Genomic DNA, 43767 nt, shown 5'->3' on the forward strand with positions numbered 1-43767 from the left:
GGCAGCGTGGCAGAAATTCAGAAATAACAAAATTGCAACGGTTAATTGGCAATTTACGACTGAAGATGCCAGGGTAAAATTACGCCGCCTTTATCCGACACTTGAAAGTTGACGAGACACTAGCAAGCGGGGCTCAAAAGCAGACTGGTGAAATGTCCGTTATTTACTGACATCCAGCAGCGCGACCCGTTCCAGTACGAGATCCCGGATACGATCCTGCCCCGTCGCCGCGATCTCTTCTGGTGTTATATCAAACAGGGCCATCAGCCGGGTGGCTTTCTCCGGGGATATGCGCTCATCCGGCTCCCCGCCAAACTGCATATGTAAGGCAAGGTCTTTCCAGATGCCCTCCGGTGCCGGGCTGCAGCAGACGTACAGGAGGTTTTTGCCCTCATGGAGGCCAAACGGGACGGCCACATTGCACTGCCGGGTCCCGGCAGCGTAGAGCAGTGCCTCCATCTCAAACGAGTTGGAGATGGCGCAGCCCTGTGCGAATGCCCGGTGTGCATGCCGGAGTGCAGCCTCTGCATGTACCCGGCCGGCCAGTTTTTCCGCGTCAAAACAGACAATGCGGGCGGCGTAGCTCCTGGCAATCTCCCGGAGCACGCCAAGCAGGGCAGCGCGATCCCGGATCGTCACTTCTGCATATCCAATCTCATAGGAAAACAAAGCAGGTTCCATAAGGCTCACCCGAAACGGAACAGCGTTGACTGGCCGCCGGCTGTTCTCTTCTCGTCCACCCGTGTCGTGTCCGTACTTCTTTTCCTTGGCTCTATCTGGTCAAAAATCTGATCTGCAATGCCCTGGCCGAGAATTCTCGCAAGGTCCTCCCGCGGGTGTTTTTTGATCTCTTCGGGAGTAGTCATGCCATTATTGAAAAGCCGCCGGGCACGGACCCGGCCGATTCCCCGGAGTCTGATGAGCGGAAGGAGCTCGCGCCGTATCCCGTTCTTCATGCAGATCTCGCATTCTGCTATCTGTGGGTAGAATTTCGGGGCAAACATTCTTGCCAGCTGGCTTGTTGCGTGCAGCAGCCAGTTGATGCTCTCGACCATCCCGAACACATCGCCCGGCCCGACCGCGTACCGCTCGCAGATCTTCTCATCGGGGAGCTCATCGGTCCAGTCCGAGAGCAGCATCGCGGTCTTTATGGCCCGGTAATAGCCTTCAGCCTCGTCTTCATCGGTGGGGAGCGGGAGCCAGAGATCGCTGCCCTTATCCTCCATCATCCGCGACAGGGCAGCAAGATCGGAGTTTTTTGCATAGAGTGTCGGCATATCGGGTGTGCTGCAGATGAGCTGGACAAGGCCGAGATCCGCGTACTCCTCTTGTTCCCTCAGGGTCGTGACAATCGCGGACGCGCTTCTCGGGTCGATATACATCCGCGAGACAAGGGTGCCAAGGTCGGTTGCCCCGATATGTTCGCCCACTTCGATTACCATCTCTGCCGTGATAAGGAACTGGAGCGCGTCATCCACGGCCCGGTGGATGAGCCGGCCCTGCCTGTGCTCGTGGACGTAAAACGAGCGGTTCATGAACTCTGAAAGCTCGTCCCGGGTCTTTGCAAAGCCCGAGGCGATAAGGGAAAGGACATGCGTGTAGAGTGCGGTCGGTTCTGCGATCCGCGAATGAACATCTTCGGCTGCCGCCTCGATGTAACATTCGAAGAGTTCCGGCACCTGCTCAGCCTCCTTTGCGATCAGTACAGCCTCGCCGTACGGGTCGAGCCGGGGCCGGCCGGCCCTTCCTGCCATCTGCCGGTACTCGCTGACAGGTATCGGCTGCATCCCCTCACCGGCCGAGAACCGGAGATAGTCCCGGATGATCACCCGGCGGGCGGGCAGGTTGAGACCCGCAGCGAGAGTCGGGGTTGAGGAGATGCACTTGAGCCAGCCTTTGCGGAACGCGTCTTCCACAACAGACCGCTCGTTCCGGCTGAGACCGGCATGGTGGAAGGCCGCGCCTTTTGCGACGCACGCGGCTAGGGTCTTTACCATCTCGGTCGGGGTACCGGCCAGAAGGCGGTCGGCGCACGCGGCAAGCGCCGGGTCTTCGCTCTTTATCGCGCCGGCCGCCCGTTTTGCAAACGCTTCGGCGTTCCTCCGCGAGGAGACAAAGACAAGGCACTGTCCCCCCTCGGCAATCGTATCGAGGCAGAGATTAAGGTCATCGTAGTTCTTTGAGACCTGTTTGATGGGCCGTGATCCCTCCTCGAACTGGATTTTGTTATCGAAAAAGACACCCTGGCGCAGGTCCACCGGCCGCCAGGAACTCGTGACCAGTTCCGCGTCGAGCCACCCGGCAAGCATCTTCGGATTCCCGATGGTCGCCGAGAGCCCGATGAGCTGCATGCCGGGATTCCTGGACCGCATCTTTGCGATCACCATCTCGAGCGTCGGGCCCCGGTCCGGGGAATCGATCAGGTGCACTTCGTCCACGACTACAAGGGTGATCTCCGGGATCCAGCGTGCGCCGTTCCGTAAAAGCGAGTCCACCTTCTCGCTCGTCGCGACAATAATGTCGTTTTTCCCCAGGGCGTCGTCGCGCCGGTCGAGGTCCCCGGTGGAGATCCCGACCCGGACACCCTTGTTGCCAAACTCGTCGTATTTTTCCGATGCAAGGGCCTTAAGCGGGACGATATAGAGACACTTTCCTCCGTTTGCGATATGGCGGTGCATCGCCATCTCTGCAATCAGTGTCTTCCCGCTCGCGGTCGGGATCGCAACAAGGAGGTTTTTGCCGTCAAGCAGACCTTTCTCGACACAGGTGGCCTGCGGCGGGTAGAGTTCAAGGATGCCGAGCCCGAGGTACTGCTGTCTGAGGGTTTCGGGTATGGCAAGGTCCTGTATCTGCATAGCGGTCCCCATCGGTGTCGCGGTTTTTTTACTGCCTGTCATTCATTGTCAGTTAATTGTTTATTACCGGATGAATTGCTTTTTTTCGGATTATACCCGGCAACCAAGGTATCCCGTGTGGGACCCGGCGCCGAGGAAGTGGATCGGGTGCCCGGCTCCTGTCCGGTACCGTTTTTTTCGGACTGCATAAAAAAGAGGAGGTGCGGGAGGCGGAAATGATCAGTAGTAGTAGCTGATCATGTCCTGCTTGGCCTCTTTTTTCTTCTTGTCGAGGAACGCGAAGACATTTTCGTGGGGGATACCCTCGATGATCATGTCGATGGCCGCCCGGGCGACCTTCATCTGTTCAGGGTAACCGATCAGGGCGACCGTATGGCCGAAGACCGAGAGGTCGACATCGGTCATGTTCTCGATCTGTTCGCGGGCTTTGCCATCTTTTCCGATGATCCTGCCCCGGAGCCGGTCGAGCTGCTTGGGGTTGTCTGCCGCTCTGGAGAGATCGATGATATCGAGCAGGAGATCCTCGTCTTCGATCATCTCGAAGGCGCGTTCGGGCGAGAACCCTGCGTTAATGGCGTTGATGATCTCGACAGCCCGAAGGAGCGGGATTGCGTTCTCCTCTGCCCCTTCGACTTTTACCTGGCCCTCCTTGCTGTCGATGGAGATGGCCGTGTGGGTCTTGGATTCGAGCTCTTTTTTTGTCGCCCCGCCCTTCCCGATGAGGACGCCCACTCTGCTTGTTGCAATTTTTAGTTCCTGTATCATGGTTGTGTCACCGTTCCGGCTGACTGCCCGGCATTCTTATCACAGGTTATACTGTTCTTTCTGGAGATGATGCTGATGTGTGTCATGGTTGTGAGACGTTGAGCCCGGTCACCGCGTTAAAAATTTCATACTCTGTTTTTACTTCGCAGCCCTTCTTTTTAAAGAACCTGTTCATATTGCGGATGTCCCGCATCAGGAACTGGAGAGCACGCGGATGGTCGCGGGTAACCGACTGGCCCATATCGATGAGATATGGTTGGTCACTGTACAATATATTGAACTCGCTTAAGTCACCATGCACGAGTTCTGCCTTGTTATACAGCGTGCCGATCATCGCCATAATGTCCTCGTAGACCTGCGCAGGATTGTCGATCTCTGCACTCCGCAGCTGGGGATACGGGCATTCCCCTTCCCCAAGGAAAGACATGATGAGGATATTCCGGTCCCAGACGAGCGGCTCCGGGACAGGAAGCCCTGCCTCTTTTGCCCGGGCAAGATTGGAGAACTCCTTTCGTGTCCACGCAAAGATGAGCTCTTTTTTGGACTTTTTTACATGGGAAAACCGGCGGTCCCCGGTGACGTACGAGCTCATGGTGGTGAAGTTCGCCGACTGGATCCGGTAGATCTTGATGGCGACTGCCTGGTCCTCCCGGTCCCCTAAAAAGACGTTCGCCTCTTTCCCGGTGCTGATGGAGCCGCCAATTGCGGTGATCCATTTCTTGTGGACGAGCTTGTACAGGGCAAGGAGGGTGACCTCGTCAAAAACATTCTCGCTGACTTTGAAGGTATTCGCATCTTTTATGCGTATACCCATCTCAGCGAGGCGCTGGTCGAATGCTTCCTCCTGCTGTTCGATACTCACGTGTCATCCCCGGCTGTTTTCAAGACACGTATCTTTTTGCCTAGCGTATATAGTCGCGCACCGGTGCAAGAATCTCGACCAGTCCCTCGCCGCAGGCTTTCTTGAGGTCGAGCGGGTGGATCTCAGCCTTGCCATAGGCAGCTTCGAGCTCTGTGTACCCGGTAAAAGTCCGGTCGCCGCCGAATTTTTCCGGCCGCTTTATCGTGATCTCCGGGAGCCGGGGGAAGATGTGGTGCTGGAAGATCTGGAGGATCGGGTTCTCGGCAATCTCCGGCGGGCAGAACGCCTTCTGGCATTTCTTCCTGATCTCGTCCTCGCTGTCGGCGACCGAGATATAGTTGCCCTGCGACGAGGACATCTTCTTCCCGTCAAGACCATTCAGGATCGGTGTATGGATGCAGACCGGGGAGGGGAACTTGAAGTTTGGCAGGTGTTCCCTTGCAAGCATGTGGATCTTCCGCTGGTCGATCCCGCCCACTGCAGCATCCACACCGAGCATCGCGATATCGGCCATCTGCATGATCGGGTAGACCATCTGCGAGACGGTCGGGTGGTCCATCTGCCGGCCCACTTCGTCCATGCTCCGGGTCGCCCGCGCAAGGGTGATCTGCTGGGAGAGCTGGTGGACGAGGAGTTCATAATCCCGGTTGAGCTGGAGATCGGAACCGAGCACGTATTTTACGTTTTTGAGGCCGAGCCCCTCAAAACAGCGGCGGTTGTACTCGGCGAGTTCCCCGACCTTTTCCATGGTCCCTTTCCGGTTGAGGAACGCGTGAAGGTCAGCGAGGAGGACCGTGACCTCAAAGCCTGCTGCCTGGAGATCGACGAGCTTATTGACCGTGACAAGGTGGCCAAGGTGGATCTCGCCGCTGGGCTCGTACCCTGCGTATACCTTCTTTGTGGGCCGGGCCAGGAGAGCGCGGAGTTCGTCTTCGGTGACGATTTCAACGGTGTTCCGGGTAACCCGTTCGAATGTGTCCATTAAAAAATATGGGTGATGGTGGGAGTTAATGGTTATTCTGGATGGGGACAAAGTGGAGCGCGTCGTTCGTGAGTTTTATGGAGGTTGCCGCATCTTTTGCGAGGCCGGTCATCGCACGGATCGCGTCCACGTTCTCGACAACGACATCTGCCTCCTGGTGGATGGCCTGGAAGAAACAGAGCTCGTTCTTGTCGGCGTAGATGGACTCCTCGAAGATACAGTTCTCGTAGAGATCTGCCCGCTGCCGGCCGAGGTCCATGGCAAATTCCTTGAGCTCTGCGGTGCTCTTGATCCCTGCCGTCTTCTTCACAAGACCGAGCCGGGGATGATTTTTGATAAGCGCGATCACTTTCTCCCGGTTCACGTCTTTTTTGGTCGTGATCCGGATCGCGTGCATGTGCATCATCGTGGTCGGGACGATCATCGCCATGGTCGTGATCGAGATATGGGGGAGCACGGTCTGCACATCCGGGCCGTGGTGGCTGGGCACGGTCACCGGGTCAAGGACGACCGCGTCGATCGGTCCTTTCTTGATCTCGCCGGGGTCGGATCCCCTGCGCACCATGATCGCGTGGACATGGGCAACGCCAAATTCCTTGTCGATCTCGTGGATAATCCGGCAGAGACCGGTGGTATTGCAGGAGACCACCCGGACGAACTGCCGGCCGATGGCATCCTTGAAATTACAGGACGAGTTAAAGGAGAACCCGGCAACTTCGTGGTCTTCGCCGCCCTGCCAGAGTGCCTTTTTCCCGAGTTTCTCGTAAAGCGGCTTGTTGGTCGCACCGACATCCCCGGGCGTCGCGTCAACAATCACATCGGCGGCTTTGCACATGTCCTCGACCGAACCGGCAACCGTAAGGCCTGCTTTTTCAAACGCCGCCTTCTTTGAGAGATCCGCAATATAGAGGGGGTATCCCCGCTGTTTTGCGATAAAGGCCTCGGCATTCGGGCGTGTCTTTGAGACGCCGATCACTTTCATGTCCTTCTGGGCTGCAACCGCATCGGCGACACGCTTCCCGATGGTACCGTACCCGTTGATGGCAACCTTGATCATATACCGAAACTGTATGAGCGATATGAGATAAAGATTGCTTGTTCTGGTTTTTTGTATCCCGGGGCACGATGCGGGGAGGGGGTCCCTTCGGCTCATATAGAATAAGTCATTGCAAAACTGTAGAGAAGTTCATGCAGTGCATCAAACAACGGTGAGATATAGATGGAATTCTCTAATACCAAGCCTTCGAATAGTTCTAAATAGTCAATAATTATTATTTTGTTTTATATGAACACTAATTCCAATCTGACATCAAATGCAACGTCTTTGTTTAGAGGATCTTCTTTATCCCAAAAAAGCCGTCGCTTAAATGATTTTGACGATATTCCCCCTTGGAGATTTTTATCATTTGGATGGAAATGGGCTATTGATGTATTGTTAAAAGAAGCGAAGACTGGTGTTTGCTCGTCAGATTGTTGCTATCCTGTATTATATGTATTTCGTCAGTACTTGGAAATTAAATTGAAGGAATTGATTATTACATTAGAATTAAGTCTACATTCGAAGAAAATCGGTGAAGACGAATTAAAAGCTCAATACGGTCACAATATTAAGAAGCTTTGGGATTATTGCGACAAATTGTTAATGGAATGGTTAAGCAATTTAGAATCAGAAAAAGACTATTCTGAATGCAACAGTAGAAATCTAGAGGATTTTAAACGTGTTAAACTTTATATTAATGAGATTTATGAGAAAGACCCTCAATCATTTGCCTACAGATATCCACAAATCGCTGAAAAATATACTGTTGATCTGAATCATTTTTACGAAAATGCCATGTGGGTAAGCGAGTATCTAGAGGGTGTTTCGGATTGGATAGAAACAATACAGGATTTGGAGAATGAATGCTGTGCTAATTTTGATGATGAATATTAATGTACGGGAGAAACAAGAATCAGATTATATGTGTAAAAGTGATATTATGGAAATTTGGACGTAAATCAAATCATTTTGTTTAAATAATTAACACTCAATTGTGTGTTATTTAAAAAAATTGTAGTGTGTTTTTCAGATGATAACACAAAAAGACAAAGTTTATCAACGTTTACTTTGAGTTTCTTTAAAAAACGATCTAGGATCTCCCTGACCAATCTCATGAACGCAATGCGGCAAAGGAACAACCGGGCAGCAGACCGATCAAAGATTTTACGATCATGCCTCATGCCTGATGTGCAATTTCGCTCTTTTTTACACCCTCTCCGACGTGAGGCAGTTTGTAATGTTACAGCTGAGCTGTAACTTTACAGCTCAGCTGTAAGGTTAAGTACTGTGCGGAGCCGGATTTTTTTTAATTTTTTGATCTGCGAAATATCTGTACATCAGCATCACTATCTTGCTATGGCTCTCACCAAAAACCCCGGATGCGAAAAAACGAACGAATGATTTTTTGGGGAGTCCGTTTGCGTATCCGGATCTCCGGTCAGACCCGGTTGCCCGGCAGCTTTAACAGGTTTACCGGGCAGAGTACAAAAATCAGAGAAACAGCGCCTGGAACTTCACGACTTCGGTGCTGTCCTTAGCTGTGACATAGAGCTCAAGCGGCTCCTTGTTGACCTCTAAAAACCGGATGCCCCAGCTGACGCAGCCGAGAATCTGTGCCGCCCGTTCCTGTTCCCCGAGGATATAGAGCGCTGCGGCAATCGCTTCGATGGAGGTAAGCTTGCAGGGCTTCCCGAAATTGACCGGGTTTGCTGCCATCAGGAAAGGAAGCGCCCGCCGGATCCTCCACGAGCTGACCGCACCGGTATCGAGCACTTCCCAGGAGCAGTCAAGTGCGGTGATAGATTTTACGAACTTGTCGGCGGGAGAAAGGGCCTGCTCGGCGGTCGGGTCCAGGAGCAGGGTGTTCCGGGGGATCTGTGAGATCTTTTTTACGATCCTCAAAAAACCTGCCCGCTCCAGTTTTTTTACCGTACACTTCTTAGGGTCGCAGCTGTTGTCCCGGTAGGCAACCAGCGGAATCATTGATTATTGTGTGCGTTCACACACTGTAATAATGTACGTCCTTTGTTCTCCCTGCATTCTCAACCCCTCCCTGCGGGCAAAAGGGATTACGCACCCCTCCGATATTGCATTGTTTGCCCGGTCCATCGGGCGCTGCAAGAAGTTCGGGATAGATGTTGTGCCCCTTCCGTGCCCTGAGACGCAGTATCTTGGCCCGGACCGGAAGCCGGGCACGTTCCTTGAACGACTCAACACCCCGGAGTTTGCCACGCTCCTCGATGAGCTGTGCGGAACGGTGAATGAAATCATCAAAGAGCGGGGCCCGCCGCTCTGTATCCTAGGTGTGAACTCATCGCCGACTTGCGGAGTGACCAGCACATATTACGGTGCTGAAGGTGACAAGCCCGCCAAAAGAGCCGGTCGGGGAGTATTTTACGCAAAATTTCCGGATATCCCGGCACTGGATGTCGCCGAGTTCTCAAAATACCGGATCTACCTTGCCGCCCCGCTCTTTTCTGAAAGCGAGCGATCCTATAATTCAGCCATTTCGGAGCTGCTCAGATCTCATTATTTTGAGGTATTTCTCCCGCAGGATACCGGGGACAACCATGCGGTAAGGGACCGGCAGGAACACGTCCGGATTTACAACCACAACAGGAGAGCGATCCGCGATGCTGATATTATCGTTGCAATTATCGATGGTGCGGATGCTGACTCGGGAACCGCATGGGAGATGGGGTATGCCGCCGCACTCAAAAAACCGATTGTTGCGATCAGGACAGATTTCAGGATGACCGGGAGCCACGAACGGGTTAACCTCATGCTCGAACAGACTGGAACTGTTGTGACCAATAAAAATGCACTCCTCACCGCTCTTGGAGTACCTGTGGATAAGGCACCGGAACAGCCGGTAAAAAAACCCGGAACTGGAATCATAACCTCCTTTGAAATTTAAATAAACTGTCCCTGTACCACTCAAAATTTTCCTTTACAAACATCAGAATTTTTTAATAGGACTTTCCGAAGCGATTCCCGGTCCATTGGGGGTACCCCCTCCCGCCAGCCCGGGGTGGCACCCCCCGCTCCCAAAACCGGGAGGTACCCTGACCCCCCGACCAATTTTTTAAAAGCACGATACCCCCACCCCCCTGTCCGGGCATAAGAGGAGGCCTACCCCCCTTTCCAACATTTCCAAAACCTGTGCTTCGCGTGGAGTTATCGTCTGAAAGTATATTTTGTCGGCCAATGGCTTGGGGGGGTAGGGGCCTCTTTTCTTGCATGGGGGCACCCCCCGCTCCCAAAAATGAGAGGTACCCTGACCCCCGACTGATTTTTTAAAAGCATGATTCCCCACCCCCCTCTTGTGGCCCGGGAGTGGGGGGTGTCACCTTTGTACAAATGGGGGGTACCCCCTCCTGCTATAAAGGGAGGGTGGCGGCTGCCAAAAAGGATACTCCCGCTTCCAGATCTGGCTCATACGAATTTTGGTGGTTGTTCTTTCAACTTGAAAATAGAGAAGTACTGGATCCGTGAAATTTTTGTTAACAGGATATTTTAACAGGACAAACAGTCAGCCGTTTCCGGTATAAACCGGGAAGATATATCTGAACCATAATGAAATAGATAGTGATACCGATGGCAAAGAAAAAGGTGGGCCGGGAAACGGGGAAAAAACAGGTGGCCACTGGGGAATGCGACCTTGACAGTGGTTACGTATCACCCATTACGACTATCCGCGATTTTTCCCTTGAAAATATAAGATCGGTCATTGCGACGAGCAGGTATATTCAGGCACTTATTGTCCTCACGGTTCTCGGCATTTTTTTCCGGTTCTATAATCTTGGGTTTAATTCCCTCTGGCTTGATGAAGCAGCTACCGTCTCTTTCTCACTTCACTCATTCACGGAGATCTGGCAGGTGACGGCAGGAGGGGAATTCAACCCGCCGCTCTTTCACTGGGCTGAGCACTTCATGTTAATGCTCGGGAATAATGAGGTAATCCTGCGGTTCCTGCCGGCCCTGCTCGGGGTATTTACAATCCCGCTCTTTTATCTTGTCGGGAAAGAATTTTTCGACCGCAACGTAGGAATTATCGCTGCTGCGGGATGCGCATTTTCGCCGTTCCTGATCTATTATTCGCAGGAAGCGCGGGCATATTCGATGATGCTCTTTTTTGTGGCGCTTGCGACGCTTTTTTTCCTCAAAGGTCTCAAATCTGGGAAATTACTCGACTGGGGATTGTTCGGTGTGTTCTCCGCTCTCGCGTTCTGGACGCACTTCTATGCGTTTGTGATGATCGTATCCCTTGTCCTTTATGCACTGATTGTCTGGGCTCCCCACATCCGCACCGAATTCGATAAGGTCAAGATGCTTGTCGCAGGAGTAGCTATATTCATTATTCTCTGTCTGCCTCTCATCATTGTCACTATCCAGCTCTTTGCTGTCAGGACATCATCGGCACCCACATATGGAATACAGGGTCTTGGCCTTATTACCCAGACATTTACCCAGATGTCGGGATTCAATACCCTCTCCATGATCGTGCTGCTGGTTCTTTTTGCAGTCGGAATTATCCAGACATTTTTCCTTGATAAAAATAAGGCCCTCTTCCTTGTCCTGCTCACCGTTCTCACGTTTGTTGTTAGTTTTGTATTGTCATTCAAGATGCCGATGCTTCCCCGGTACCTCATCTTTTTAAGTATCGTGATTTTCATCGGAGTTGCGATGTCGTACCGGGCCCTTTACACCCTCTGGAGCAGCAAAGCAATTGTGTACGTGCTGATCGCTGTTATGATCCTTATCAGTGTCCCGGTACTTGCAAACTATTATTCCGGTTATTCCAAGGAGGACTGGAGAGGATTTTCCCTGACTCTTTCAGAAAAAACGAGCCCCGGTGATCTCGTCATTACTGTCCCCGGATATATGGCAGCACCTCTTGACTATTATTACTCCTCGATAAAGGATAATACTCATGAGTATGGGGCAACCACGGGCCAGGATCTCGAGAAGCTCATGTTACAAAAAGGTAACAGCACGATGTTTTTTGTCGTGACGCAGGATATTGGTGCCGCAAATCCAAATGGCGATGCGGTTGCATGGCTTAATAACAACACGAAATTTGCCGGGCAGGATACAGGCATCTACCTCTTTACTGCCTCATAATCCCCATGTGCTGCCATGTACGATCTGACCGTCATTATTCCCCTCTTTAAAGGAGAGTTCAATATTGGTTCCATCATCCGGGAAGTGGATGAGGTTTTTTCCCGCAATTCCATTCATGGCGAAATTCTTATCGTTGACGATAATTTCTCTGACCGGACAATTGAAATTGTCAGGGATTTACAAAAAACAAACACACATATCAGTCTTATTGTAAGAAAAGAGGATCACGGTCTTTTCCAGTCCGTGATTGAAGGATTCCGGCAAGCCCAATCGGATATTATCCTTGTCATAGATACGGATCTATCTCATCTTTCGACCCATATCCCCCAGATGCTTGCAGAAATTCGTGCCGGAAACGATCTGGTCATCGGAAGCCGGTTCATGGAAGGCGGAGGGATAAAAAAATGGCCGCTCAAACGGCGCATTCTATCTATTGGTACAACGTTCCCCGGGAGGGTGCTCTTTCCGGAAATCCGGGATCCGGTCAGCGGCTTTTTTGCCGTAAAAAAGAGTGTGGTCGAACATGCACCGCTCAAGCCCCGGGGATATAAAATCCTGCTTGAAGTGCTCGGCAAGGGAACCTGGGAAAAAGAAAAAGAGATCCCTCTCGAATTTGTGGATCGTGCAATCGGAGCGAGTAAATGGGGTGGCCGGACCCTCGTCGAATATGCAGCACAGGTGATCGATAATGCCTGGTATTCTTGGAACCATCACGACAGTGTCGTCTGGCAGGAATGGATGAAACTTTTCAAATTCGGAATGGTGGGGCTTTCAGGGATCGTTATCAATGAGGGAGTGCTCATTTATCTCAAGGAATGTGTTCATTTCACTCTCCCGGTTGCAAGCATTTTTGCGATTGAACTGTCGATCGTGAGTAATTTCATCTGGAACGATCTCTGGACGTTTAAATCCGACAAGCAGCATGCTCTGGGTCACCGGTGGCACCGTTTCCTTTCGTATCAGGTGATTTCCGTTGGCGGGGCGGTCATCAATTTTGTCATCCTGAATGTGCTTGGATTTTATATCGGTGTCGACTACCGGATTGCAAACATCATCGGTATCCTGATCGCTTTTGCGTGGAATTTCCTCATAAACCGGAATGTAACGTGGAAAAAAAGCGAATAAATTTTTGAGATAATTCCTTTTCGGGACGATTCATGCACATTTCGTGGATAACCTATCATGATCTGCCCGGATTTCTCTGCTGTCAAACCTATGATTGTTCCAGTCGTGGAAGTCAGGGATCGTTCGTGTTATTGTTATTCCTGTCTGTTTTGGGGAGAATATCCTCTTTACTGAAGATATTCCGGAACCCCAGTGCTACGATAAACAGAAGCCACTGAACCATATCTCTGAATTTTAATTTTGAATTCCCATAAGTTCTTTGGGGGAGTATGACCGGGATTTCCGATATGCGTATGCCGTTCCTGTTCATTATGTTCAGGCTTTCCGGGAAAAACGAGTATCCCTTGCTCGCTATTTTTTCAAACAGGTCTTGGGGAATCCTGTCAATTTTATATAGCCGGAACGCCCCTGTGATATCATACGGCATATTCAGGAGCAGTCTTGTTACAACATGTCCCGAGGTTGTCAGGAATTTTCGCCACAGGGCCCACTCCTGCAGACTGTCTTTACGGATAAACCTGGATGCAACAACAATATCTGAATTTTTTGATTGTTCCATCATTGCCGGAATATCTTCCGGCCTGTGGAGGAAATCTGAATCCATGGTGATAAGCTGTTCGTATCCATGAGAATATGCCCATGCAATTCCATCTTTGTGTGCACTTCCGATGCCCAGCTTGCCAGACCGGTGAATAACGAAAACACTTGGTTTATTGATCCGATCTAGGACATCCCCTGTCCCATCCGGTGAATTATCATCGATGAATAAGATGTCGAGCGGGAGTTTCAGGTTTGATATCCGCTCATACAGTTTCATGACATTATCCCGTTCATTGTAGGTTGGAATAAATACGAGTATTGTATTGGGCATTTCTATGCACTCCTTGTGTTTTCAACTACCGATCGGATCATGGGGGAACCTGTCTCAGGTCGTCTCCATCCTGTGGCCCATACCACCGGTTCAAAATGGGCATTCATATCAGGATCAGAATGTGGGAAAAGCACGCCATGTTTTTCAGTGATTCCAATGATCATTGCGCTTGACATTTTAAAGGTGTCCTCTGGGATAGGCAAATGCTGATGAGGCGGAGTTATTGCGACTTTAATGATTTATTATCTACAATTTTGCTATTCAATCATTATATTTCTTCGGCACTTCCCGATGGTAGAGTACACGATGTGCTGTAAAATGTGAAGACGCCCTCTATCCAACCTTGATTCCCGCCCACTCATAACGAGGCGGGAATCAAGGAATAATGGTTGGGGGCAGGTTTTTACTGCGGATTGTGGGATAAATTTCCCGTACTTTAATAGCCGTTTGATTATCCGTTGAATGGTCGGCCACTACTAAAAAAATGAGTAAATGTGTCATTAATATATTTGATCATCTGGTCAGTCAATCCTGGATATACCCCAATCCAGAAGAGCTTATCCATTACAAGATCCGTATTTTTCAGAGAATCAACCCCTCTGCTATTTATTCCTAAATATGCCGGCTGCTTGAGAAGATTCCCACCAAAGAGCATCCGTGTAGCGATCTTGTGCTCTTCCAGGTATCGAACAATATCATCACGCTTGAACGATGAATCTTCCCGGACAATAATCGGAAATCCAAACCAGCTGGGTGCCGAATGCGGTGTTGCACGAGGAAGGATTAAATCGTTCTCGTATTTTTTCAGCCCATGATAAAGTGCATTAAAATTCTCTTTTCGTCTCTCGATAAAACCCGGCAATTTCCTGATTTGTTCAACTCCGATTGCTGCCTGCATATCAGTAACCTTGAGATTGTAACCGATGTGGGAATAGGTATACTTGTGATCGTATCCTTTAGGGAGATCTCCCAGCTGCCAGTCAAATCTTTTTTTGCAGGAATTATCACAGCCAGGATCACACCAGCAGTCGCGACCCCAGTCACGGAATGAGGCAATTATTTTCTTAAGTAAGGGATCATCTGTGCACACTGCACCCCCCTCACCCATTGTTATGTGGTGTGCCGGATAGAAACTGCATGTGGAGATGTGACCAAACGTCCCGGTGAGTTTTCCCTGGTACCGTGAGCCAAGGGCATCACAGTTATCTTCGATGAACCAGAGATCATATTTTCTCACCAGTTTCATAATGGTATCCAGATCGACGGGATTCCCCAGCGTATGCGGAACCATAATCGCTTTTGTCTTGTCAGAGATCGCATCTTCGATGTGATCGGCCTGAATATTGTACGTTCCCAGTTCAACATCCAAAAATACCGGGACCAGATTATTCTGGAGGATAGGGTTGAGGGTTGTGGGAAAACCGCAAGCGGTGGTAATAACTTCATCACCGGCGTTTAATCTCTTTTCACCAAGTTTTGGAGAAGTGAGCGCTGAGACCGCGAGAAGGTTTGCAGAGGAACCGGAATTCGTCAGAAGACAATATTTGACACCCAAAAATGCGGCAAGATCTTTTTCAAACTGTGCTGCATAGCGCCCGGTCGTGAGCCAGAAATCGAGTGATGCGTCAACGAGACTGATGAGTTCTTTCTCATCGTAGATCCGACCCGCATAGGGTATATGCGAAATTCCAGGAATAAAGGTCTCGTGATTTTTCAGAGCATACAACTCTTTTACTTTTTCAAAAATTTCAGACCGGATTTCTTTTTCCGATTTCATGGGTGCTCCTGTAACATCTCAATAATCATATGGGATTTTAGTTCTTCCCGGGGCAACAATGGCTCCTGGTCCTCCACAGGTCTGTTCACCGACAACTTGGGGCTTGCACGCGATTTCTCATCAATGATTACTTCGAGAAAACCCGGGTTCATGTCAGATAAAAACTGGTGTAAGGTTGTAGAAATCTCAGCGTTGCCAGAAATTTTGGTTGCGGGTATCTTATATGCCCCTACCACCGCCGGGAAGTCCGGATTGCTATACCCGACTCCTGACGACTGGAAACGGCTGTTGAGATATTGTTCCTGGAACTGCTTGATCATTCCGTACCCATTGTTGTTTATCAGAATGATTTTGATAGGAAGATTGTGATGATAGACCGTCTGGAGTTCCTGGATGTTCAGCTGGAAGCCTCCGTCTCCGGTAATAGCAATAATCTGTTTTTTCGGCTGTGCAAAGGCAGCACCAATCGCCATTGGCAGTGCAGAACCGATCGATGCCATGCCGCCCTCGGTCAAAAATCGCTGTGCTTTTTTAATCACAAGACTCTGGGCCGCCCACATCTGGATCTGCCCGACATCGACACAGACGATTACATCATCCCCGAATATATCCGACAGTACATGCATGAAATAATTCGGATCGATTTTCGGGTTGACGGGGTCTTTGAAATCGGGATAACTCTGCCGGTAATGGGTGATCTTTTCCAGCCAGGGAGCAGTTTTTGTTGGAATCCGAGCATTGTCCGGATGTTGCAGGATCGATTTTAAAAACTGCCTGATATCTGCATGAAGGGCGAATGTTCCCTTGATTTTATTATTCAGCTCATGCGGGTCAATATCGACATGGACAATTGTAGCTCTCCGTGCAAATGTTTCGGGACGTGTCCCGGTCTGCCGGGTGTCCAGGCGCGTCCCAAGTGCTATAACCAAATCTGCATTTGCAATAGTCAGATTTGCAGAGCGATTACCATATGTCCCGATCATTCCTGCAAACAGAGGGTCGTCGTGAGGAAATGCGTCTAATCCCATAAGTGATGTAACGACGGGAATCTTGGTTTCATGCGCAAAACGCCGAAGCTCCTCACAGGCATGAGAGGATCTCACACCGCCTCCTGCAAGTATCACGGGTCTTGTTGAAGTCTGGATAAGATTGCAGATATGGTTTACTGCGGAGGTCGGTGGATTTGATCCAGCGGGTTCTTCTGTATATGACTCAAGGGAGGAAATGTCAACATCTGCCCGCTGAATGTTCAGGGGCAAATCCAGAAGTACCGGTCCGGGGCGGCCGGATTTCATCAGAGGATATACCTCATCCATAGTACGGCGAATATCCTCCGCATTTTTTACCATTACTGCTTTTTTTACAATGGGTTCTACGATGGAGACAATGTCGGTTTCTTGAAATCCGATCTGCCGTACCGGGTTGTCAAATTTATATTCATAGGTGTTCACCTGCCCGGTGATATACAGGCAGGGAATTGAATCGAAATAACAGCTCCCGATTCCAGTGATGAGATTCGTTGCACCGGGACCGCTAGTCGCCATTGCAACACCGAAATTTTCGCTCGCCCGGGCATATCCTTCAGCGGCAATTGCAGCGGCCATTTCGTGATGCATGGAAACGGTGGTGATATCTGTCCGCCCGTATACGGAATCAAGCAGATGGGCCAGCGCACCCCCGCACACTTCAAAAATGTGGGTAATCCCCTGTTCTGCAAGCGAATCTATTACGTAGTCGGATAATTTCATAACCGCTCCGATGTATCAGGAATATAATATCATATGCTCTTTAAACCAGTCAATGGTTTTGTTAAGCCCTTGTTCCAATGTATATTTCGGCACCCAGGCTAATTCCGAAGCTGCCCTCTGGATATCCGCCTGCCAGAATGTGGGCTCATTTTCCCAGGCCCGTGGCAGCCCTGTGACACAGGTTACCTCATTTCCAAGGAGGCTGATGATGGTATCTGTCACATATCCAACGGTATGCTGCGTACCGGAGCCGATATTGTAGATCTCTCCTCTGGGGTCCTTGAGATTGAGGGCCGCCTCGTATACATCGAGTACATCCTCAATATAGATGAAATCCCGGACAAAATCCCTCGACGCTATGTGGGGATTTTGTTTCTGCAATGCTGCAAGAATTACCGAAGGAACCAACCTCGATTTTTGTTCATACTGCCCGTAGGGTGAGAAAAGACGGAGAGTTACGACCGGAAGATTTTCTGTCAGTGCAGTCTTCTGGCAGAATAATGTCGCCGCTGCTTTTGATACACCGTAATCCGTAACGGGATTGAGGAGATCCGATTCCTTCATTGCAGTATTTTTTATCCCGTATTCTGAAGAGGAACCCGTGTTTACAAAGAGATTAAAATGAATATTTTTGCAGATTCGCAATAAATTTACCGTTCCGGAAATGTTTGATTCTATTATTTTCACGGTATCCTTTTGAGCGGAATTTCCTCCATAAACAGCGGTATGGAAGATAATATCTGGCTTTATTTTTTTTAGCGAGTCGTTCAGTTTTTCGTATTCTGAAAGATCCGCATGAACAACAGACACATCTTTGAGAAGATCCCTGATTCTCCAAGTGTCAGAGGAATTTCGGATATTAATATAGACGTCTGCCCCGTTCTGGAGAGATCGCCGCACCAGATTTGAACCTACAAATCCTGTGGCTCCGGTTATGAAGATTTTCTCTCCATCGAATGACAGCATAATCCTCCTCACAGAATAAATTCACAATTGAAATAAAGTGGTAATTTGTCCTTAAACAACATTACCCATTACGTAAATCCGATTTCAGTGTTCACAATGAAATTTGGTCGTTCTTTAACTTCATCGTAAATCCGTTCAATATATGTTCCCATGATCCCGAGGATCAAAAAGACCATGCCGAAACAGAACAGGATAGCCAGAATGATCGTGGTAAAACCTGGGACTTCACGTCCATACATAAAATAAAGGGAGATCTCGGCTAATGCCATGAGAAACGTAAGAGTGGATAAAAGAAATCCTAGAAATGTCGCAATTTTTAATGGGAAATAGGAGAATGAGAAGATCCCGTTCATGGCAACATTCCATACAGTCTTGAAATCTGCTTTTGATTCCCCTGCAAAACGGGGTTGTCGTTCGAACGGAACACCGATTTGTTTAAAGCCGGTCCAGACTACAAGACCCCGCAGGAACTTATTTTTTTCTTTCAGGGAATTGATTATTGTATAGACTTTTCGATCAATTAACCGGAAATCACTTGCATTTTCAGGGATCATATGATTACTTAATTTGAAAATAATCATGTACGCAGCCCTTGACAATACCCGTCGAATTACGTTGACACCCTCGCGTTTTTGGATTACCCCGTAAACAATCTCATATCCCGATTCCCATTTCTGAATAAACGAAGGAATCAATTCAGGAGGATCCTGCAGGTCCGCATTCATAATTACTGCAGCATCCCCTTTGGCATAGGCAAGTCCTGCAGTAATTCCTCCGTCGCATCCAAAATTCCGGGATAACTGAACAATTTTGAAGCGTGGATCTTCGTGATGGACAGAGATCAGTTGCTCGAAGGTAGTATCCGCCGATCCATTCTCGACAATAATTACTTCAAAATCGTAATTTTTACATTGATTCATTATCTGCTGCAATCGTTTTTTCAGTTCTCCGATTACCGCTTCTTCATTATATGCAGGGATAATAATACTGATCAGTTTTTTCATACATTCACCGGATGCTGATACGATTCAAAAAAATGAGTATACCATTCGATCGTTTCTTTAAGTCCCTTATCGAGAGTGTACTGCGATTTCCAGTTCAATAGTTTTTTTGCTTTTTGTGCGGACAAAAACTGGTCCTGAATTTCATTCGTCGTATTTTTCAATACTTCTGGCTTAAGGTCACTGCCCATAAGATCAATTGTTTTTTGTACAATCTCCAAAACCGAATGGGGTTGTTCTGTACTAAAATTAAATGCCTCTCCCAGAATTTTTTTGTTGTTCATCTTTTCTGCGAGTAATTCATACGCCATAACCCCGTCGCGAATATAGAAATAATCCCGAAGCGGCGAACCGTCACTTCTTATAACCGGGGGATTATGATGGATGACAGAGTGTATGGTGCCCGGGATAATGCGGTTAAAATTCAGGTCCCCGCCCCCGTAAAAATTTCCGCATCTTGTGACGCATACCGGGAGATTGTAGGTCTCAAAATATGCCCGGCAGATCAAATCGGCACAACTTTTTGATACATCGTAGGGATGCCGCCCCTCAAGGGGTGTTTTTTCATCATAGGGTAATATCGATTGATCCCCGTACGCTTTATCGCTGGATGCAACGACAATCCGTGATACCAATGATGATCTACGGGCTGCCTCAAGGATGTTCCAGGTTCCTTCGATATTTGATTTAAATGTTGAAACCGGATTCCTGTTGGCTAAGCTTACGATAGTCTGGGCGGCAAGATGAAAGACAGAATCGATTTCATATTCATTAAGGGTGCGTTCTAAAAGGGGATAATTTTCGACATCCCCCCGCACGACAGTAACGCGGTTCAGAATCGTCGGTAGATAAAATCTTGATTTGGGGACAGAATCACGAACTAAACCAATAACATTCGCATTTTGTGATACCAGTGATTCCGTAAGCCACGAGCCGAGCAGTCCGGTACACCCGGTAATGAGAACATTTCTCTCTTCCCAGAACCTGTCTTTTAGCATGAGTAATCAAAACCTTTCCTACATTTGATTTTTTGAAGTATCAATTTTATCTTTGAACGTCCATAATTTTTGACCGAAAAAACTCACCGCTGTTATCATTGGTAACAAGAGCAATTGCGCAAGTCTGGGATTCATATCAATAATCTCCACGCTCACGAAGAGTGCAACTGCATTTACGATAAAAACGACAGCATAGATTAAATTAAATTTTACAAACTCAAGTACCTGGAATTTTTTCGACTTGAAAATCCAGTATTTGTTCCAGAGAAAACTATGGCAGACCCCTATGAGATGGGCAAAGAGCAAGGCCAGTAGATAATACAGATAATTTACCAAAAGCAAAAAGGCGGCATAACCGACAATTGTGTTCAGTATCCCGACGCCGCAAAACTGAATAATTTGCTTTCGGGATGTGGGATCCTGAATAAAAGTTTTTACAAACGACACAATCCTGTGAACGGGATCAGATCTTTTTAAATCCCTGGGGTATTCTACCTTGTCGTCCAATATTACCACACTTTCCATGGTGGGTTTGGGGTATTCCATGAAGCATTGAGAAGTTCCAGTTCCCTGAACGTGTCACAGCATTGCCAGAATCCCTCATGAGGGTACATCATAAGTTCATTATCTGCGGCCAGCCTTTCAATGGGTTCTTTCTCCAAGATACATCCATCACGATCGTCTAAGTAGGAAAAAAAGTTTTTGTTGAAGACAAAGAAACCGCCGCTGACAAATCCTCCCATTGCCTGTGGCTTCTCACTGAATCGTTTTACACAACGGGAATCAGTACACAATTCGCCAAACCGAGATGCCGGGTGTACTCCGGTAACAGTCCCGATTTTTCCGTGAGACTGGTGGAATGCAAGAAGTTTGCTGATATCAATGTCAGCGACTGCATCGCCATATGTCAGCATAAATGTATCTCCATCAATATAGTTTTCAATTTTTTTAACCCTAGCACCGGTCTGTGATTTTTCCCCTGTATCCGCCAGCGTGACGTTCCAGTCACGCTCTGTGTGATCATTATGGAGAATTATTTTACGGCGGTTTCCTAGGTTAACCGTAAAATCACTATTCATAATCTCGTAATTTAAAAAATACTCTTTAATCGTGGCACCTTTATACCCGAGGCAAATGACAAACTCTTTAATGCCATAAGAACTGTAAATTTTCATTATATGCCATAATATCGGTTTATTGCCAATCTGAACCATTGGTTTAGGCCGGTATTCGGTCTCTTCGCGGAGACGTGTCCCCAAACCTCCGGCTAATATTACCACTTTCATGATCGAACCACATGTAAATTTAAATTTTTGATATTTAAAGTATATGAGAATCGGCACCCTTTGTTTTTAGACGGGGTACATTCTTCGTTTTTTGTCGGGCAAATCGATTTAGGCCAGTACCTACGGGACCGGGACACGCTCTGTTATATACGTAATGCGCTGCTTTTCCGTGTAGAAATTGTCTCATACTGCCTGTTTACCTTGTCCAAAAGTTCAGGACCGGTGCTCATGAAAAACAGACAAATTTCCTGTTAAAATGGGCCACAATTGTGGGATATAAACTGTTTGAAAAAATATATCAGATCCTGTACTGAAGTATACACAATGAGAATCAGATAGTACCTCATATTGACTGATTGTGCAGATATTTTTTGAGATATGACACTCACTAAAAAACTCTGAATGGCACTGGTGGATCAAATGACATTTGAATGGATTAAAAACTGTAATATTTCTGTAAAAGAGGTATGTTACCTCATTTTGCCGTTGGTACTTTTATTAGTGGTGTTCCCGTCAATTATTCAACAGGATCAAGGGTTCATTTCAAGTAAATATGATACACTCCTTGCGGTTAACTCTGAACTCTCGGTAGCAAATGATCCCCTTGCATTATGGAATCCAAACTGGATCTCAGGAATTCCTGAATATGCACTCTCTCTGTCAGAAAAATATTATCCCACAAATATCCCCGGACTCCTGTTTTCACAGGATATCTACCTGACAAACTGGTTTATTATCATTCATCTTTTTTTGGCGTACCTGTTTTTTTTCAAAATGTCTGGATTAATGACCAGGAATCCGGAACTTCGCATGATTTTTTCAACAATATACATGTTTTCGGGGATTCTATTAGCCCGGGTTGATGCCGGTCACCTGACCATTATATACGCGTTGACATGGATTCCCCTGATGTATTATGCATTTTTCAAGATGATATGGGATAATAACACCTCTGTAATAAATATTATTATATTTTCCGTCTCGTTTGCAATGATATTCTTTACTGGAGCCGTGTACTACCTTTTCTATAGTTGTGCACTCCTTGCTATTTTTTTTATTTATTATCTTTTAAAGAAAAAATTAAGCAGCCGAATGATTATTGCTGTATTTTTATCTGCGTGTATTGGAACCCTTCTGCTAGCCATAAAGTTCATCCCGGTTGTTATCAGTTCAAGCGCATTAGGCCGGATTGATGCCATCAACCCCCTGGGAGATGGAGGGTCGTTAGAAAATAATATTGCCTCTTTTATAGTGGGAACGCCGATTGATCAGGTGTTCAGCAGCTATGAGAGTCTGGCATTGATCGGGATAATTCCTGTTTTACTCCTGATCATCGCATTTATCTATGGTCGTGAAGACTGGACGATCCCTGCTTTTTTTGCAATGGTGTTCGCATTTATCTGGGCAGATGGCGGGCGGACATTGTTATCGTTTATTCACCTTCTCCCCGGTGTAGTAAATTTCCGGGTTGCTGGACGTATATTTGGGGCGTTGCTTCCGATCCTCCTCCTTTTTTCTCTCTATGGGTTTGATCTTGTGTTAACCCGGTTTAAGAATGAGGACTTTTTTGAAATATCTCATCAACAGAAAAAAAATATTATTTACGGAATATGTGTATTGCTGATACTGAAATTATTAGAGTTGCCATTTCAGGGAATTGGATCAATCGAGGCTTGGATTTCACTCGTGATTATTGCAATTTTTGTCGCGTTGTTGTATTGCAATAAAGCAACAGTGAAAAATCTGATGGTATTCTTTAGCGCCGCGTTGGTCGTGGATGCAATCCTGATTTACCGTCATTTTTCAGCGATTAATACAGATATCTTCATCAAATCGGTTATTATTGTGGTTATCATCAGTGCGGTGGTGATTCTTTTCAATCGTCAGCGTATTCACCCACACACTACCAAATCAAATGTGTTTTGTGGTTTGCTGATGGTGGGTATTTTGATTATGGCGATGGGAAATTTTAGTTATCTTACAGTATCCCCCCCGAATCTTGATAACAGTCCTGCCATTCCTATCGTTGAAAAAATAAAATCACTCCCTACAAATGAATCCCAGATATGGGTGCTTGAAACAGGCTGGCCGTTCTACCACCAAGATTTTACCTACTGGTTTATAAAAAGTGGAATTCATCCTATCAGGGTATATTATCCGAATTATCTTCTGACCACTCTCGGCAATGCATATACGATTGGGAATACCTCGTATTACATTGCCGATTATATTGTAGATACCCAGTATCTTGAGAATGGCAATCAGAATATCGATAACGTGACCTTCAAGGTTCAAAATGTATCAATATACCAACCGGATCATGTCCTTCCAAATGCATTTGTAATCCGAAAGAACGAGGTTGTTCCTGTTAAAATTGAAAAATTTTCATCCGATGAAGTGACGATATCGGGCCATTTCGCCCCCGGAGATATTGCTGTACTTAAAACCTCATATTACCCCGGGTGGAAGGTTAATGGTCAGGATGCGTTGAATGCGGGAAATATGGTCGCCGCTCAGGTCACATCGGAAACCTCTGCAATCACCTTCAAATTTGATCCTAACGACGTAAAAATCGGATATGTGTTGACCGGAATGGGTATAATCATACTCGTAATTATGATCATTAAACGCAGGGAAATCGAACAATACTTTGTAAGTATGGATGTTATTAAAAAAGAGCAAGGATCAAGCCACAAAAAGAAGAAGCAGTGAGTAATTGAGCAAGCGGCTCAAACCACTTTTTCCGGGGCACACCTTATAATATTTCATTTGTTTCTCCAATTTTTCATTTTTGTTAAAAAATCCTCATATCCTGTGACATCCAATACACTCAATCATGTCCAACATCACCGTCGCCGTCCTTGCCCCGAACGGCTATGCAGATGATCTGGGGAAGAAGGGCACAACAAGCGATATCACCTTCTACAACCTCAAAAAAAGCGGAGCAACGGTCACTTTCATCGAACCCACGCGGTATCCGGAAAAACTCTCGTCGCTCTACTACGCGATCTCCCTTGCGGACCGGATCCTCCTTGTAGTGGATGAGATCAATGCGACCTTCGGGGAGACTGTCCTGATGCTTCAGTGCGCCGGGAAAGCGAACGGATCAATCATTTTCAAGAACTATCTCTCGCCCGACCAGATCGCCCCGCTCATCAAGGGCACGGTCCTTGAGCACTACGAGGTTATCGAGAACGATCCGATCGGTATCCGTGAGAAACTGCTTGACTCGGCGGCAAAGATGACCGCCCACCAGAAAGCAAGGGAAGGTGCCGGCACAGGCGCAGTGCCCATCGACCACCACTTTAATGTCAAGGGCGTCGGAACTGTCGTCCTCGGGTGCGTCGCCCACGGCGTCATTAAAAAGCATGACACCTTAAAGGTGCTCCCGACGACAAAGACCGCCCAGGTCCGCTCCATCCAGAAACACGAAGAGGATTCGGACTCCGCCGTGGCCGGTGACCGTGTCGGCCTTGCCCTCAAGGGAGTCGAAGCAGAGGAGCTCGACCGTGGTTATGTCCTGACAAATGATCCTGCAATCAAATGCTCGGCCACGGTCACGGGTAAAGCCCAGCTGGTCAAGTACTGGCCGGCGCCGTTAAAGGAAGACATGGTCCTCTACGTGGGCCACTGGATGCAGTTCCTGCCCTCCCGCCTCACCAAGGTCTCTGCGGATGGCGACTGGAGGATGCCGGAGCTGACGCTTACCCTTGAAAAAGAGCTGGTATATCCTGCCGGGGCAAAAGCAGTTCTCCATTACCTTGAGGGTGGCAAGCTCCGGGTTGTCGGGACCCTCACGCTCTCATAAGACCGTGATAAAACACGGAACTTTTTTTTTAGAATTGGTTCTCTCTTGAGTGTTTCTGTCACCAGTACCCGGCCACCTCATTTATTATCTGGACCGGGATCATCAGTACACTGAGAAACCATGTTTGGCGATATTATTGGCTGGATTATTCTTGCCGTTGTGATCATCGTGGTCATTGCCCTTGTCATCTGGGCAGTCGGGATCTACAACCGGTTCTATTCCCTGAAAAATTCGTCAGAGGCGACCCTCGGGCAGATCCGGGTCGCGATGAAAAAGCGGCTGGACATGATCGAGCAGCTGCTCGGTGCGGTCAAGAGCTATGCAAAGTTCGAGCAGGAGACGCTCACCAAAGTCACTGCCATGCGGGCAGCGGTCGCGACCGCAGGGCCGGGCGACTTGAACAAGGTCGAGGCAGAGTCCCGTTCCATCTTCGGGCGCCTGCTTGCCGTAGCCGAAAACTATCCCGATCTCAAGACCTCCCAGACCGTCACCTCGCTCATGGACTCGGTCAAGGGTCTCGAAGATGAGATCTCCCGCCAGCGTTACACGTTCAACAACATCTCTCAGGAGTTCAACACGATGATGGACACGATCCCGTCAAACATCATCGGGCACCTGATTCACCTCGCAAAGCTTGAGTACCTCCAGTTCGAAGAAGCGATCCAGACCCCCCCGAAAATCGAGTTCTGATGAGGAATTGCGGTGAGTGAAACACGACAGATCGCCGGCATTTTCATTGTCGCCCTGGTCCTGGGTATCGTTGGCCTGATCCTTGTCACGGTGATCCCGCCCCTTATCCAGAATGACCTTGTTGTCGACTCGTACGATGCGACGCTGTATGATAACGGTACCCTCGAGGAACAGTACATTTACAACGTGCATTCGTCCGGCGAGTACCGGATGCTGTACCGCTCGTGGGAATCTTCGCTCGTGTTTACCAGCAGCAACGAGCCGTATATCCAGTTCGTTTCGATAGTACCGCCACCCGGTACTACCGGCTATGCAAAGGATGCCTCTTCTGCGGTTCGAGTAACGGGTTCCTCCGGGACATCATCGGAAGCACAGATTGGCCACCTGGCTGAAACAAACGAAGTGGGAATTTTTAACCCCGGTTACTTTTCCGAGGGGACCTACACGGTCCAGACCACGTACGTGGTGCATCCCCCCATAGAAGATGACGGGACGACCGCCCATCTCAATATCAAACTTGCAGGGACGACGCACATACCCTACCAGGATGTCAGGATCACGGTTCCGGCAGAGGGTATTGAGCAGATCTATGTGTACCCCCCGACCCTGACCGCTGAAAAGACCGGAAATACCTACACGATTACCGGCAGCGCCGCAGAAAATGAGAATATTGCCGTTGAAATGCTCGCCAGCGGGAACGGATTTGGCCAGATGCCGGGATTCCGGAGCGAGGCCACAAACCTTCAGTCGAAAGCAGCGTCTGCGAATTTCTGGTATAATCTTCCTTATTCGGTTGCCACCCTCCTGAATTACCTGGCGAAAGTGGCCGTGCTTCTTGTTCCGTTCCTCCTGCTTCTCATCTATTACCGCTACGGGCAGGAGAGACCGTTCACCGTTACGACATACCTGAGCACCATCCCGAACCCGGCACTCAAGCCCTGGCAGGTCAACCTGCTCTTCAAAGGTGATGCGCTGGATTTCGATAAGGACGGGTATTACGCGACCATCCTCGACCTGCACCGGAGAAAGCTGCTCTCGGTGACAAGCAAGGGGGAGGGGAAGGGTTTTGTCATCAAAGTACTGTCCACGGCGACAACAGACCCGTATGAGCAGCGGGTTATCGCGTTTATCCAGCAGCTCGCTGAGAACGGCGCCCTTGATTCCGACAGTATCGGATCGCTGGTCAGCACGGCCCGGTCTGACCGCATTGCCGAAGAAAAAGTCTTACGGTACCAGAAAAACCTTTCAGATGTTACGACCCGGGCTGATACCTCGATCTCCTACCAGTACATGGTTGACGGGAGGGATCACCTCACGCCTTTCTTTGCCATAAGTGCTGTCGGTTTTGCCATCAGCCTTATCTTTGCACTTGTCCTCCCGATGCAATCCTTCATCCTGTATCCGGCCGTTGTCCTGTGGATCATTGTCCTTGTGCAGCTGGGCATTGCGTGGGCTGCGCCCTCCACGTTATTCGGGCACTGGAAAGAGGATCATTACAAGGACAAGCTGGAATGGGATGCCTTTACCCACTTCCTGTCCGATATGGCCATGATCCGGAAATATGCCCCCGAAGATCTCCCTATGTGGGGCGAATGGCTGGTCTACGGTACTGCGCTTGGAGTCGGTGACAAGGTGGAGCAGGCGATGAAGGCGCTCAACATCCCGGTGGCAGAGACCGGGGTACCACTCGGTGTTATGGGCATGTATTCAGGATTCATGCCGCTCAGCATGTATACCCCGCCGAACCAGGGTGGTTCCGGTGGCGGGTTCGGAGGGGGAGGCGGCTTTGGCGGTGGCGGAGGGTTTGGCGGCGGAGGAGCCGGGGGAAGATAAACTGCGCGACAGGATCCCTCTTACACCTGTACAGGTGAGGTCTGCCGCGATTTCTCTTTTTTAGACGGAAAAGAGATATAAATCCGCGCCAATCCTATGAATACCCAGATAGGAAATTAAGAGCGCTCACATGCAATATTCTGAAGGTCGGCTCGGCAGGGTATTCGTCGTGCGAATTGACGACGGCGAGGATTTTTTAGCGGTCATGCACGAGTTCGTCCGCAACAAAGCGGTGCATACCGGTACCGTCCTTTTTCTTGGCGCACTCAGGCAGGGCCGGATGGTGACCGGTCCCGAGGAAGCAATACTCCCCCCCGATCCGCATTATGTCATGTTTGAAGGAGGCTGGGAGATGGTGGGCATCGGCACCATCTGCCCGGGGGATGACGGCCCTGCACTCCATTACCACGCGTCGGTCGGCCGGGCCGGTCACGCGCTGACCGGGTGCCTGCGGGAGAAGGCCATCACCTATATCGTTGCCGAAGCGATCGTCCTCGAATTTACCGGGCTTGATATCCGCCGCCAGCTTGACGAAAAGACCCAGGTGATCCTGCCGGTCCATAAAAGAGACGAGGCGACCTTAATGTCCCCCCCACCCGGGACGGAAAGCACACCGGCAGAAGAACCCGAATCCAAAAAGGAAGAGGCGGCAACAAAAGATGAGGACACCGGGGGGCTTGCCGAAATTATCCGCGATCTCACCCGGCGGCCCCGGGCCTGATCCGAATAAATCCCCGGTTTTTATGAAAACACAGCCCGCGTTCCTTCCTGTCTCCCAAAAAGAGGGAGCGGTTCTTGGCATCGAAGAGTTTGATATTATCCTTGTCACGGGCGATGCATACGTCGACCACCCCTCCTTTGGCACGGCGCTTATCGGCCGGGTCCTCTGGGATGCAGGCTTTTCTGTCGGCATTATTGCCCAGCCGGACTGGAAAAGCAACCGGGACATAACGGCGCTCGGGAAACCCCGGCTCTTCTTTGGCATCTCGTCCGGTAACGTCGACTCGATGGTGAATAACCTCACGCCGAACCTGAAACGGCGGAGCTCGGACGTCTATTCTCCCGGGGGAGAACCTCGTCGCCCGGATCGGGCCACAGTTGTATACGCGAACCTTGTCCACGCTGCGTACCCGGGCGTCCCGATCGTTATCGGCGGGATAGAGGCGAGCCTGCGCAGGTTTGCGCACTACGATTACTGGCAGGACCGGGTGCGCCAGTCGATCCTTGCCGATGCCCCGGCAACTCTCCTTGTCTACGGTATGGGCGAACGGCAGATGACCGAGATCGCCCGGCGCCTCGACGGAGGTGAACCGGCCCGTTCGCTGCGGGATATCCGGGGGACTTCGTATACGATGGAAGTAGCCGAGTGGCGCACCGCCCGGCCGGATGGAATCGTCGAGATCCCATCCTTTACGGAAGTGTCGCAAGACAAGACCGCGTACGCCCGGGCCTTTGCACTTCACTACCAGGAACAGGACCCGGTCCGGGGAAAACCGGTCGCCCAGCCCCACCCGAAGACGGTTGTCGTCCAAAACCCCCCGGCGCTTCCTCTCACGACGGCAGTACTCGATCATATCTACGAACTCCCCTTCTCCCGTCGGGCCCACCCGTCGTACCAGAAGCCGGTCCCGGCCCTTGAACCGGTCCAGTTCTCGGTCGTGAGCCACCGGGGGTGCTTTGGGGGCTGCTCGTTCTGCGCCCTCACCCATCACCAGGGCAGGATCATCCAGAGCCGGAGTATCGGATCTGTTGTCCGCGAGGTGACCCGGATGGCCGCGATGCCGGAATTTAAGGGAATTGTTCAGGACGTGGGCGGCCCGACGGCAAACATGTATGCGATGGAATGCGGCCGGTGGGAGAAGGCGGGTGCCTGCCCGGATAAGTCCTGCACCCCGGCGTGCAAGACCCTCAAAACGAGTCACCGGCAGCTCACCGAACTCCTGAAAAAGGTGAGCGGGGTGCCGGGTGTGAAAAAGGTATTTGTCGGTTCCGGGATCCGGTACGATCTCGTCCTCGCCGATGATCCCGGTTCCGATTATCTCTCGCAGCTCTGCGACCGACACGTCTCCGGTCACCTCAAGGTCGCCCCTGAACATGTCAGCCCAAAGGTCACCGCTGCGATGAACAAACCGGACGGTGCGGTCTTCGACCGGTTCCGGGACCGGTTCGAGGCGCTCCAGAAAGGAAAACCCAGACGCCAGTACCTTGTTCCCTATTTTATGTCCGGCCACCCGGGCTGCACGGTTAATGACATGGTCGAGCTCGCCGAGTATATCCGGGATCGCCAGCTCTACACCGAGCAGGTACAGGATTTCACGCCGACTCCCATGAGTGTCTCCACGTGCATGTACTACACCGGCATGAATCCGTTCACGCTCGAACCGGTATATGTGCCCAAGGGCCGGGAGAAGAAGATCCAGCGGGCGATGATGCAGTACCGGGAACCGGGAAACCGGGCCCTCGTGCTCGAAGGGCTTTGCATGGCAGGCAGGGGCGATCTTGTCGGGAGCGGAAAAAAGTGCCTGGTTGCCGGGGATGGACCCGGGGACAGGTTCTCACCCCGATATGCGGTATGGCGGAAGTGAGCCCTACTCCCTCCCGTAATCGTCTTCGTACCGGACGATATCGTCCTCTTCGAGATATTCCCCGAGCTGGACCTCGATGACTTCGAGAGGGATCACGCCCGGGTTCCTGAGCCGGTGCCGGATCCCGCTCCTCACAAACGTGCTCTCCCCCTGCCGGAGCAGGGTTGTCTCGCCGTTAAGCTCGACTTCCGCTGTCCCGCTCACGACCACCCAGTGCTCGCTCCGGTGGTGGTGGAGCTGGAGGGAGAGTTTCTGGCCGGGCTTTACGGTCATTCGCTTGATCTTGTAGCCATTCGCATCCTCAAGCACCGTGTACGATCCCCAGGGCCGATGCACCTGCCGGTGGAACTGTGTGACCGGGTCGTTTTGCTTATTGTACCTTTGGACGAGGTCTTTTACCTGCTCCGTGTGCCGGTTGTCACAGATGAGGAGTGCATCGGCCGTATCGACCACGACGAGATTATCCACGCCGATCATCCCCACGCGCTTGCCTGGCGCATGCACGTAGTTGTCCTTTGCCGAAAGGTACTCGGCCTTCCCCACGTTTCCTTCCGCATCGTGCGGGTGGACCTCGTAGAGCGCCTTGAACGTCCCGAGATCGTTCCAGTCCGTATCGAGCGGCACCACGGCCACTTTCTTCGACGGTTCCAGCAGGCCGTAATCGATAGAGATCGAATCCAGTTTTGCGTACTCCGGGACTTTGGCACCGCCAAACGCGGCAGAGAGGCGGGGCTGGTATTTCTTGAGTTCCGCAAAGAACACGGGTACGGAAATAAGGAATATCCCACTGTTCCAGAGGTACCCTTTCTTCACGTACTCCGTCGCGGTCTTTTCATCGGGCTTCTCCTTGAACTGACTGACGATGGATCCAAGGGCAAGCGCTTTTCCCGGCTTAATATACCCGTAGCCGGTGTGGGGCGATGCCGGTTTTACCCCGAACGTGACTAGGTATTCCTGTGCAAGGGGTTCTGCCGCCTTGATCTGGCCGATTGCCAAATCGCCGAGCAGGTGATCGCTCGGGAACACCACTGCGGTGGCATTCTTATCCTCTTTTTTGATCCGCTGCATCGCCCACGCGATCGCAGGCAGCGTATTCTTCTGCTCGGGTTCAGAGAGCACGTGATCGTCCGGGATTGAATACCCCAGATCGTCCATCTGGTTCCTGACAAGATACTGGTGGATCTCGTTTGTCACCACCCAGATCTCATCCTCCCGCGAGAGTTTTGCTGCCCGTTCGCAGGTCTTCTGGAACAGGGAATTTCCTTCCATCGGGATGAACTGCTTGGGGAAATATTCACGCGAGAGGGGCCAGAGTCTGGTCCCCACGCCACCGGCAAGGATAATCGTCTTCATGTATTCGCCTGGTATCTGCACCGGGTGCGGACCCGGTACGGTATTCGTACAGTATTGTGTCCGGGGTTATTCCTTATAAAAGCCGGTCCCGCACGCACTATTTTACGCTGCCGGCGCAGTCTCACACGGCGAGTCGATAAATTTCCTCATCCACAGTTCGGCGCAGGCGACCCGTCAGACCTCGGGGAAAAAAATCCTGCCCAAAACGATCTGCAGATAGTCGAAACAAAAATAAAACCCTATATGGTTCTGTGGCAATTCCCTTTCATTGACGGTGTTGCTATGCACAGATCTGTCCCCTTGTTCATTATTGCCCTTGCTCTCATTGCCGGGCTTATTGTCTCCGCCGGCTGCATGCAGGCATCCGTTTCCCCACAGGACGCTGGTATCCAGAATGCAACGGGATCAGAGAGTGTTCTCTCCACGGTCCCGGATGTCCGGCAGAGCCAGCCCTACTCCTGCGGGGCTGCGTGCTTACTGGCGATCTTCAACTACTGGGGGATCGATATGCGGGAGGGCGTGCTCATGCAGGAACTCAACACCACCGAAGAGGCCGGCACGTCTCCGGATGCGATCGTCCGGGTGGCCCGGGCCCACGGGTTACAGGCGGCGTTGCGGACCAACCTCACGCTGGCCGATCTCGAACGCTCCCTTGCCAACCGGACACCGGTGATCATCGATTGCCAGGCATGGTCGGATACCAGCCCGGCTAACATTTCGTGGGAAGATGACTGGGAGGACGGCCACTACATGATCGTGATCGGGCTGGATGCAGAGAACGTCTATTTCGAGGACCCGTCGCAACTCGGCACCCGCGGTGTGATCCCCCGGCAGGAGTTCATCTCCCGCTGGCACGATTACGAGGGCCCCGCGCCCTTTAATGCAAACTCGACACCCATGTACCATGCCGGGATCTTTATCAGCGGCAGCAAGTCCGCGAACTACCCGACGTTCACGCATGTCGACTGACCCGGCCGGGGGAAGCGACCCGCTCCTGCAATCGGTACATCCGGACAACCTGGAGTATCATCCGAACGGTTCACAAAAAAACAAAAAAGGAAACGGTCTTACTTCTTCTTGCCAGCCGCCCCGGCTTTCTTTTTCCCGGCGGCTTTCTTCTGAGGCACCGCTTTTACATCACAGGGGAAACACTTTTCCAGTTTGTCATCGACGACCCGGTATGCATTGGCGAGTACCGAGGAGTTTGCGATCAAGCCCGAGAGCAGGATCACTTCGAGGATCTCCTCCCGGCTCGCGCCCATCTTGGTCGCTGCCTGCATGTGGTAACTGGTACAGTACGGGCATTTCAGGGCCGCCCCGACCGCCATGCTGATCAGTTCCACGTACTTGGGGTCGAGCTGGCTCGTCTCGGCCACGGTACTCTTGTACAAAAGGTGGGAGATCAACACTTCAGGCCGCTCCCCCAAGCGCTTGAAGATAAGCGGCACCTTGCCGTACTCGTTCTCGATCACCTTAAGCCATTCATCCGCCGTGGCGTCAGCGCCCTGATCAACAATCTGCCGTAACCGGGCCTCAAAATCGTTTTCCTGTTTGCGTCCCATGATACCTCATATCACCGTGTTTGTCTCCGAGAACGGTTTTACCCGGACAATAATGTAGTCCCGCATCCGCGAGGGTTCGATTGCCGCGATATCACCGATTTTTATTCCATCCTCGATCTCGGTCTTCCGGAGCACGTCAGCGTACGTGTCGTACGGCAGTTTCACCCGCAGGCCCGACATCTGCACGGTAAGCGGGGTCGGTGAGGTCACGTCAAGGATGGCTGGCACCTGTTCCCGGATCACATCCATGAGCCGGGCCGGGGAGACCGAGAGCGGGTCTTTTGCGAGTTCCTCGCGGCGCTTTGAGAGGACCCGGGTGATCTCCGCGATGATCTCGTCGAGTTTCTCCAGTTCCTCGGACTCTTTGGTCCGGTGCATGAACCGGCCGACGTTTCCCACGTACCCGTCCACCTTCGGTTCAACGATACGCTGGAGCACTTCCTTGTCCGGGCCACCGCAGAGAACGACCGGCACCTCGATCCCCCGGAGCAGCACCGGCATCTTCTTCTCGATGCAGTGCTCGAAGTTCCCGAGCAGGTACACCGCTATGTCGTGCTCGTTGATGACATCGCGCTCCTCATCGTTGAGGCCCGCGATCCTTTTGCCCACGCCCCGGGCCATCCCGACCATGTTGCTTTTCGCCCCGAGCCTTCGCACGTACTCGGCGATATCGCAGGACGGGTGCGGCAGGTGGTGGATCTCAAGGCTCATACTCACGACCGCGATCTCGGTGCCCACGAGCGGCGAATCGTTCACTTCCCCGGCAAGCGGCTTTCCTATCGTACGGATCAGTTCCACATCTTCCTTTGGCACGAAGCACTGGATCACGACTTCCTGTGCGATCAGGTGCTTCTGGACGATGTAGCCCCCGAGATCCTCTATAAGATCGATGATCTCGTTGTGCCGGTAGACCCCACCCCTGTACGTGATCGGGACGAGGATCATGGCGTTTCCCCCATGAGCGCGAATTTTTCTTTGATAAGGGCAAGGCCGGCGTCCGTCAACGTATCCTCGCTTGCCACAAACGAGAACTTCTCGGCGCCGTAGTTCTCGCTCCTGACCCGGAACCCCTCGGGACAGATGCACTTGAGGGCGTAGACGAGATCCTTGTACAGCGCCTGGCTCGGGTCGGCGATCGCGATCTCCTCGACCTCGCGTGCACTGGCTGGGATCCCGGACAGGATGACCGTGAACCGGTCCGGCTGGTCGACGTGATCTTTCCCGAACCGGTCCCAGAAGATCTTAAGCATCGGGGCAAGCCAGGTCTCGTCAGAGATCGCAAGCGTCATCTTTCCTTCCTGCGGGTTGACGTTCGCGATGTCGCCGACTTTGACCAGCGTCGTTACTTTCTTTAAAACCCCGACCGCGACAAAGATGGGCACCTTCGGGTCAATGTAGACGTGCATCTTGTGGATGACCCGGAGCAGGTTGTGGTCGAGGAGGACGTCGTTTGTGATCTGCTTGTAGTACTCGCCGCCCAGCTTCTCGGTGCACTCCACTTCAAAGTACTCAATGGCCTGCATCTGTCCCGTCCTTTACAAACCCTGATGCCAGCAGCGCCGAACCAACCGCACCGATGTACTGCGAGTGCGGCGGGACGACAACTTTGATCTTCAGGAGTTCGCCCATCGCGTGCACCAGCCCCTCGATGAGCGAGGTGCCGCCGACCATGAGCACGGGCTCCTTGATGTCCACTTCCTGGAGCTGCTGCTCGAAGACCTGTTCGGCTACGCTGTGACAGGCCGCTGCCGCCACATCCTCCCGGGTGCTGCCGGCGGCAAGGGCGTTTACGAGGCTCTGGGTGCCAAAGACGATACAGTAACTGTTCATCGGCACCCGGCCGCCCATGCCTTTCATCGCAAGGGGCCCGAGTTCGGTGATATCGACCCCGAGGCGTTTTGCGGTCATCTCCAGGAACCGGCCGCTTGCACCGGCACAGATGCCGCCCATCGTGAAGGTGCCGGGGATACCGTCCATCACGGTAATCGCCTTGTTGTCCATGCCCCCAATATCGATCACGGTCGCCGGCCCGTGCTGCGTATTGGCGAGATAGACCGCGCCTTTGGAGTTCACGGTCAGTTCTTCCTGGATCAGGTCAGCCCCGAACTCTTTACCCACCAGGAAACGCCCGTAGCCGGTCGTCCCGATGGCCTGGACGTCTTCGAGTTTCATTCCCGCTTCGGCCAGAGCATTGTCGACAACACTGTGGGCGCTCTTGAGCACCTCTCCTGTCGGCAGCCAGCCTTTGCCGATGATCTTGTTGTCCTTCATCAGGATGGCCTTTGTTGTCGAGGAGCCGGAATCGATCCCGAGCGTTATTCCCTCCTGGACTTCGCGGGCAAGAAGTGCCCTTCTCCGGGCAATGGTCGTTAAGGCCTCCATCCGGGTAAGGAGGGTTCCCGAGGTCGTCCGCTCGGTAAACGAGTAACTGACGACCGGGAGTTTTGAGTTTTCGAGGATATAGCGCCTGAGTTCGTTTCGTACGATCGCGGCCTCGGCGCACCGGAAACAGGTTGCGATAAAGACCGCGTCTGCGTCCACCCGGCCTTCGACAAGCGCAATCGCCCGCGCAATAGCGAGTTTTAAGTCGGGACTCCTGACTTCAAGGCCGAACTTTTCAAAGTCCCGTACGATATCCTTGAGCGCGATATCCGGGAAGAAGATCTCGCCGTTCACCGACCGGGCGGCCGTGTTAATCTCTTCTTGGACTCCTGAGTAATCTGCCCCGCAGGAGAGCTGGGCGATCCGTACCGGGGCGGTCATTTCTTTCCTCCGAGCTCGGAAAGGAACCGTTTGATTGCCGCGACAAACTGCGTGCCCTCGCCCTCGTTTCGCGGGTATTCCAGTTCGAGTTTTGGCATATCCTTCTGCCGGATTAAAAATTTTAAGAGTTCGTTTGTCCTCGCGCAGCCCATGCAGCCGAACGCGAGGTCGGCATTATTGATGATGATCGCGGCATCGCATTCCTCCACCATCGGGCCGTAGAGCGCCATGCGCCCCCGCACCCCGCTCGGGACTTCAACTGCCGCCCAGCGGAGCCCTTTTTTTGGTTCCTCCGGTGTTATCTGGAGCGGTGAGGATTCGAGGCCCGGGGTCTGGACGCGTTCGCGGATCGCAAGCGCAGATCCGAGCGGGGTGTGCCCGAACCGGGTTACCATATCTGAAAGGATCAGGCTCGTTGCGGGGTAAATGAATACTTTTGCCATGGTTTTCAGGGCTCCTGTGCATCGATCATTTTCTTTAGGGTGTACACGTCCAGCCGGTGTGCAGAGAGCGTGGCGGCTGGTGCCGGGACGGTTGCGGCATCGCGCTTGTCCAGTTCTTCAAGGGCGTGGGAAATGTACGGGAGTATTCCCATCTCGAACTCGATCCCGTGGAAGCCGGGCCGTGCACCGCCAAGCGACGCCCGGCACCTCCGGGCATCTCCCGGCGGAAAACCCCGGTCCTTGACAAAGATATGCGCCGGGTCCATCTTTCTCACTTCGGCAATCACCCGGTCGACATCCGCCTCTTTTCCCATGATGACCAGGCCAAAACAGTTCTCCTTAACCATCACGCCCTTTGCTATCTCGTATGCCCGGATCGCGACATCAGACGGGGTCACGTTGTACGATTCCACGACAACGTACCGGGTCACGGTCCCGACGTTTGCCGGGTTGTAGTCAGTCATTTTTTCACCTCGCGGATATACACCGTCTGCCGCTCCTTTACGCCTTTTAATTTTGCCGTATCGATCACGCGCCCGATGATGTTCGTTCCTTCAAACGGTTCCGAGGTCGGGCCGAACTCCTTGTTCGCCGACAACCGCACCCCCACAAGCCCGGTGCCTTTGCGCGAATCGTTCGTGATGGCAAGCGTAGCGGCAGGGACTTCATCAGTCGGGCAGTTCTCCGGGTAAATCTTGACGGTAGTCGGGATCTTCGGCTTGAAGAGATACACATCGTCAAAAACAAAGAACGCCGGCATCATCCCGGCGTCATGCTCAGCAAGCCCGGTGATCCTGCGGAACACCCCGCAGCTCTCGGGAGCCCGTGCATCGTCAAGTTCGAGATCGACCACCTGCGCAAACGGCGCTGTCGTCACCGTTGCCGCACGTTCGGCAAGCACGTCAAGCGTCGTGCCCGGTTCCTGCGACACCACGATCCGGTCTGCACTGTCTTTATCGATGGCAAGGGCGATCCCCCGGGCTGCGGCGATCTTCTTTGCCTCGGGAAGGGGCAGGCCAAGGAGATCGATACGCGACGGCACCACCCGGGTGGAGAGAAGGTCGCCCTCTTTTGCGAGTTTCACGAGTTCGATCCCGTGAACGACCTGCCCGACCACGCTGTGAGCCGGGCTGCTTGGGACATCTGCCCGGTAGATATACACGCCCCCGACTGAAGGCCCCCCGGTGCGCACGGTCACCGTGCCCTCGCGCCGCGGGCGTTTGAACTGGGCGGGGACATCGGTGCCGACCAGTCTCTGGTCGAGGATATGGGTGCTTGTCGCACGCCCGACCGTAAACCTCCCGGACTGGAGGGCAAGGAGCAGGTGCTCGACGCTTCCTGCCGCCTCGATCGTTATCCGCTCAGGGGTATACCCCTGAGCCATCACTTCGACCCGGGTCACGATCTGCATCCCCTCATCGAGCGTAAGGGTCATGTCCGTGGTGGTAAACGACCGGCTGGTGTCCGCCCAGCTGATGACCGGCTCGGTTTTGGTCACCCGGTCGCCCGTCGCCCACCGGTCGAGCACGGCTTTCCCGCTCACGACCCGGCCGACCACGCCGCCGGTCTCATCGGCTCCGTGATCCGCAAGGTGGCGGCTTTTTGAAAAGAGAAGGTACGAGGTCTTCGGGTCGTATCCGCCGCAGCCGAGGATCACATCGCCCCGTTCATAGAGATGGGGTTTGCGTGCCGGGCGGATGTCGGAGGGAAACGGGCCAAAAGCGGCAGCGTACCGGTCTGTCCAGTGGAGCACGAGGCTCTTCTCCGCATCCGGCCGTTCAAGCACATCCAGCTCGCGGCCGGCCAGTTCAAGGGTGATCTCCCCGGCAGTGGTACTGACTTCGATGCTCTCGGTCTTTTCCTGCTCCTGGGTCGCGGGCCGGATAATGGCGACAGCGCAAGCTGCAGGCTGGTCTGAAACGAGCGTGGAAAGCGGGGATCCCTCGCTGACTTCACGAAGTTCCCCGTCAAGATGAACACGGATCATGTGTCCCTCGAATCAGGCTGGAGGCTGGCTCATAACCTTGCGTTCGTCGTCGGTCAGGTGGGCGAGTACCTCGGCGGTCTTCCCGATCTCGACGATCTTCCCGCCCCGCATCAGGGCAATCCTGTCGCAGACATCCCGCACGAACTCCATATCGTGCGAGACTACGATAAATGTCTCATCGATCTCGTCCCGGGAGTGCATGATGGAGTGCTTCACGTCGATCTTCGTGATCGGGTCCATGGTGCCGGTCGGCTCATCGAGGATCACGATCTTGGGCTCCCGGATCAGCACCTGTGCGAGGGCAACCCGGTGGCGCTCCCCTTCCGAGAGCTGGGCCGGCATCCGGTCGAGGATCTCTTTGCTCTTTTCCTCGGAGAACCCGGCCATCTTCAAGGTGACAATCGCCTTTCGCATGGCCAGTTCCTTGGGGAATTCAAGGCCGATCGCATCGGTGAGGTTATCGAGCACCGTCCGGTGCGGGTAGAGGTCGTACTCCTGGTGCAGGAGACCGATATACTCTTTCGCCCGGCCCCGTTCTTCGACGCCGGGCTTTGTCATGTCCACCCATTCATCCCCGATCTTGATATTGATCTCCCCGCTCGTGGGCTCGATGAGGCCGGCGATGATCTGCGAGAGCGTGGTTTTTCCCGCCCCGCTCTTTCCGATGATGCCGAAGATCTCCTTGGTGTAGACCTCGAAACTGACGCCGTTTACTGCTTTTACGACACCCCGGTCGACCGAGATATAGCGCTTGATGAGATCCCGGGCCTCCACGATCTTCTCGCCCGCTTCCGTGTGCTCGAACGTCTCCGTGTCGTCGCAGCCTTTCATGAACTCGCTGATCACTTCTTTAGGCGTGCCGATCTTTACGATAGAGCCGTCGACGAGCAGGAGGGCCCGGCTGGCCACGTCCTCGATCACTTGCGAGAAGTGGGAGGTGACGACCATGCCCATGTTGTTGGTCGTTGCTGCCTCGGAGAGCATCGAGTGGACGATCTTTGCCGTCCCGGGGTCAAGCGTGCCGGTCGGTTCATCGGCAAAGAGTAAAAACGGCTCTTTTGCGAGCTGCCGGGCGAGGACGACCCGCTGCTTCTCGCCGCCCGAGAGATCGCGGGCGATATGCATCATCCGGTGCGAGAGCCGGACCTGGTCGATGAGGTCGGCTGCACGGTTGATCGCCTTGTCCGCCGGGTAATTAATATCGTCGAGTGCATGGAGGACGTTCTCGATCACCCTGTCGTCACCGTACAGGGCAAACGTTCGCTGGAACATGATCGCGGTCCGGCGCATGACCCGGCGCTTCAGGGCCTCGTTTGTCTCGTTCCAGAGATCCACATCGATTGCCGCGAGCGTGCCGCCGCAGTGCGGGCATGGCTTGCCGGCAGAACTCGCGACATCCATGTACTCGCACGATGGGCAGGCAGAGACATGGTAGATGATCCTCCCTCGGGTCGGGGGCTGTTCCACGCCCCTCATTAAGTGCATCAGCACGGTCTTGCCGGCACCGCTCCTCCCGATGATCCCGAGAATCTCCCCTTCATGGATCTCGAAGGAGATATTTTTGAGGGCGGGGGTGCCGTCAAAATCCATACAGATATTGTCGACCGTGATCAGTGGAGCCTTCATAGTTCCCTAGTTCCCTTGTAACTAATGTTATTCTGGTCTCATATTACCTTTTATATGCTGCACGTTGTCGTCACGATCGGGAAGCCGGGGGCTGATCGAGCAGGTCCCGGATGATGGGCAGCACGTCGCCGATCTGGCTGACCACAAAATCCGCGGCCTGGAAGAGCTGTTCGGGACGTTCGCCGGCCTGTTGCACGGTCAGGATGGCGGTATCGGCTTTTTTAAAGGCGCAGAGATCGTTGATCCCGTCCCCGACCATGATGACCCGGTCGAATTCGGTTTTCAGATCCTCAACGATCTGCGCCTTGACCGAGGGGGTTGCCACGCCATAGACCCGGTCCCTGGGGATGCCGAGGTGGTCGGCCATGATCTCCAGTTTTGTCGAACGGTCGCCGGATGCGATGTACGTCGGGACGCCCATCTTGTGGAGGGCAGTGATTGTCTCCTTTGCCCCGTCAAACGGCCAGCCTCCCGCGGTGATGGCAAACTCGATGGATTTTTTTGCCATGTTGAGGATCGCCCCGCTGTTGAGCGTGAGCGTGGACTCGTCCTTGCACACCCGCCAGACATCGCGGATACATTCCTGGAGATCGCCGACCCGGGTCTTTTTGTCGGTATATAGCATGTTCCCAATCTCTTCGGCGGTCGTGATCTTCCGGGTACAGCTGATCCCGAATCCCACGTTGTTGTCGGAAAGGTAGGCAGAGAGCAGGGTCTCCGGTGGGGCGGTGATAATATGCTTGGAGTGGACCGGGATAACAATCAGGACACGGTCGGGGGAGGAGAAGGTGAGTGTCGTTGTCTCGATCCCGGGCATGAGTACCTGTCGTGCGACATCCTTTGCCACCCGGTACGTAGAGAGGAGCGTGCCGGCACTGTCAAAAACCACAGCGACTGTCAAGTGTTTCACCCGGTAATAAGTTCTATGTAGGTTCCTGCCTTTATTGAATCAGTGAAGTGTAATGATCGTATCTGAAACTGCAGAGAAGATAAAGAGCATGGAGATCCGGGGGGCGGGGAGGATTGCACGCGCCGTCGCGGAAGCCCTGCGGGACCATGCTCTTTCGGCCCGGGCCACCACGAGCGAAGCGTTCCGGCATGAGATGGAACAGGCCGCCTCCCTCCTCCTTGCCACCCGGCCGACCGCAGTCTCGCTCCCGAACGCCGTCCACATCGTCATGGCAGGCCTCGAAAAAGCCATGACCGTTGACGAGGCCCGGGCAGGTATCATGACCCGGGCCGACGAGTTTATCCGGTCTTCGCAGCACGCGGTGGAACAGATTGCAGGGTTCGGTGCGAGCCACATCCGCGACGGCGATACGATCCTCACCCACTGCAACTCGGAGGTCGCGCTCGGGTGCATTATCGAGGCGCACCGGCAGGGTAAGGAGATCGAGGTCTTTGCAACGGAAGTCCGGCCGAGGAACCAGGGGCTCATTACGATCCGGACCTTAAACGACGCGGGGATCACGACAAATTTCATCGTGGACTCTGCGGTCAGGTCCTTTATCAACGATGTCGATCTCGTGATTGTCGGGGCCGACGCGGTGACCGTGAACGGGGCCGTGGTCAACAAGATCGGGACCGCACAGGTTGCCCATTCCGCCCGCGAGGCCCGGGTGAACGTGATCGTCGCAGCCGAGACCTACAAGTTTGCGCCCCGGACCATTCTCGGGGAACTCATACGGATCGAAGAGCGGCCCGGAAACGAGGTGTTGCCTGACGAGATTGCAAAGACACTTCCCCACGTTACTGTGAGGAACCCGGCCTTTGATGTGACGCCGGCCGAGTACATCGACCTGATCGTGACCGAGAAGGGAGCGATTCCCCCGCAGATGGCCTACGTGATTATCCGGGATTACCTCGGCTGGGGGATCGACGAGTTCCACACCACGTTCGGGCCGGCAGGCTTCAACGGGGAGTAAAAGTATACTTCCCAATTGTCCTGTCAGGACCTTGGGCCGATGCGTTTATTGAAGGACAATCGCAAAAAGAATACCGGACAATCCGGGTATATCCTCATCCCGGGAAACAAGAAGGATACAACCGGATCAACAGGGGAAGTGCGATGGAGATACCCTTTACCAAATTGCACGGGAACGGCAACGATTTCGTGCTCATCGATGAATATGAGGAGACCGTCATCCCTGATGACTTAAAGGCGCATTTTGCTGCCCTCTACTGTGACCGGAGGTTCGGGATCGGGGCGGACGGCATCCTGTACCTCCTGAAGTCTGCAACATCAGATATCCGGATGCGCATCTTCCAGCCCGACGAGAGCGAGGCCGAGATGTGCGGGAACGGGATCCGGTGTATTGCCAAATACGCGTACGATGCCGGGTACATCGGGGAGACCTGTACAATCGAGACTCCTGCCGGGGAAGTCGGTGTGGCTCTTAAGTATACCGGCGAGGATTTTACCGCGACCATCCGTATGCCCACCCCGAAATTCGAGCGCAAAGACATCCCTGCCACCGGGGACGGCGAGTACCGGGAGCGTATCGGGGAGTTCGATGTCTACGCCACAAATACCGGCGTCCCCCACGCGGTGATCCTTGTCGATGCAGTCGACACCATCGATATCGCCGTGGCCGCCCCGCCGATCCGCCACCATGCCGGTTTCTTAAACGGCGCAAACGTGAATTTCGTGCAAAAGACCGGTGATGATTCCATCCGGGTGCGAACGTTCGAGCGCGGTGTCGAAGAAGAGACACTCTCCTGCGGAACCGGCGCGACGGCTTCTGCGGTGATCGTGCACAAACTCGGTTACATGGGCGACACGATCCATGTCGAGACGCAAGGGGGGCCGCTCACCATTCACTTCAAGGATGGCGTGAAGATGGAAGGCCCGGCTGTCACGGTTTTTTCCGGTGTCATCTCATTCTGATCCGTTCTCCTTTTTTTACTTTTTCAGGATTCTTAAAAATGGATTAACATACGCTCTTTGTGGGCTGCCGCACTCTGCCAGCGCGGGCATCCCCCGGCTGGCGATAGTGCCTCAGAAGGTTTCTAAAAGATTCGGAAAAATTGGATGAGCACAGGTTTTCTCCAGAGTCTGTTTTTTTAGCTACTGATCCGTAGCGTGGGCGTCTCATCAGGAGCGGCGGTATTCATCGCACGTATGGGAGGAGCAACGGCAACAGTGCAAAAATCCGGCAAAAAATTCCCGCGCCCCACCGGAAATTTACCGGCCTAAAAAATCCGGGCAGAACCGGTGGCCTGATTCTTTCGACACCCCGATAAGCTAACCAGAACCATCACAGTAATTTAAATACGAACCTGCCGTTCTCCATGGATAAGGGGAAACATGTTCCAGAAATTCTGCACGAGGGTGGAAAGGAAACTGAGGCGCCTTGGTGTCGCACGAAAAGCGGCAGCCAGGTTCGCGAAGTTTTTCTATGTCTCCATGATCACCATGTGCGGACTCTTCGGGCTGTTTTTTGTTATCCCGCAGGAATTGTCCGAACCGATCGCCATTGCCGGGAAGATACACGCGGACACCCGGTATGGTACTCTTCTGCCCGCTGTTTTTATCATACGTCGGTGACCGCCAGTCCGGGCGCTGAAGTGTAATCCTGTACGATGCGGATGGTGCCTAGTGTCTCGTCAACTTTCAAGTGTCGGATAAAGGCGGCGTAATTTTACCCTGGCATCTTCAGTCGTAAATTGCCAATTAACCGTTGCAATTTTGTTATTTCTGAATTTCTGCCACGCTGCC

At 52.3% G+C, this 43767-nt stretch carries 39 protein-coding genes; 14 read left to right on the forward strand and 25 right to left on the reverse strand.

Annotation, left to right across the window (positions count from 1 at the left end; genetic code table 11):
* Positions 1-159 precede the first annotated feature (159 nt).
* From cgi121 to WCX19_RS11475, 6 genes are all read right to left on the reverse strand, one after another.
* Positions 160-681 (reverse strand): KEOPS complex subunit Cgi121, encoded by a 522-nt coding sequence (gene cgi121 / locus WCX19_RS11450; RefSeq protein ID WP_373008220.1) that lies wholly within the window; start codon positions 679-681, stop codon positions 160-162.
* A 5-nt stretch (positions 682-686) separates the two neighbouring features.
* Positions 687-2855 (reverse strand): ATP-dependent DNA helicase, encoded by a 2169-nt coding sequence (locus tag WCX19_RS11455; RefSeq protein WP_373008296.1) that lies wholly within the window; start codon positions 2853-2855, stop codon positions 687-689.
* Between the two features lie 219 nt (positions 2856-3074).
* Positions 3075-3620 carry a KH domain-containing protein gene (locus WCX19_RS11460; protein ID WP_373008222.1) on the reverse strand — a complete coding sequence of 182 codons (546 nt, stop codon included), beginning with the start codon at positions 3618-3620 and terminating at the stop codon, positions 3075-3077.
* A gap of 82 nt (positions 3621-3702) precedes the next feature.
* Positions 3703-4482, reverse strand: coding sequence for a serine protein kinase RIO (locus WCX19_RS11465; protein ID WP_373008224.1), 780 nt, complete (start codon positions 4480-4482; stop codon positions 3703-3705).
* Between the two features lie 40 nt (positions 4483-4522).
* Positions 4523-5464: a tyrosine--tRNA ligase gene (locus WCX19_RS11470; RefSeq protein WP_373008226.1), complete on the reverse strand. Its 942-nt coding sequence runs from the start codon at positions 5462-5464 to the stop codon at positions 4523-4525.
* Positions 5465-5489: 25 nt separating this feature from the next.
* Positions 5490-6521 (reverse strand): type II glyceraldehyde-3-phosphate dehydrogenase, encoded by a 1032-nt coding sequence (locus WCX19_RS11475; RefSeq protein ID WP_373008228.1) that lies wholly within the window; start codon positions 6519-6521, stop codon positions 5490-5492.
* Positions 6522-6749: 228 nt separating this feature from the next.
* Between WCX19_RS11475 and WCX19_RS11480 the strand changes: the two genes are divergently transcribed.
* Positions 6750-7397 (forward strand): hypothetical protein, encoded by a 648-nt coding sequence (locus WCX19_RS11480; RefSeq protein WP_373008230.1) that lies wholly within the window; start codon positions 6750-6752, stop codon positions 7395-7397.
* A gap of 597 nt (positions 7398-7994) precedes the next feature.
* Here the strand turns inward: WCX19_RS11480 and WCX19_RS11485 are convergent.
* Entirely contained in the window at positions 7995-8486 is a 492-nt protein-coding gene (locus WCX19_RS11485) for a DUF367 family protein (protein WP_373008232.1), read from the reverse strand.
* Between the two features lie 31 nt (positions 8487-8517).
* On the opposite strand from WCX19_RS11485, the gene WCX19_RS11490 reads away from it, so the two are divergent.
* The 3 genes from WCX19_RS11490 (at position 8518) to WCX19_RS11500 (ending at position 12752) form a co-directional block, all read left to right on the forward strand.
* A complete protein-coding gene (locus WCX19_RS11490; RefSeq protein ID WP_373008234.1) occupies positions 8518-9420 on the forward strand; it encodes a nucleoside 2-deoxyribosyltransferase in 903 nt (300 codons plus the stop codon).
* 680 nt (positions 9421-10100) lie between these two features.
* Positions 10101-11627, forward strand: a complete 1527-nt coding sequence (locus WCX19_RS11495; protein ID WP_373008236.1) for a glycosyltransferase family 39 protein — start codon at positions 10101-10103, stop codon at positions 11625-11627.
* 15 nt (positions 11628-11642) lie between these two features.
* Entirely contained in the window at positions 11643-12752 is a 1110-nt protein-coding gene (locus tag WCX19_RS11500; RefSeq protein ID WP_373008238.1) for a GtrA family protein, read from the forward strand.
* Positions 12753-12864: 112 nt separating this feature from the next.
* On the opposite strand, the gene WCX19_RS11505 is transcribed toward WCX19_RS11500, so the two are convergent.
* The 8 genes from WCX19_RS11505 to rfbF all read right to left on the reverse strand — a co-directional run bounded on the left by WCX19_RS11505 (position 12865) and on the right by rfbF (position 21399).
* Positions 12865-13623, reverse strand: coding sequence for a polyprenol monophosphomannose synthase (locus tag WCX19_RS11505; RefSeq protein ID WP_373008240.1), 759 nt, complete (start codon positions 13621-13623; stop codon positions 12865-12867).
* 451 nt (positions 13624-14074) lie between these two features.
* On the reverse strand, positions 14075-15400 hold the full coding sequence (rfbH, locus tag WCX19_RS11510; protein ID WP_373008242.1) for a lipopolysaccharide biosynthesis protein RfbH: 1326 nt from the start codon (positions 15398-15400) through the stop codon (positions 14075-14077).
* The gene (locus tag WCX19_RS11515) at positions 15397-17148 is read right to left on the reverse strand and encodes a thiamine pyrophosphate-binding protein (protein ID WP_373008244.1); all 1752 of its coding nucleotides are present in this window, start codon (positions 17146-17148) and stop codon (positions 15397-15399) included. The genes rfbH and WCX19_RS11515 overlap by 4 nt, the downstream gene beginning before the upstream one ends.
* Before the next feature lie 15 nt (positions 17149-17163).
* Positions 17164-18114, reverse strand: coding sequence for an NAD-dependent epimerase/dehydratase family protein (locus tag WCX19_RS11520; protein ID WP_373008246.1), 951 nt, complete (start codon positions 18112-18114; stop codon positions 17164-17166).
* 68 nt (positions 18115-18182) lie between these two features.
* Positions 18183-19118, reverse strand: coding sequence for a glycosyltransferase family 2 protein (locus tag WCX19_RS11525; protein WP_373008248.1), 936 nt, complete (start codon positions 19116-19118; stop codon positions 18183-18185).
* The gene (locus tag WCX19_RS11530) at positions 19115-20113 is read right to left on the reverse strand and encodes a GDP-mannose 4,6-dehydratase (protein WP_373008250.1); all 999 of its coding nucleotides are present in this window, start codon (positions 20111-20113) and stop codon (positions 19115-19117) included. The genes WCX19_RS11525 and WCX19_RS11530 overlap by 4 nt, the downstream gene beginning before the upstream one ends.
* Positions 20114-20131: 18 nt before the next feature.
* Positions 20132-20638 carry a GtrA family protein gene (locus WCX19_RS11535; RefSeq protein ID WP_373008252.1) on the reverse strand — a complete coding sequence of 169 codons (507 nt, stop codon included), beginning with the start codon at positions 20636-20638 and terminating at the stop codon, positions 20132-20134.
* Entirely contained in the window at positions 20623-21399 is a 777-nt protein-coding gene (rfbF, locus tag WCX19_RS11540) for a glucose-1-phosphate cytidylyltransferase (RefSeq protein ID WP_373008254.1), read from the reverse strand. The genes WCX19_RS11535 and rfbF overlap by 16 nt, the downstream gene beginning before the upstream one ends.
* Before the next feature lie 402 nt (positions 21400-21801).
* On the opposite strand from rfbF, the gene WCX19_RS11545 reads away from it, so the two are divergent.
* From WCX19_RS11545 to WCX19_RS11570, 6 genes are all read left to right on the forward strand, one after another.
* Positions 21802-24111: a hypothetical protein gene (locus WCX19_RS11545; protein ID WP_373008256.1), complete on the forward strand. Its 2310-nt coding sequence runs from the start codon at positions 21802-21804 to the stop codon at positions 24109-24111.
* A gap of 124 nt (positions 24112-24235) precedes the next feature.
* On the forward strand, positions 24236-25207 hold the full coding sequence (locus tag WCX19_RS11550) for an EF-Tu/IF-2/RF-3 family GTPase (protein ID WP_373008258.1): 972 nt from the start codon (positions 24236-24238) through the stop codon (positions 25205-25207).
* Positions 25208-25327: 120 nt separating this feature from the next.
* A complete protein-coding gene (locus tag WCX19_RS11555; RefSeq protein WP_373008260.1) occupies positions 25328-25897 on the forward strand; it encodes a LemA family protein in 570 nt (189 codons plus the stop codon).
* A 12-nt stretch (positions 25898-25909) separates the two neighbouring features.
* A complete protein-coding gene (locus WCX19_RS11560; RefSeq protein ID WP_373008262.1) occupies positions 25910-27730 on the forward strand; it encodes a DUF2207 domain-containing protein in 1821 nt (606 codons plus the stop codon).
* Positions 27731-27860: 130 nt separating this feature from the next.
* Complete coding sequence (locus WCX19_RS11565; RefSeq protein WP_373008264.1) at positions 27861-28451, forward strand: PPC domain-containing DNA-binding protein; 591 nt, start codon at positions 27861-27863, stop codon at positions 28449-28451.
* 22 nt (positions 28452-28473) lie between these two features.
* Entirely contained in the window at positions 28474-30315 is a 1842-nt protein-coding gene (locus WCX19_RS11570) for a YgiQ family radical SAM protein (protein ID WP_373008266.1), read from the forward strand.
* 3 nt (positions 30316-30318) lie between these two features.
* Here the strand turns inward: WCX19_RS11570 and WCX19_RS11575 are convergent, their stop codons facing one another.
* The gene (locus WCX19_RS11575) at positions 30319-31668 is read right to left on the reverse strand and encodes a mannose-1-phosphate guanylyltransferase/mannose-6-phosphate isomerase (RefSeq protein ID WP_373008268.1); all 1350 of its coding nucleotides are present in this window, start codon (positions 31666-31668) and stop codon (positions 30319-30321) included.
* Between the two features lie 282 nt (positions 31669-31950).
* Here WCX19_RS11575 and WCX19_RS11580 point away from each other — a divergent pair, with 282 nt between their 5' ends.
* On the forward strand, positions 31951-32637 hold the full coding sequence (locus WCX19_RS11580) for a C39 family peptidase (protein WP_373008270.1): 687 nt from the start codon (positions 31951-31953) through the stop codon (positions 32635-32637).
* Between the two features lie 98 nt (positions 32638-32735).
* Here WCX19_RS11580 and WCX19_RS11585 read toward each other — a convergent pair whose 3' ends face one another.
* The 9 genes from WCX19_RS11585 to WCX19_RS11625 form a co-directional block, all read right to left on the reverse strand.
* Positions 32736-33230, reverse strand: a complete 495-nt coding sequence (locus WCX19_RS11585; RefSeq protein ID WP_373008272.1) for a carboxymuconolactone decarboxylase family protein — start codon at positions 33228-33230, stop codon at positions 32736-32738.
* Positions 33231-33236: 6 nt separating this feature from the next.
* Complete coding sequence (locus WCX19_RS11590; protein WP_373008274.1) at positions 33237-34175, reverse strand: methanogenesis marker 7 protein; 939 nt, start codon at positions 34173-34175, stop codon at positions 33237-33239.
* A complete protein-coding gene (locus WCX19_RS11595) occupies positions 34172-34753 on the reverse strand; it encodes a methanogenesis marker 17 protein (protein ID WP_373008276.1) in 582 nt (193 codons plus the stop codon). Before WCX19_RS11595 ends, WCX19_RS11590 begins: the two co-directional genes overlap by 4 nt.
* Complete coding sequence (locus WCX19_RS11600; RefSeq protein ID WP_373008278.1) at positions 34740-35993, reverse strand: methanogenesis marker 15 protein; 1254 nt, start codon at positions 35991-35993, stop codon at positions 34740-34742. Before WCX19_RS11600 ends, WCX19_RS11595 begins: the two co-directional genes overlap by 14 nt.
* Positions 35990-36436, reverse strand: a complete 447-nt coding sequence (locus WCX19_RS11605; protein WP_373008280.1) for a methanogenesis marker 5 protein — start codon at positions 36434-36436, stop codon at positions 35990-35992. The genes WCX19_RS11600 and WCX19_RS11605 overlap by 4 nt, the downstream gene beginning before the upstream one ends.
* A 5-nt stretch (positions 36437-36441) precedes the next feature.
* Complete coding sequence (locus WCX19_RS11610; protein ID WP_373008282.1) at positions 36442-36900, reverse strand: methanogenesis marker 6 protein; 459 nt, start codon at positions 36898-36900, stop codon at positions 36442-36444.
* Positions 36897-38423 (reverse strand): methanogenesis marker 3 protein, encoded by a 1527-nt coding sequence (locus WCX19_RS11615; RefSeq protein ID WP_373008284.1) that lies wholly within the window; start codon positions 38421-38423, stop codon positions 36897-36899. Before WCX19_RS11615 ends, WCX19_RS11610 begins: the two co-directional genes overlap by 4 nt.
* Positions 38424-38435: 12 nt before the next feature.
* Positions 38436-40049 carry a methyl coenzyme M reductase system, component A2 gene (atwA, locus tag WCX19_RS11620; protein WP_373008286.1) on the reverse strand — a complete coding sequence of 538 codons (1614 nt, stop codon included), beginning with the start codon at positions 40047-40049 and terminating at the stop codon, positions 38436-38438.
* A gap of 70 nt (positions 40050-40119) precedes the next feature.
* Positions 40120-40950 carry an HAD family hydrolase gene (locus tag WCX19_RS11625; RefSeq protein ID WP_373008288.1) on the reverse strand — a complete coding sequence of 277 codons (831 nt, stop codon included), beginning with the start codon at positions 40948-40950 and terminating at the stop codon, positions 40120-40122.
* A 61-nt stretch (positions 40951-41011) separates the two neighbouring features.
* On the opposite strand from WCX19_RS11625, the gene WCX19_RS11630 reads away from it, so the two are divergent.
* The 3 genes from WCX19_RS11630 (at position 41012) to WCX19_RS11640 (ending at position 43596) form a co-directional block, all read left to right on the forward strand.
* A complete protein-coding gene (locus WCX19_RS11630; RefSeq protein ID WP_373008290.1) occupies positions 41012-41974 on the forward strand; it encodes a ribose 1,5-bisphosphate isomerase in 963 nt (320 codons plus the stop codon).
* A 143-nt stretch (positions 41975-42117) separates the two neighbouring features.
* Positions 42118-42936: a diaminopimelate epimerase gene (gene dapF, locus WCX19_RS11635; protein WP_373008292.1), complete on the forward strand. Its 819-nt coding sequence runs from the start codon at positions 42118-42120 to the stop codon at positions 42934-42936.
* A 420-nt stretch (positions 42937-43356) separates the two neighbouring features.
* Positions 43357-43596 (forward strand): hypothetical protein, encoded by a 240-nt coding sequence (locus WCX19_RS11640; protein ID WP_373008294.1) that lies wholly within the window; start codon positions 43357-43359, stop codon positions 43594-43596.
* Positions 43597-43767: the final 171 nt, after the last annotated feature.

This window comes from Methanoregula sp. (genome assembly GCF_041663825.1).
Taxonomy (GTDB): Archaea; Halobacteriota; Methanomicrobia; order Methanomicrobiales; family Methanospirillaceae; genus Methanoregula.

What these genes read in the sequence shown, in the direction of transcription:
- cgi121 (WP_373008220.1), bottom strand. Translation starts at nt 681, where the DNA reads ATGGAACCTGCTTTGTTTTCCTATGAGATTGGATATGCAGAAGTGACG.
- WCX19_RS11455 (WP_373008296.1), bottom strand. Translation starts at nt 2,855, where the DNA reads ATGCAGATACAGGACCTTGCCATACCCGAAACCCTCAGACAGCAGTAC.
- WCX19_RS11460 (WP_373008222.1), bottom strand. Translation starts at nt 3,620, where the DNA reads ATGATACAGGAACTAAAAATTGCAACAAGCAGAGTGGGCGTCCTCATC.
- WCX19_RS11470 (WP_373008226.1), bottom strand. Translation starts at nt 5,464, where the DNA reads ATGGACACATTCGAACGGGTTACCCGGAACACCGTTGAAATCGTCACC.
- WCX19_RS11475 (WP_373008228.1), bottom strand. Translation starts at nt 6,521, where the DNA reads ATGATCAAGGTTGCCATCAACGGGTACGGTACCATCGGGAAGCGTGTC.
- WCX19_RS11480 (WP_373008230.1), top strand. Translation starts at nt 6,750, where the DNA reads ATGAACACTAATTCCAATCTGACATCAAATGCAACGTCTTTGTTTAGA.
- WCX19_RS11485 (WP_373008232.1), bottom strand. Translation starts at nt 8,486, where the DNA reads ATGATTCCGCTGGTTGCCTACCGGGACAACAGCTGCGACCCTAAGAAG.
- WCX19_RS11490 (WP_373008234.1), top strand. Translation starts at nt 8,518, where the DNA reads ATGTACGTCCTTTGTTCTCCCTGCATTCTCAACCCCTCCCTGCGGGCA.
- WCX19_RS11495 (WP_373008236.1), top strand. Translation starts at nt 10,101, where the DNA reads ATGGCAAAGAAAAAGGTGGGCCGGGAAACGGGGAAAAAACAGGTGGCC.
- WCX19_RS11500 (WP_373008238.1), top strand. Translation starts at nt 11,643, where the DNA reads ATGTACGATCTGACCGTCATTATTCCCCTCTTTAAAGGAGAGTTCAAT.
- WCX19_RS11505 (WP_373008240.1), bottom strand. Translation starts at nt 13,623, where the DNA reads ATGCCCAATACAATACTCGTATTTATTCCAACCTACAATGAACGGGAT.
- rfbH (WP_373008242.1), bottom strand. Translation starts at nt 15,400, where the DNA reads ATGAAATCGGAAAAAGAAATCCGGTCTGAAATTTTTGAAAAAGTAAAA.
- WCX19_RS11515 (WP_373008244.1), bottom strand. Translation starts at nt 17,148, where the DNA reads ATGAAATTATCCGACTACGTAATAGATTCGCTTGCAGAACAGGGGATT.
- WCX19_RS11520 (WP_373008246.1), bottom strand. Translation starts at nt 18,114, where the DNA reads ATGCTGTCATTCGATGGAGAGAAAATCTTCATAACCGGAGCCACAGGA.
- WCX19_RS11525 (WP_373008248.1), bottom strand. Translation starts at nt 19,118, where the DNA reads ATGAAAAAACTGATCAGTATTATTATCCCTGCATATAATGAAGAAGCG.
- WCX19_RS11530 (WP_373008250.1), bottom strand. Translation starts at nt 20,113, where the DNA reads ATGCTAAAAGACAGGTTCTGGGAAGAGAGAAATGTTCTCATTACCGGG.
- WCX19_RS11535 (WP_373008252.1), bottom strand. Translation starts at nt 20,638, where the DNA reads ATGGAAAGTGTGGTAATATTGGACGACAAGGTAGAATACCCCAGGGAT.
- rfbF (WP_373008254.1), bottom strand. Translation starts at nt 21,399, where the DNA reads ATGAAAGTGGTAATATTAGCCGGAGGTTTGGGGACACGTCTCCGCGAA.
- WCX19_RS11545 (WP_373008256.1), top strand. Translation starts at nt 21,802, where the DNA reads ATGGCACTGGTGGATCAAATGACATTTGAATGGATTAAAAACTGTAAT.
- WCX19_RS11550 (WP_373008258.1), top strand. Translation starts at nt 24,236, where the DNA reads ATGTCCAACATCACCGTCGCCGTCCTTGCCCCGAACGGCTATGCAGAT.
- WCX19_RS11555 (WP_373008260.1), top strand. Translation starts at nt 25,328, where the DNA reads ATGTTTGGCGATATTATTGGCTGGATTATTCTTGCCGTTGTGATCATC.
- WCX19_RS11565 (WP_373008264.1), top strand. Translation starts at nt 27,861, where the DNA reads ATGCAATATTCTGAAGGTCGGCTCGGCAGGGTATTCGTCGTGCGAATT.
- WCX19_RS11570 (WP_373008266.1), top strand. Translation starts at nt 28,474, where the DNA reads ATGAAAACACAGCCCGCGTTCCTTCCTGTCTCCCAAAAAGAGGGAGCG.
- WCX19_RS11575 (WP_373008268.1), bottom strand. Translation starts at nt 31,668, where the DNA reads ATGAAGACGATTATCCTTGCCGGTGGCGTGGGGACCAGACTCTGGCCC.
- WCX19_RS11580 (WP_373008270.1), top strand. Translation starts at nt 31,951, where the DNA reads ATGCACAGATCTGTCCCCTTGTTCATTATTGCCCTTGCTCTCATTGCC.
- WCX19_RS11585 (WP_373008272.1), bottom strand. Translation starts at nt 33,230, where the DNA reads ATGGGACGCAAACAGGAAAACGATTTTGAGGCCCGGTTACGGCAGATT.
- WCX19_RS11590 (WP_373008274.1), bottom strand. Translation starts at nt 34,175, where the DNA reads ATGATCCTCGTCCCGATCACGTACAGGGGTGGGGTCTACCGGCACAAC.
- WCX19_RS11595 (WP_373008276.1), bottom strand. Translation starts at nt 34,753, where the DNA reads ATGCAGGCCATTGAGTACTTTGAAGTGGAGTGCACCGAGAAGCTGGGC.
- WCX19_RS11600 (WP_373008278.1), bottom strand. Translation starts at nt 35,993, where the DNA reads ATGACCGCCCCGGTACGGATCGCCCAGCTCTCCTGCGGGGCAGATTAC.
- WCX19_RS11605 (WP_373008280.1), bottom strand. Translation starts at nt 36,436, where the DNA reads ATGGCAAAAGTATTCATTTACCCCGCAACGAGCCTGATCCTTTCAGAT.
- WCX19_RS11610 (WP_373008282.1), bottom strand. Translation starts at nt 36,900, where the DNA reads ATGACTGACTACAACCCGGCAAACGTCGGGACCGTGACCCGGTACGTT.
- WCX19_RS11615 (WP_373008284.1), bottom strand. Translation starts at nt 38,423, where the DNA reads ATGATCCGTGTTCATCTTGACGGGGAACTTCGTGAAGTCAGCGAGGGA.
- atwA (WP_373008286.1), bottom strand. Translation starts at nt 40,049, where the DNA reads ATGAAGGCTCCACTGATCACGGTCGACAATATCTGTATGGATTTTGAC.
- WCX19_RS11630 (WP_373008290.1), top strand. Translation starts at nt 41,012, where the DNA reads ATGATCGTATCTGAAACTGCAGAGAAGATAAAGAGCATGGAGATCCGG.
- dapF (WP_373008292.1), top strand. Translation starts at nt 42,118, where the DNA reads ATGGAGATACCCTTTACCAAATTGCACGGGAACGGCAACGATTTCGTG.
- WCX19_RS11640 (WP_373008294.1), top strand. Translation starts at nt 43,357, where the DNA reads ATGTTCCAGAAATTCTGCACGAGGGTGGAAAGGAAACTGAGGCGCCTT.